This is a genomic window from Bradyrhizobium sp. (assembly GCF_004799405.1).
In the GTDB taxonomy this organism is placed as follows: Bacteria; Pseudomonadota; Alphaproteobacteria; order Rhizobiales; family Xanthobacteraceae; genus Bradyrhizobium.
Map to the genome: position 1 here is coordinate 1 of NZ_SSMW01000047.1, position 41880 is coordinate 41880.

Annotated in this window: 34 protein-coding genes; 20 read left to right on the top strand and 14 right to left on the bottom strand. The window is 63.1% G+C overall.

The features are described 5' to 3' along the window. Positions 1 to 483: hypothetical protein (locus E7813_RS08160; protein WP_291572639.1), on the bottom strand; the 483-nt coding region annotated here is incomplete at its 3' end. 455 nt (positions 484 to 938) lie between these two features. Here E7813_RS08160 and E7813_RS08165 point away from each other — a divergent pair. From E7813_RS08165 to E7813_RS08190, 6 genes are all read left to right on the top strand, one after another. Next, on the top strand, positions 939 to 1175 hold the full coding sequence (locus tag E7813_RS08165) for a hypothetical protein (RefSeq protein ID WP_291572641.1): 237 nt from the start codon (positions 939 to 941) through the stop codon (positions 1173 to 1175). Positions 1176 to 1354: 179 nt separating this feature from the next. Then, positions 1355 to 2233, top strand: a complete 879-nt coding sequence (gene hpnC / locus E7813_RS08170; protein ID WP_291572643.1) for a squalene synthase HpnC — start codon at positions 1355 to 1357, stop codon at positions 2231 to 2233. Further along, positions 2230 to 3069 (top strand): presqualene diphosphate synthase HpnD, encoded by an 840-nt coding sequence (hpnD, locus tag E7813_RS08175; RefSeq protein WP_291572645.1) that lies wholly within the window; start codon positions 2230 to 2232, stop codon positions 3067 to 3069. The genes hpnC and hpnD overlap by 4 nt, the downstream gene beginning before the upstream one ends. Then, positions 3069 to 4322: a hydroxysqualene dehydroxylase HpnE gene (gene hpnE, locus E7813_RS08180; protein WP_291572647.1), complete on the top strand. Its 1254-nt coding sequence runs from the start codon at positions 3069 to 3071 to the stop codon at positions 4320 to 4322. Before hpnD ends, hpnE begins: the two co-directional genes overlap by 1 nt. Before the next feature lie 28 nt (positions 4323 to 4350). Further along, positions 4351 to 6309: a squalene--hopene cyclase gene (gene shc / locus E7813_RS08185; protein WP_291572649.1), complete on the top strand. Its 1959-nt coding sequence runs from the start codon at positions 4351 to 4353 to the stop codon at positions 6307 to 6309. After that, positions 6306 to 7040 carry a phosphorylase gene (locus E7813_RS08190; RefSeq protein WP_291572651.1) on the top strand — a complete coding sequence of 245 codons (735 nt, stop codon included), beginning with the start codon at positions 6306 to 6308 and terminating at the stop codon, positions 7038 to 7040. The genes shc and E7813_RS08190 overlap by 4 nt, the downstream gene beginning before the upstream one ends. Here the strand turns inward: E7813_RS08190 and hpnH are convergent. Together hpnH and ispH are read right to left on the bottom strand one after the other, a co-directional pair. Next, positions 6981 to 8129: an adenosyl-hopene transferase HpnH gene (gene hpnH, locus E7813_RS08195; protein ID WP_291572653.1), complete on the bottom strand. Its 1149-nt coding sequence runs from the start codon at positions 8127 to 8129 to the stop codon at positions 6981 to 6983. The genes E7813_RS08190 and hpnH overlap by 60 nt on opposite strands. Before the next feature lie 36 nt (positions 8130 to 8165). After that, on the bottom strand, positions 8166 to 9092 hold the full coding sequence (gene ispH, locus E7813_RS08200; protein ID WP_291572655.1) for a 4-hydroxy-3-methylbut-2-enyl diphosphate reductase: 927 nt from the start codon (positions 9090 to 9092) through the stop codon (positions 8166 to 8168). 484 nt (positions 9093 to 9576) lie between these two features. Here ispH and E7813_RS08205 point away from each other — a divergent pair, with 484 nt between their 5' ends. Beyond that, positions 9577 to 12165 (top strand): MMPL family transporter, encoded by a 2589-nt coding sequence (locus tag E7813_RS08205; protein ID WP_291572657.1) that lies wholly within the window; start codon positions 9577 to 9579, stop codon positions 12163 to 12165. Here the strand turns inward: E7813_RS08205 and E7813_RS08210 are convergent. Beyond that, a complete protein-coding gene (locus tag E7813_RS08210) occupies positions 12133 to 12717 on the bottom strand; it encodes a DUF2147 domain-containing protein (protein WP_291572699.1) in 585 nt (194 codons plus the stop codon). The genes E7813_RS08205 and E7813_RS08210 overlap by 33 nt on opposite strands. A gap of 148 nt (positions 12718 to 12865) precedes the next feature. Here E7813_RS08210 and hpnO point away from each other — a divergent pair, with 148 nt between their 5' ends. Beyond that, positions 12866 to 14257, top strand: a complete 1392-nt coding sequence (gene hpnO / locus E7813_RS08215) for an aminobacteriohopanetriol synthase HpnO (RefSeq protein WP_291572659.1) — start codon at positions 12866 to 12868, stop codon at positions 14255 to 14257. Between the two features lie 3 nt (positions 14258 to 14260). Here the strand turns inward: hpnO and E7813_RS08220 are convergent, their stop codons facing one another. The 5 genes from E7813_RS08220 to E7813_RS08240 all read right to left on the bottom strand — a co-directional run bounded on the left by E7813_RS08220 (position 14261) and on the right by E7813_RS08240 (position 18710). After that, positions 14261 to 15010 (bottom strand): anti-sigma factor, encoded by a 750-nt coding sequence (locus E7813_RS08220; RefSeq protein ID WP_291572661.1) that lies wholly within the window; start codon positions 15008 to 15010, stop codon positions 14261 to 14263. Next, a complete protein-coding gene (locus E7813_RS08225) occupies positions 15007 to 15567 on the bottom strand; it encodes a sigma-70 family RNA polymerase sigma factor (protein ID WP_291572701.1) in 561 nt (186 codons plus the stop codon). The genes E7813_RS08220 and E7813_RS08225 overlap by 4 nt, the downstream gene beginning before the upstream one ends. An 88-nt stretch (positions 15568 to 15655) precedes the next feature. Further along, on the bottom strand, positions 15656 to 15985 hold the full coding sequence (locus tag E7813_RS08230) for a cupredoxin family copper-binding protein (RefSeq protein WP_291572663.1): 330 nt from the start codon (positions 15983 to 15985) through the stop codon (positions 15656 to 15658). Between the two features lie 11 nt (positions 15986 to 15996). Then, complete coding sequence (locus E7813_RS08235) at positions 15997 to 16944, bottom strand: metallophosphoesterase (RefSeq protein ID WP_291572664.1); 948 nt, start codon at positions 16942 to 16944, stop codon at positions 15997 to 15999. A gap of 146 nt (positions 16945 to 17090) precedes the next feature. Further along, positions 17091 to 18710: a GMC family oxidoreductase N-terminal domain-containing protein gene (locus tag E7813_RS08240; protein ID WP_291572666.1), complete on the bottom strand. Its 1620-nt coding sequence runs from the start codon at positions 18708 to 18710 to the stop codon at positions 17091 to 17093. Between the two features lie 190 nt (positions 18711 to 18900). On the opposite strand from E7813_RS08240, the gene E7813_RS08245 reads away from it, so the two are divergent. Then, positions 18901 to 20073 (top strand): M20 aminoacylase family protein, encoded by a 1173-nt coding sequence (locus E7813_RS08245; protein WP_291572668.1) that lies wholly within the window; start codon positions 18901 to 18903, stop codon positions 20071 to 20073. A gap of 228 nt (positions 20074 to 20301) precedes the next feature. On the opposite strand, the gene E7813_RS08250 is transcribed toward E7813_RS08245, so the two are convergent. Then, on the bottom strand, positions 20302 to 20922 hold the full coding sequence (locus E7813_RS08250; protein WP_291572670.1) for a UdgX family uracil-DNA binding protein: 621 nt from the start codon (positions 20920 to 20922) through the stop codon (positions 20302 to 20304). Positions 20923 to 21155: 233 nt separating this feature from the next. Here E7813_RS08250 and E7813_RS08255 point away from each other — a divergent pair, with 233 nt between their 5' ends. From E7813_RS08255 to E7813_RS08270, 4 genes are all read left to right on the top strand, one after another. Continuing rightward, entirely contained in the window at positions 21156 to 21980 is an 825-nt protein-coding gene (locus E7813_RS08255) for a DNA repair protein (RefSeq protein ID WP_291572672.1), read from the top strand. After that, a complete protein-coding gene (locus E7813_RS08260; protein ID WP_291572674.1) occupies positions 21871 to 23481 on the top strand; it encodes a DNA polymerase Y family protein in 1611 nt (536 codons plus the stop codon). Before E7813_RS08255 ends, E7813_RS08260 begins: the two co-directional genes overlap by 110 nt. After that, positions 23478 to 26912 (top strand): error-prone DNA polymerase, encoded by a 3435-nt coding sequence (locus E7813_RS08265; RefSeq protein WP_291572676.1) that lies wholly within the window; start codon positions 23478 to 23480, stop codon positions 26910 to 26912. The genes E7813_RS08260 and E7813_RS08265 overlap by 4 nt, the downstream gene beginning before the upstream one ends. Positions 26913 to 27113: 201 nt before the next feature. Beyond that, positions 27114 to 28511, top strand: a complete 1398-nt coding sequence (locus E7813_RS08270) for a CoA transferase (RefSeq protein WP_291572678.1) — start codon at positions 27114 to 27116, stop codon at positions 28509 to 28511. A gap of 87 nt (positions 28512 to 28598) precedes the next feature. On the opposite strand, the gene E7813_RS08275 is transcribed toward E7813_RS08270, so the two are convergent. Next, complete coding sequence (locus E7813_RS08275) at positions 28599 to 28760, bottom strand: hypothetical protein (RefSeq protein ID WP_291572706.1); 162 nt, start codon at positions 28758 to 28760, stop codon at positions 28599 to 28601. Between E7813_RS08275 and E7813_RS08280 the strand changes: the two genes are divergently transcribed. The 4 genes from E7813_RS08280 to E7813_RS08295 all read left to right on the top strand — a co-directional run bounded on the left by E7813_RS08280 (position 28683) and on the right by E7813_RS08295 (position 35552). Next, complete coding sequence (locus E7813_RS08280) at positions 28683 to 29897, top strand: efflux RND transporter periplasmic adaptor subunit (protein WP_291572702.1); 1215 nt, start codon at positions 28683 to 28685, stop codon at positions 29895 to 29897. The genes E7813_RS08275 and E7813_RS08280 overlap by 78 nt on opposite strands. A gap of 62 nt (positions 29898 to 29959) precedes the next feature. Continuing rightward, on the top strand, positions 29960 to 33082 hold the full coding sequence (locus E7813_RS08285) for a CusA/CzcA family heavy metal efflux RND transporter (RefSeq protein ID WP_291572680.1): 3123 nt from the start codon (positions 29960 to 29962) through the stop codon (positions 33080 to 33082). A gap of 117 nt (positions 33083 to 33199) precedes the next feature. Beyond that, complete coding sequence (locus E7813_RS08290) at positions 33200 to 34615, top strand: hypothetical protein (RefSeq protein ID WP_291572682.1); 1416 nt, start codon at positions 33200 to 33202, stop codon at positions 34613 to 34615. 22 nt (positions 34616 to 34637) lie between these two features. Then, entirely contained in the window at positions 34638 to 35552 is a 915-nt protein-coding gene (locus tag E7813_RS08295; protein ID WP_291572684.1) for a methylenetetrahydrofolate reductase, read from the top strand. 232 nt (positions 35553 to 35784) lie between these two features. On the opposite strand, the gene E7813_RS08300 is transcribed toward E7813_RS08295, so the two are convergent. Then, positions 35785 to 37203 (bottom strand): TolC family outer membrane protein, encoded by a 1419-nt coding sequence (locus tag E7813_RS08300; RefSeq protein WP_291572686.1) that lies wholly within the window; start codon positions 37201 to 37203, stop codon positions 35785 to 35787. Between the two features lie 231 nt (positions 37204 to 37434). Between E7813_RS08300 and E7813_RS08305 the strand changes: the two genes are divergently transcribed. Next, positions 37435 to 39294 carry an acetyl-CoA hydrolase/transferase C-terminal domain-containing protein gene (locus E7813_RS08305; RefSeq protein WP_291572688.1) on the top strand — a complete coding sequence of 620 codons (1860 nt, stop codon included), beginning with the start codon at positions 37435 to 37437 and terminating at the stop codon, positions 39292 to 39294. Positions 39295 to 39312: 18 nt separating this feature from the next. Here the strand turns inward: E7813_RS08305 and E7813_RS08310 are convergent, their stop codons facing one another. Together E7813_RS08310 and E7813_RS08315 are read right to left on the bottom strand one after the other, a co-directional pair. Next, positions 39313 to 40092, bottom strand: a complete 780-nt coding sequence (locus tag E7813_RS08310) for an enoyl-CoA hydratase (protein ID WP_291572690.1) — start codon at positions 40090 to 40092, stop codon at positions 39313 to 39315. 74 nt (positions 40093 to 40166) lie between these two features. Continuing rightward, complete coding sequence (locus E7813_RS08315; RefSeq protein ID WP_291572692.1) at positions 40167 to 40892, bottom strand: hypothetical protein; 726 nt, start codon at positions 40890 to 40892, stop codon at positions 40167 to 40169. A gap of 229 nt (positions 40893 to 41121) precedes the next feature. Between E7813_RS08315 and E7813_RS08320 the strand changes: the two genes are divergently transcribed. Together E7813_RS08320 and E7813_RS08325 are read left to right on the top strand one after the other, a co-directional pair. Next, a complete protein-coding gene (locus tag E7813_RS08320) occupies positions 41122 to 41667 on the top strand; it encodes a sigma-70 family RNA polymerase sigma factor (RefSeq protein WP_291572694.1) in 546 nt (181 codons plus the stop codon). A 2-nt stretch (positions 41668 to 41669) separates the two neighbouring features. Beyond that, on the top strand, positions 41670 to 41880 hold a 211-nt coding region (locus tag E7813_RS08325; protein ID WP_291572697.1), incomplete at its 3' end, for an NrsF family protein.

The window sequence follows — 41880 nt, forward strand, 5'->3', positions numbered from 1 at the left end:
GATGGATACGCCCCTGATCTCGCCCTTGGAACTGATCGACACCGACTGCTTGTTGCCGTTCGTCCTCAAGGTGAGGTTGGCGGCAAAGCCGTTGGCTTCGACAAATACGTCGATCTGACCGCCACCGGCGGTGCCCTGCAGGGAACCGTTGATATTTCGGCTCGCCTCGCTCCAGTTGCCGGAAATCCGGTCGCCCTCGCTCCTGACATCGCTGGTCAGGTCGAATTTGTAGCTATCGCTGGCGCATTCGAGATCCTGTTTCAGCCCAAGGCCGGTGCTGCTGACCTTGTATTTGGCCTTGCAATGGAGACGCTCGATGGTTCCGTCGGAGAGCGTAACCGTACCGGTGCCGGTCCATGCTCCGTCAAAGCCGGCAAATGGGCCCGACTGCGCATAGGCTGCCGATACCGACAACATGAGTGCGGCGCAAACAGCGGCAGCCCTGATCGCCTGTCCAATCAAGCTGGAACCAAACAGTTTCATGTCGCGGTTTCCCATTCAAATTGACGTTCAGGTGAAAGATACGTCTTGCCACATCGAAGATTTAGTGTCGCCGCAGTGTGTTAGGTTCAAAATGAGAAATCGAAGGTTACCTATGAACGACATTTTTGTGCAACGAAATCGGTTGCGGTTCGGATATTAGCAAGTTTCGGCTGAAAACACTTAATTATCGAGCAGGCCCGCCCACAATACGTCCTCGCAAAAAAATCGCCGGAAAATAACGTTTTAATATCAAATGGTTATGGATAAAGTTAAACCGATACGTGAACTCATGCCGTTTGGGAACGAGCCGTCGTAAATTTGGCCGCATTTGCCAGCGCCTCTAGTTCGCTCGTTGCCGTGGTTGTCTACACCCCGCCATCTGAAATGCCCCGTCCCGGTTGACGCCGTGCGCTGCTTGGGATCGGAATTCTCCAGTGCCTGAATGAAGGAAGATGATGCGTAAATTTCTCGTTGCACTCACGCTTTTGTCGATCTTGGCTTCAACCGGCGCCATCGCCCAGCAGCAACGCAGCGGCACGCCGGACGAGCAGCGGGCTTGCGCGCGCGACGTCCAGCGCTTCTGCCGCCCGGTGATCGATCAGGGCGATTTCACTATTCTGGCTTGCCTTCAGCAAAACCGTCCCAAGTTGACCGGGGCCTGCAGTCAGGTGCTGAAAGACCACGGGCAATAGCAACGTTCTCGCCGAGCCTGCCGGTGGATTGATCTGGACACGGGCTGGATTGCGGGTCGTTGCCGGCAGCATTGGTTTTAGCGGCGTATTCCCCTATATGGGGTCTGCGATCCACTCGCATGCGCGGGGTTACCAGGGCATGCGAAACCCTATGCCTCGACCAATGTAGCCGGTTCTTGATGACTACCGCGAGCGAACTGCGATCCGGCAAGACTCACCGCGACGAGAACTTTCCGGTGGCGTCGTGGATCATTCATCCGCGCCACCGGGCGCTGATCCTGGCGTTCTATAATTTCGTGCGAACCGCCGACGACATCGCCGATCACGCGACGCTCGGAGCGCAGGAAAAGCTCGCCTATCTCGATCTGCTCGAAAAGGAACTGCTGGGGCAGGGCGACAGCCAGCCCGAAGCCGTCAAGCTGCGGCATGCGCTGGCGGAACGTTCGATGCCGCCGCGTCACGCGCTGGATGTCCTGATCGCATTCCGGATGGATGTGACCAAGCTTCGTTATGAGAACTGGGACGAAGTGATTTACTATTGCCGCTATTCGGCCATGCCGGTCGGACGGTTCATGCTCGACGTCCACGGCGAGAGCACCTTGACCTGGGCTGCATCGGATGCGCTCTGCGCCGGCCTGCAAATCAACAATCATCTTCAGGACTGCGGCAAGGACTACAAAGACCTCAATCGCGTTTATCTGCCGCGCGACGCGCTGGCCGCGGCAGGCGCCCCGGTCGAGGCGCTGGGACACAAGCCTGCATCGGCGCCGCTGCTGCAATGCCTGCATTCGCTCGCCGCGCGGACCGAGGTTCTGCTCAATGAAAGCAAATCGCTTAGCACCAAGGTTAGGGATGTCAGGCTCGCGCTCGAGATCTCGGTGATCCAGGCTTTCGCGGACAAGATCGTTCGTCTCCTGAAAGTGCGCGATCCCCTGAGCGAAAAGGTGCATCTCACGCCGATGCAGTTGCTCGTCTATAGCGCACGCGGAGTTGCAGCGGAAATCGCCCAGCGCGCCGTGGGGCGCCGGCCCGTGTCCAATCCGGCGGCCGGCGCATGACGCTTGAAACGGCGGCAGCCAAGCCGAGCGACGGGTCGTCGGCCTCCGGCAGTTCGTTTTACGCGGCGATGCGCATTCTGCCGCGCGAGCAGCGCGAGGCGATGTTTCAGATCTATAGCTTCTGCCGGCAGGTCGACGACATCGCGGATTCCGACGGCCCGCGGCCGGAGCGGTTGGCCGCCCTTCAGCAATGGCGTGACGATATCGACGCGTTGTATCAGGGCCATCCACCGGGGCGGTTGTGGGACTACGTTGCCTCGGTTCGAAAATTCGATCTCAAACGCGAGGATTTTCTGGCCATCGTCGATGGCATGGAGATGGACGTGCCACAGGACATCAGGGCGCCGGATCTGGCAACGCTCGATTTGTATTGCGATCGCGTCGCCAGTGCGGTCGGACGCCTTTCGGTGCGGGTGTTCGGCCTGCCGCATGACGACGGCATCCTGCTTGCGCATCATCTGGGACGTGCGCTGCAATTGACCAATATCCTGCGCGACATCGATGAAGACGCCGGAATAGGCCGGTTGTATCTGCCGCGCGAAGGCTTGCTGGAGGCCGGCATCAGCAGCACCGATCCGCTCACCGTCGTCTCCGATCCGGCGTTGCCGAAGGCATGTGCGCCGCTGGTCGAGCAGGCGCGAACCTATTTTACGAAAGCCGACGAGATCATGGACCGCAATCCGCGCCGCGTAGTGCGCGCGCCGCGGATCATGTCGAAGTATTATCGCGCGATTCTGCAATTGCTGATCGACCGAGGCTTCGCCATGCCGCGCGCGCCGGTTCGCCTCAACAAGGCGGCCCGCATCGGCATTCTTCTGCGCTACGCTTTCATCTGATGCAGAAGTCCGTCCACATCATCGGCGCTGGAATCTCGGGCCTCTCGGCAGCGGTCCGGCTGGCCAATGCGGGCCTCAAGGTCCATGTCCACGAAGCCACCCAGCAGGCCGGCGGCCGCTGCCGGTCATACTTCGACGCGGCGACCAGCCTCACCATCGACAACGGCAATCACCTGTTGCTGTCAGGCAATAGTCACGCGGTCGCCTACGCGCGCTCGATCGGAACCGAAGCGGGACTGGTCGGGCCGAACAGCGCGCAGTTTCCGTTTGTCGATCTGACGACCGGACAGCGTTGGCAACTCGACCTCGGCGATGGCCGATTGCCCTTATGGATGTTCGACGAGGCTCGCCGTGTCCCCGACACCGGCCTGCTCGATTATCTAGCACTGATGCCTCTGATCTGGGCAACACGAAGCAAGCTGGTTGGCGACACCATCCGCTGCGAGGGAACCCTTTATCAGCGGCTGGTGCAGCCGCTGCTGCTGGCGGCGCTGAACATCGATCCGCCCGAGGGGTCTGCGGGGCTGGCTGGCGCGGTGGTGCGGGAAACGCTGCTGGCGGGAGGGCAGGCTTGCCGGCCGCTGATTGCGCGCGCGGGCCTGAGCGCGGTTCTGGTCGAACCCGCGATCGAGCTCTTGAAAGGCATGGGCGCCAGCATTCAATTCGGCCATGAACTCCGCGAATTCGGGTTATCTGCAAACAGCGTCGGCGAATTGAGGTTCGGCGAGGACAGCATCTCGATCGGATCCGATGATGCGGTGGTGATGGCGGTGCCGCCACGGCCGGCTTCGGTGCTGCTGCCGGGGCTGCAAACGCCGACCAGGTTTCGCGCCATCGTCAACGCGCATTTCCGCTTCGATCCGCCGAAGGATCAGCCGCCGATCCTCGGGGTTGTCGGCGGCCTCGTGGAATGGCTGTTCGCGTTTCCGCAGCGGCTATCGATTACCATCAGCGATGCCGACCGGCTGATGGACATGCCGCGCGAGGAACTGGCCCAGGCAATATGGCGGGACATCTGCAAGGCTGCGGGCATCCAAAGCGAACTGCCGCCCTGGCAGATCGTCCGCGAGCGCCGCGCGACGTTCGAGGCCACGCCCGAACAAAACGCCCTGCGGCCGGGCGCGGCCACCGACTGGAAAAACCTGTTTCTTGCCGGCGACTGGACTGATACGGGGTTGCCGGCCACCATCGAAGGATCGGTGCGGTCGGGAAACCGCGCCGCCGATCTCGTCCTCGCCAGGCGCCGGGCCTGATCGGGCAAACCAGCGGACGTCCAAGCTGATGCATTCCGTCGACCAAAAAGTAGCAATCGAGGCCGATCTGGACGCGAGCATCGCGTCAGCGACGCGTGCGTTGCTCGACTACCGGCAGCCGGACGGCCATTGGGTGTTCGAGCTGGAAGCCGATTGCACCATCCCGGCCGAATATGTGCTGCTGCGTCACTATCTCGGCGAGCCGGTCGACGCGGTGCTGGAGGCCAAGATCGCCAACTACCTGCGCCGGATTCAGGGCGCCCACGGCGGTTGGCCGCTTGTTCACGATGGCGATTTCGAAATGAGCGCCAGCGTGAAGGCCTACTTCGCGCTCAAGATGATCGGCGATTCCCCGGATGCGCCGCATATGGCGCGGGCGCGCGAGGCGATCCGCTCGCGTGGCGGCGCGATCCACAGCAACGTTTTCACCCGTTTCATGCTGTCGATGTTCGGGGTGTTGACCTGGCGGAGCGTGCCGGTGCTTCCGGTCGAGATCATGTTCCTGCCGTCGTGGTCGCCGTTTCATCTCAACAAGATTTCGTATTGGGCGCGAACCACGATCGTGCCGCTGATGGTGCTGGCGGCGCTGAAGCCTCGCGCGAAAAATACCAGGGGAATCGGCATCGACGAGCTTTTCCTGCAGCCGCCGCATTCGATCGGAATGACGGCCAAGGCGCCGCACCAAAGCTGGGGCTGGTTCCTTTTGTTCCGCGCGCTGGACAGCGTGTTGCGCGCGATCGAGCCGTTGTTTCCGAACAAGCTCCGCGCCCGCGCCATCGATAGCGCCGTCGCGTTCGTCGAACAGCGCTTGAACGGCGAAGATGGTCTTGGCGCGATCTATCCGCCGATGGCCAACACCGTGATGATGTACGGAGTGCTCGGCAAACCGGCGGATTATCCGCCGCGCGCGATCACCCGAACAGGGATCGACAAGCTTCTGGTGATCGGCGAGCACGAAGCCTATTGCCAGCCTTGCGTATCGCCGGTGTGGGACACGTCGCTGGCCTGTCATGCCCTGCTCGAAGCAGGCGGTGAGGGGGCAAGCGCTCCGGTCAAACAGGGGCTGGACTGGCTGCTGCCGAGGCAGGTGCTGGACATCAAGGGCGACTGGGCCGTGAAGCGGCCGGAGGTTCGCCCTGGCGGCTGGGCCTTCCAGTACAACAACGCCTACTATCCCGATCTCGACGATACCGCGGTCGTGGTGATGGCGATGGATCGCGTGCGGCGCATCACCCAAAGCCATGATTATGATGTGGCGATCGCCCGCGGCCGCGAATGGATCGAGGGCATGCAAAGCCGCGACGGCGGCTGGGCCGCCTTCGACGTCAACAATCTTGAATATTATCTCAACAACATCCCGTTCTCCGATCACGGCGCGCTGCTGGATCCGCCGACCGAGGACGTCACCGCCCGCTGCATCTCGATGCTGGCCCAGTTCGGTGAGACGGTTCGAAGCAGCAGGGCGATGGCGGACGGGATCGCCTATCTGCGCCGGACCCAGCTTGCCGAGGGCTCGTGGTACGGCCGCTGGGGGCTCAATTACATCTATGGCACCTGGTCGGTGCTGTGCGCCCTTAACGCCGCCGGGGTGGGCCACCAGGACCCCGCGATGCGCAAGGCCGTGGACTGGCTGGTGTCGATCCAGAACCCGGACGGCGGCTGGGGCGAGGATGCCACCAGCTACCGCCTCGATTATAAGGGATTTGAGAAGGCCCCTGCCACCGCGTCGCAAACGGCATGGGCCTTGCTTGGATTGATGGCAGCGGGTGAGGTCGGCCATCCGGCGGTCGCCCGTGGCGTGGAGTACCTAAAAGGCACACAGACCGAAAAAGGGCTGTGGGACGAGCAGCGCTACACGGCAACGGGCTTTCCGCGGGTGTTTTATTTGCGGTATCATGGCTACTCAAAGTTCTTTCCGCTCTGGGCGCTGGCGCGGTATCGAAATTTGAAGAGCACCAACAGCAGGGTGGTAGGGGTCGGGATGTGAATTTGGGGGCGGGGGACGACGTTACCGAGGTCAACCCAATTGATCCTCGGCCGGTGCTGATTGTGACCGGTCTGGTGCAGGAGGCCCGCATCGCGGCAGGGCCCGGCATGACCGTGATTTGCAGCAGTAGCGATCCGCGGCAATTGCGGGCGCTCTTGACGGTTTTCGACCCAACGACGATCCGGGGCGTCATCAGCTTCGGGGTCGCGGGTGGACTGGACCCTTCGTTGAAATCAGGTGACGTCGTGGTGGCGACCGAGGTTCTGGCGGGCGATGCCCGCTGGCTGGCCGGTCTGGCGCTGAATGAAGGACTGATCGCCAGCGTGGCGCTGGGACGCCGGCGGGTGGTCCGGGGCGGCCTTGCGGGCGTTGAACAGGTGATCGCCGCTCGGGCCGGAAAGGCCGCGCTGAGGTCCGAGACGGGTGCTGCGGCGGTGGATATGGAAAGCCATATTGCGGCGGATTACGCCGCCAAAGCGGGCCTGCCATTTGCGGCCCTGCGCGTCATCAGCGATCCCGCCACCCGCGCCTTGCCGGCATTGGCGATGGCCGCGATCAAGCCGAACGGCGATATCGACCTGCGCAAGGTCCTGCGTGGCGTGGCGCGCAATCCGTTGACGTTGCGCGCGCTGGTCTCCACCGGAATCGATTTCAATCGCGCGCTCCGCAGCCTACGCGGCTGTCGAGGCTTTCTGCTGGGCGGCGAGGGCCTCGTCGCGGCGGATGTCTGACAGGCGCTTCTGCACTTCCGCCGAGAAGATGTACTGCGCCGGACGCTGGTGATCGAGGCTGATCTCGGGCGCCATCGGACCTGTGGTTCGCACGCCGCGCAGCGCCACCCACAGCGCCTTGAAGGGATTGGTCAGCGCCGCGTTAGCCGCGGTCGGCTCATAGCCGCAATGCGCCATGCAGTCGGCGCACTTCTCGTACTTGCCGGTGCCGTAGGTCTCCCAGTCCGTGGTGTCCATCAATTCCTTGAAGGTCTTGGTGTAGCCTTCGCCGAGCAGGTAGCAGGGCTTCTGCCAGCCGAAAATGTTGCGGGCCGGCATGCCCCACGGGGTGCATTCGTAATCCTGATTGCCCGCGAGGAAATCCAGGAACAGGCCGGAATGCATGAAATTCCACTTCTTGCCCTTGCCGAGCGCGAACACGTCGCGGAACAGCTTCTTGGTTTTGGTGCGGTTGAGGAAGTGCTCCTGGTCCGGCGCACGCTCATAGGCATAGCCCGGCGACATTGAAACCCCGACGCCGAGTTCGGTGGTGAAGTCGAGAAACCTGGCGATATCCTCGGCAGCATGACCGTCGAAAATCGTGGCATTGACGTTGACGGTGAAGCCCCTGGCCTTGGCGGCCTTGATCGCCGAGACCGCGCGATCGAATACGCCCTTCTGCGAGACCGCCTTGTCGTGATGGTCTTTCAGGCCATCGAGATGCACCGAGAAGAACAGATAGGGTGACGGCTCGAACAGATCGAGTTTCTTTTCCAGCAGCAGCGCGTTGGTGCACAGCGACACGAATTTCTTGCGCGCCACGAGGCCGCGCACGATCTCGCCGATTTCCTTGTGGATCAAAGGCTCGCCGCCGGGAATCGCCACCATCGGCGCGTCGCATTCCTCGGCGGCATCCCAGCATTCCTGCGCCGACATCCGGCGATTGAGGATCGCGTCGGGATAATCGATCTTGCCGCAACCGACGCAGGCAAGGTTGCAGCGAAACAGCGGCTCGAGCATCAGCACCAGGGGATAGCGCTTGCGGCCCAGCATCTTCTGTTTCATCAGGTAGGCGCCGATGCGGATCTCTTTGAAGAACGGTATTGCCATCACAAGTTTTCTTTCTGGATTCGGTAGAGCGTTGGGTCAGACTACCGCTAGTTCGGCCGGAAGCCGGAATTCGATATTTTCTTCCCGTCCCGACAACACCGACACGGCCACCGGCCCGATTCGTCTCAGCGCTTCAATCACGTCATCGACCAGAACTTCGGGCGCCGAGGCGCCGGCGGTAATGCCGACCGCCTTGGCGTCCTTCAGCCAATCGGGGTTCAGTTCGCTGCCATCGGCAATGAGATAACTCGCAACCCCGACTTCGGTGCCGATTTCGCGAAGCCTGTTCGAGTTGGAACTGTTGGTGGCGCCCACCACCAGGATAACATCCACCAGCTTGCTAAGGTCCCTTACCGCAGATTGGCGGTTCTGTGTCGCATAGCAGATATCCCGGATGTCCGGGCCTTGAATATCGGTAAAACGCTGCTGAAGGGCGGCAATAATGTCCTTGGTATCGTCCACGCTGAGCGTGGTCTGGGTGATATAGGCCACCGGCGTGTCCGCCGGCAGGGTCAAAGCCGCCACATCGTCGACGTTCTGGACCAGCAGGACCGGGCCGGGAACCTGCCCCATGGTTCCCTCGACCTCGGGATGGCCGGCATGACCGATCAGGATCAGCGCCCGGCCTTTCGACATGTAGCGCTTGCCCTGGTTGTGGACCTTGGTCACCAGAGGGCAGGTGGCGTTGAGAACCGGCAGGCCGCGCGCGGCGGCTTCCTCTTCCACGCTCCTGGCCACGCCATGGGCGCTGAATACGGTGACGGCGCGGGGCGGCACTTCCGACAGGTCCTCGACGAAAATGGCGCCTTTGTTCTTCAGGCTTTCGACCACGTATTTGTTGTGGACGATCTCGTGACGCACATAGACCGGCGGGCCATACTTCTCCAGCGCGCGCTCGACGATCTCGATCGCGCGCACGACACCGGCGCAAAATCCGCGAGGCTGCGCAAGAAATACTTCCATGGGACGTCCATTAGCCAAGTTGCACCCACTCCATTCTTCGTCCGGCCCGGACATCTGTGTCCGGCTCAACATCTCTTCGTCGGCCGGGCATCCCCTCTTCCGGCCCGGATAGTTGCAATATCCGCACCACGACCGGTTCCGTATCCATCCCACCCTTTAAGCGCGTGGATGTGCAAGGCTTTGTCTCAAAAAATGATCGGCTAGGAAAGACAGCTTGCCCGATTGGCAGGGACAATACACGGTAACATAATACAGCAGATTTACCGGCGGCTGCGAATTTAAGCCGCTGGAGCCTCACTTGTTCGTCACTTTACCAAGGGTCAATCCCGGCTATATCAGCACTTTAGCGTGGTTGCGGCCTGTTTTGTTCCGGCTGCCCGCGTCCTCAAAGAAAACCTGTTCAAAAACAACATTAGATCGGCTGGTGGAACTCCGATAGACAGCGGGCATTTCCGACAGGCCGTCAACGGTAGAAAGAAAAAATGTGCTGACAAGTGTTGTCATATCGATTGTCAAAACCTGTACCCGATTTGCCACTCTCACTATCGTGATCGCGCTCGTTCTAGCGGTAGCGGCGGGCTTTTATACGGCCCGGAACTTCGAAATCAACACCGATATCAACACCCTGATTTCGCCCACGCTGGATTGGCGCAAGCGCGACAATCAATTCGAAAAGGCATTCGATCGGGACCGAACCATACTTGCGGTGGTGGATGCCCCGACGCCGGAGCTTACCGGTGCCGCGACTGCGGCGCTCCTGCAGAAGTTGTCAGGCGACACCAAGCATTTCGATTCGGTTCAGGCGCTCGGATCGGGCGATTTCTTCGAAAAGAACGGGCTGTTGTTTCTTTCGACGGCGGAAGTCGGCCGGCTCACCGGCCAGTTCGAATCCGCCGCCCCGCTCATCGAAATCATGGCCGGCGACCCCAGCCTGCGTGGATTGACCGGCGCGCTGGAAACCGGGCTCGCCGGCATCAAGCGCGGCGAATTCAAGCTCGACAGCACCGCGCGACCGTTTTCGCTGATCGCCCAGACCGTCGAGAACGTGCTGAGCAAAGGCTCTGCGACATTCTCCTGGCGCGAACTGACCAGCGACAAGCCGTTGACCGACGCCGATCGCCGCGCCTTCATCGAGTTCAAGCCGATCCTCGACTTCAATGCGCTGGAGCCGGGCAAGGATGCCACCGACGCCATCCGGCGGGCGGCAAGCGATCTCAACTTCGCGGGCGAATATGGCGCCCGGCTCAGGCTGACCGGGCCGGTCCCGATCGCCAACGAGGAATTTGCGACCGTTGCGGACGGCGCCATCGTCAACGGGATCGGCACCATACTGGTGGTTCTTTTCATTCTCTGGATGGCGCTGCATTCGCCCAAGATCATCTTCGCGGTGTTCGCCAATCTCTTTGTCGGCCTTTCCATCACCACCGCGGTCGGCCTCATGATGGTCGGCTCGCTCAACCTGCTGTCGATCGCGTTTGCCGTTTTGTTCGTCGGATTGGGCGTGGACTTCGGCATCCAGTACAGCGTCCGCTACCGGTCGGAGCGCTTCAAGGGCAACGATCTGCCAGACGCACTGGCCAAGGCGGCCGAGCGCTCCGCGATTCCGCTTTCACTGGCGGCGATGGCGACGGCGGCCGGATTCCTCTCGTTTTTGCCGACCGACTACAAAGGCGTGTCGGAACTCGGCAAGATCGCCGGCGTGGGCATGCTCGTCGCCTTTGTCTCCAGCATCACGGTGCTGCCGGCGTTGCTGAACCTGCTCAATCCTCCCGGCGAGAAGGAGCCCGTCGGCTATGCATTCCTGGCGCCGGTCGATCATTTCCTCGAAAAGCATCGCGTCATCATTATCGTCGGCACGCTGTTGATCGCCATCGCCGGCCTGCCGCTGCTTTATTTTCTCAAGTTCGACTTCAATCCGATCAACTTGCGCAATGCCAAGGTGGAATCGATCGCGACCTTTCTGGATTTGAGGAAAGATCCGAACACCGGCGCCAATGCCATCAACGTGCTGACGAATTCGGAAGCCGACGCCAGGAAGATTGAAGCCCGGCTTGAGAAGGTGCCGGAAGTTCTCGAGGTGAGGTCGCTGGACAGTTTCGTGCCTGATGACCAGCCGGCCAAACTGAAGCTGATCGCGCAGGGCGCCAAAGTCCTCAATCCCGCGCTGAACCCGGAATCCATCGATGCGGCTCCCTCCGACCAGGAGAATGTCGAGGCCTTGAAGGAATCGGCTGAAAGCCTGCGCAAGGTCGCCGGCGATGCGAAGGATCCGGGTGCTGTGGCCTCGCGGCGCCTCGCCGATGCGCTGTCAAAGCTCGCCGACTCGGACGAAGCCACCCGGAACAAGACCCAGGCCATCTTCGTCACGCCGTTGAAGGTCGAACTCAACCAACTCAAAAACTCGCTTCAGGCTCACCCGGTGAGCCTGAAGAACCTCCCGGCCAACCTGACGGATGGCTGGAAGACCAAGGATGGCCTGATCCGCGTCGAGGCGCTGCCGCGCGGCGATCCGAACGACAACGAGACGCTGCGCAAATTTGCAGGCGCCGTGCTGGCCGCCGAGCCCAACGCGATCGGCGGACCGGTGTCTATTCTCAAGTCCGGTGAAACCGTCGTAAAGGCGTTCATCCACGCCGGGCTGTGGGCCCTGGTCGTGATCAGCCTGCTGCTTTGGCTGGCGCTGCGGCGGGTGACCGACGTGTTGCTGACGCTGGTCCCGCTCCTGGTCGCCGGCGCGGTGACGCTGGAAATCTGCGTGCTGATCGGGCTGCCGCTCAACTTCGCCAACATCGTCGCGCTGCCGCTGCTGCTTGGCGTCGGCGTCGCGTTCAAGATCTACTATGTAACGGCCTGGCGGAGCGGCAGGACCAATCTGCTGCAGTCGAGCCTGACGCGTGCGATATTCTTCAGTGCGATGACGACCGCGACCGCGTTCGGAAGCCTCTGGCTATCGAGCCACCCGGGGACCGCGAGCATGGGCAAGCTGCTGGCGCTTTCGCTGGTCACCACGCTTGCCGCGGTGTTGTTGTTCCAGCCCGCGTTAATGGGTAAACCGCGCGATGTCGGGGAGTAGGCAGATATCGCCGACCGGATCGTTGGCCGCCAGTTGACCGTGCATCTTGGGGGCCGGGCTGACGGATCCGGTGGTCTTCGGGGCACCCGTTGCGGCCTTCGGCGCGCCCTTGGCCATGCTGTTGACGGGGCTCGAGGGAATCGGGCCCGCGACGCGGGTCCAGGTTTCACCGCCGCAAAGGAAGCCCAGCACGCAGCCTTGAATCTCGAGCTGATCGGGACCCACAGGCTTGATCTTGGAACTGTAGAACTGGCCGTCCTTGGCGTTGTAGACTTGGCCTTCCCATTGGTCGACGCCGGGCGTCTTCTTCATATCGATAAGGATAGGCATTCCCAAGCTCGGCCTGTTTTGTTTTGAAACATCCGGATTATGGGTGTCGCGGCCGCCCGGCTCCTTCTCCCACGCCACGACGCCCCACATGCTCCCATTGCATTCCGCGACGCGAATGTTGGCGACGCCGTCCGCCACCCTCCAGTCACCCGTCGGATCCGCTGCCAGGGCCGGGGCGAGGCCTGCTGACAAAATGATCCCGGAATAGATTAGTTTACGCATAACGCTTCGAGGGCGGTGCAACATGGCGCAGACCTATGCTTTAGTGAAAATGACCGAAACCGGGCAAAACGCCGCATTGAGCATTTTCAGTTGACGAAATCGAGCGTTTTCAGTTGACGAGACAGCTATCAACCGAAGTATGTAGCTCATGCTATATCCAAATCTAGACGTTTCCGAGATGTTTGTGGACCGGCAGTCGCAGCGCAGTTCCATGCATGCGCGCCACCTCAATGAGCAGCTGGTACGGGTTCTCAAGACAATTGGTTATGATGTCGGCTTTCAGAAGGGTCAGGGACAGTACCTTTTCGACCGCGATGGCGCCCGCTATCTCGACCTACTGAGCGGGTTTGGCGTTTTTGCGATTGGCCGCAATCATCCCGCGCTTCGCACCGCCCTGAAGAGCGTGCTGGACAGCGACCTGCCAAATCTTGTGCAGCTCGACGTTTCCACTCTTGCGGGCGTGCTGGCCGAGCGCCTGCTCGATTATGTGCCGTATCTCGACAAGGTCTTTTTTGCGAACTCCGGAGCAGAATGCGTCGAAGCGGCGATCAAATTCGCGCGCGGCGCGACCGGCCGGCCGGGCATCGTGTACTGCGCCCACGCTTTTCACGGATTGTCCTACGGCGCGCTGTCGCTCACCGACGATCCCAATTTCCGCGGCGGTTTCGAACCGCTGCTGCCGGGATGCACGTCCATTCCCTTCAACGATCTCGCCGCATTGGAGCAGGCGCTGTCGTCGCGCCAGGTCGGCGCCTTCATTGTCGAGCCGATCCAGGGCAAGGGCGTCAACATGCCCACCGAGGAATTTCTGCCGGGCGCAGCAGCACTCTGCCGTAAGTACGGCACGCTGCTGATCGCGGACGAAATTCAGACCGGCATGGGCCGCACCGGGCGGTTCCTGGCGGTCGAACACTGGAACGTCGAACCCGACATGGTCTTGCTCGCCAAGGCGCTGTCCGGCGGCCACGTTCCCGTCGGCGCGCTGCTGACCCGCAAAAGCATCTTCGACAAGATCTTCAATCAAATGGATCGCGCGGTGGTGCACGGATCGACGTTTGCCAAGAACGATCTGGCGATGGCCGCCGGCATCGCCACGCTCGAGGTGCTGGAATCGGAAAAACTGATCGACGCGGCGGCCAAGCGCGGCGCCGAGCTTCGGCTGGCGCTGACCCGGATGGTCCCCGGCTATGAATTGCTCAAGGAAGTGCGCGGCAAGGGATTGATGATCGGCGTCGAATTCGGCCCGCCGAAATCGCTGCGGCTGAAGGCATCGTGGAACGTGCTCGAGACCGCTAACAAGGGCTTGTTCTGCCAGCTCATCACGGTGCCGCTGTTCAAGGACCACAAGATCCTCACGCAAGTCTCCGGCCACGGCAGCCACACCATCAAGCTGTTGCCGCCGCTGACCCTCACCGAGCAGGATTGCAACTGGATCGAAACCGCGTTCGATTCCGTGATCGCCTCCAGTCACAAGGTGCCCGGCGCGATCTGGTCCCTGGGCAAGACGCTGGTCGACAACGCCGTGCGCAAGTCGGCGTAAGCGCTAGCCTGCCGTCGCCGTCTCGAACTTCTCGCCGAACTCGTTGAGTTCGTCGGTGGCGATGTCGCTGACCGCCCAGTAATTCAATCCGCGGTCGCCCCAGCGCCGGATATTGAATCCCTGAATGGTTTCGGTCCTGGCGGCGTGGCGCTCGGTGCTGGCGGTCTGGGCGACGAACAGATTGATCACATGCTGGCGCCTGCGGTAGACGATGGCGCCGATGGCGCGGGCGTCGATGTAATCGAGCCGGCCGCCGATCAGGGTAAAACCCTGCGCGGTGAGGTCGACAACCGGCGGCGCCACGTCGAGCTTGCCGTTGAACCACGGCTTTACGGTATGCTGGTCGGTGGAGACCACGTCGGTGAGGTGTCCGGCCTGCAACGAGCGCAGATGGGCCGAGACCACTTCGGACAGGATGCGTTGTTCGTCGTCGTTGCGCAGCACGATCGCGACGAGACCGGTCGCCGCGAGTGCTGAGACCGCCGATCCCATCGCAAAGCCCCTGAGCACCATGCGCCGGCTCGGCGCCTGCGTCTGCGGCAATGACGCCTCGATGCGGCGGCGAAGCAGCGGCGGCGCGGTATGACGCAAGTCGGCGCCCGCGACGGCCTTGCTCATCTCGCGATAGTCCGCCAGTAGCGCCGCGCAATGCGGGCAGCCCGCGATATGGCCTTCGACCTCGCGCGCGTGGCCGGCATCGAGTTCGCCGTCGAGCAGCGCGTGAAGCAGGACTTCGGCCTCGTCACAGGTCATTTCGGTTGCTCCTGTTCCGCGGTCCATGCCGATCGCAGCAAGGCGCGGGCGCGCGCGAGCCGGGACATCACGGTGCCGACCGGCGCCTCGACGATATCGGCGATCTCGCGGTACGAAAGATTGTGAATTTCACGCAGCACAAAAGTCTCCCTGAACGGCTCGGCAAGTGCGCTCACCATCCGGCGGATCGCGGAGGCGTCGCGCTGGCGCAGCACCTGTGCCTCCGGCGTTTCCTGCGCTTCGTGCCACAGCGGCGTTGGCGCGGCATCGTCGGGCAGTTCGTCGAGCGCGGCGGCGGGCGAACTGGCGCGCCGCGCGAATTCGGCGCGGCAGACATTGCGCAGGATCGCCAGCAGCCACGGCTTCATCGCCGGCCCGCGATAAGTGTCGAAATGCTTCAGCGCGCGCAGATAGCATTCCTGCACCGCGTCCTCGGCGTCGGCGGCCTCGCGCAGCAGATAGCGCGCCAGCGTATAGACGTCGTCGAGATGCGGCAGCGCGGCGTCGCGAAAGCGCCGCGCCCGGTCCGGATCGTCGTTCGAAGCGTTGACCGGCATCGCCTGTTGCCCGGCTGTCGAAAATGCTCGTGCCCGGCCGGTCGAAATCAACCGGCCGGGCATCGTTGTGATGCCTTGGTTTTGCGCGCTATTCAACCTTGACCATTCCCGTCATGTGCGGGTGCAGCGAACAAAAATACTTGTATTCCCCCGCCGCCGTGAAGGTGAACGAATAGCTGTCGTCGGTATCCATGGTTTTCGACCTGAACTTGCCGGCGGAAACCACGGTGTGCGGGATGTCGTCGTGATTTTTCCAGGTCACGGTGTCGCCGACCTTCACCGTGAGCTGTGCCGGCGTAAAGGTGAAATTGTCGATCGTTATCGTCGTCTCGGCACAGTGCGCCGCCGGCATTTGGGAAGTCAGCAGCGCGGCAACGGCGATCCGGATGCCGAGACGGCGAAGGGTTGCAAACGTCATGGCGGATTCCCTTAGCCCTGCAGCGGCGTATCGATGATCGCAAGGCGCTGCTCGCCCTGCTTGAAGTTGATGCTGGCAACCCCGAGCAGGCCGCGAAGCTTGTCGTCGGCGACCTTCATCGGCCCGGGCGAGGGCGCGGTGCCCGGTACCGGCTGCGGGAAAGCGGTCGACCGCGCGGTGTGGAAGGTGACGTTGCCCTCGACCTTCTGCATCACCTGATGGATGTGGCCGTTGAGCACCGTGACCGAGCCGAAGCCCTTGAGATAATCGAGCGCGCGGGCGCCGTCTTCGGTGCCCCAGCCCCACTCCGGATAGACCGTCCACAGCGGAATATGGGCGAACACCACGATCGGCGTCGATTTCGAGCGTCCCTTGAGGTCCTGCTCCAGCCATTCAAGCTGCTCGGCGCCGAGATTGCCGAGGCCAGCGGCCTTGAGGTCCACCACATTGACGAGGCCGATGAAGTGAACGCCGTTGGCGTCGAACGAATACCAGCCGGCGCCCTTGGCGCCGCTGCCGTAGCGCTCGCGGTAGAACTTGACGTCTTCGTCGAGGAAATCGTGCTCCCCCGGCACGTAATGCACATCGAGCTTGGCCTGCGAGATGATGCGTTCGGCGTTGTCGAACTCGGCGGCCTTCGACAGATGGGTGACGTCGCCGGTGTGAATCATGAACGAGGGCTTGATCGGCATCGACTTGATCTTGTTGATGGCTTCCTCAAGCGTGCCCAGGGCGTTGGGATTGGCCGGCTTGTCGAAGCCGACATGGCTGTCGCTGATCTGCAGGAACGTCAGGCCCGCCGGCTCGGCCGCCTGCGCCGACCCGACCAGTCCCAGCGAACGGGGCACGCCGCCGGAAATGGTCCAGAGCACGCCGGTGCCCGCCCAGGTCATGCATTCCAGCACCCGACGGCGGCTGACACCCGGGTTGTCATCATTGTGATGGTCGTGATCGCTCATGACAGATCTCCATGGACCCTTGATTGGGTTTCCATGGGCTTGATCGGGCAAGCGCCGGGTTTATTCCCGGAACGGATGACGATTCCGTGATCGTTGTGGTGCGATATGCCGGCCGCAAGGCATGCCAGCCACACTTTTTCTTTTGCCTATCGCGAATCTTCCAGGATCATCGCCGCGCCCTTTTCGGCGATCATCGCCGTCGGCGTGTTGGTATTCCCCGAGGTGATCGTCGGCATCACCGATGCGTCGGCGACACGCAGACCTGCAAGACCGATGAAGCGCAAGCGTTCGTCGACCACGGCAAGCGGATCGGAGGTGGTGCCCATCTTCGCGGTTCCGACGGGATGGAAGATCGTGGTGCCGATATCGCCCGCGGCCCTGGCCAGCGATGCGTCGTCGTCGCCGACCGCCGGTCCCGGCAAAAATTCCTGCGGGTGATACAGCGCAAGCGCCGCCTGTTTCATCAGCCGCCGCGTGGTGCGGATCGCATCGGCGGCGACCTCGCGGTCCTCGGTGGTCGACAGGTAATTCGGCGCGATCGAAGGCGCCTGATCCGGCTCGCGGGAGCGAATCCGCACGGTGCCGCGCGATGTCGGCTGCAGGTTGCAGGCACTGACGGTGATCGCCGGAAAGCGGTGCAGCGGATCGCCGAATTTGTCGAGCGACAACGGCTGCACGTGGAACTGGATATTGGCGCGCTCGCGATGCGGATCCGAGCGGGTGAAAATGCCGAGCTGCGACGGCGCCATGGTCAGCGGACCGCGGCGGCGGAAGGCATAATCGAGGCCCATCAGCCCGCGACCGATCAGTGAATAGTAGGTCTCGTTGAGGGTGCGGACGCCGTCGACCTTGTAGATCGCGCGCTGCTGCAGATGATCCTGCAGATTGCGTCCGACGCCTTGGCGGTCGAGCACGCATCCGATCCCCAGCGGCGCCAGCCAGTCCGCAGGACCGATGCCGGAACGGTGCAGCACCTGGATCGATCCGATCGAGCCGGCGCACAGGATCACTTCGCCCTTGGCACGAGCTTCGACGATTGTACCGCCTTGAATGAAACGCACGCCAACGGCGCGGCCCCGCTCGACGATCAGGCGGTCGACCAGCACGTTCTTTTCAAGCCGCAAGTTGGGACGGTTCAAGACCGGCTTCAGGAAACCCCGCGCCGAAGACCAGCGCCGGCCGCGCTTCTGGTTGACGTGGAAATAGCCGACGCCCTCATTGTCGCCGGTGTTGAAATCCGGAATTTTTCGGATTCCGATTTCCTGCGCGGCTTCCCCGACCGCATCCAGAATATCCCAGGACAGTCGCGGCGCTTCGATCCGCCAGCCGCCGCCGGTGCCGTGATGCTCGCTTTCGCCCAGGAAATGATCCTCCAGCCGCCGGAACGCGGGCAGCACGTCGTCATAGCCCCAGCCGTTAAGGCCGAGTTGACGCCAGTGATCATAGTCGGCGGCCTGACCGCGCATCGAGATCATGGCGTTGATCGCGGAAGAGCCGCCGATCACCTTGCCGCGGGGATAGGCCAGCGAGCGCCCGTTGAGACCGGCTTCCGGCTCGGTCCGGAACATCCAGTCCGAGCGCGGATTGCCGATCGCGAAGAGATAGCCGACCGGGATATGGAACCAGATCCAGTTGTCGTTGCCGCCGGCCTCCAGGATCAGCACGCGGCGGGTCGGATCGGCCGAGAGCCGGTTGGCGACGATGCAACCGGCGGTACCCGCGCCGACGACGATATAGTCGAAATCACCCTCAAGCTGCTTCGGCATGTTGAATTCCGCCCGGTCGATATTGTCGTCATGCCCGGCTTTGTGCCGGGCACCCGCGTCTTTCTTGGTTTATCCAGACGTTGATGGCCGGGACAAGTCCAGCCGCGGCGCCCTTTATGGATATTGGGCAAATCGCGGGCTCGTGCTAAGCCAAAAACAGCATCTAACCCCCCGGACCCGAGTATCCCCCATGCCCATCATTAACCGCGTCGCCGATCTGCAACCCGATATCCAGGCCTGGCGCCGGGATATCCATGAGCATCCCGAATTGCTCTATGACGTGCATCGCACCGCGGCCTTCGTGGCGGATCGGTTGCGGGAATTCGGCTGCGACGAGGTCGCCACCGGCCTTGGCCGCACCGGCGTCGTCGGCGTCATCAAGGGCCGCAAGCCGGCCGGCAATGGCGACCTCAAGGTGATCGGGCTTCGCGCCGACATGGACGCGCTGCCGATCGAGGAGCAGACCAATCTGCCTTACGCATCCAAGACACCGGGCCTGATGCACGCCTGCGGCCATGACGGCCATACCGCGATGCTGCTCGGCGCCGCCCGCTATCTCGCCGAGACCCGCAATTTCGCCGGCGATGCGGTTGTGATCTTCCAGCCGGCGGAAGAGGGCGGTGCTGGGGCTGCCGCGATGATCAAGGACGGGCTGATGGACCGCTTCGCGATCGATCAGGTCTACGGCATGCATAACAATCCGGGAATGCCGCTGGGCTCTTTCGCGATCCGCAAGGGGCCGATCATGGCCGCGACCGATGCCATCGACATCCGGATCGAGGGGCACGGCGGCCACGCGTCGCGTCCGCATATCTGCATCGATTCCGTTCTGGTCGGCGCGCAACTGATCACGGCCTTGCAGTCCATCGTCGCGCGCAGCGTCGATCCCTTGGAATCCGCGGTGGTTTCGATCTGCGAATTCCACGCCGGCAATGCGCGCAACGTCATTCCGCAAACCGCCGAGTTGCACGGCACCGTCCGCACCCTGACCAAGCGTGTGAGGGAAGTGGTCGAAAAACGCGTGCGCGAGGTGGTCGCGGGCGTGGCGCAGATGACCGGCGCCAGCATCGAACTTGATTACGTGCGTGGCTATCCGGTGACGGTCAACCATGCCGCGCAGACCGATGTCGCAACGAAGGTGGCAAAGGAGATCGCCGGCGACGCCAATGTTCGCGAGACGCCGCCAATGATGGGCGCCGAGGACTTCTCCTACATGCTGGAGGCGCGCCCGGGAGCATTCATTTTCTGCGGCAATGGCGACAGCGCCGGGCTGCATCATCCCGCCTACAACTTTAACGACGAGGCGATCGTTTACGGCACGTCGTACTGGATCAAGCTGGTCGAGAACACGATGGCGGCGTGAGATTGGCCTGACTGAAAGCAAGAAGGCCCGCGCTTTTGGCGCGGGCCTGAAATCCGCCGTCGAGGTCCGGTCCCCTACGCAAGGCGGGCTCGATCGAACCCGGTAACGCGACGTCGCTCATGTTTATTCTCCTGTCCGGATGGGCAGGACTTTGCGCGACGGATATGATAGGCGCGTGAAGAAGCCGCGGGGTACGCGGCTGTGTCCCCAAGCGTCAGGCTGCAAGTGTCAGGCCGCGTGGGTGGATTTGTTCAGAAGTTCAGCCGCAATCTTCAAATCATCGACAAAGCGCTTGTATTCCCGCGCCTTCGCCTCGGCGTCGGGCAGCCGCAGCAGATAGGACGGATGCACTGTCACCAGCGCCTTGATGCCGTCCTCAAGATCGATCAGCCGGCCGCGGTTCTTGTTGATCGGCGTGATCTTGCCGAACACGCTTTGCGCAGCGGTAGCCCCCATCGCGACCACCAGTTGGGGTCGGATCGAGGCCAGTTCGCGCTCGTACCAGGGACGGCAGGCCTTGATTTCGGCGGTGTTCGGTTTCTGGTGCAGGCGGAATTTTCCGCGGGGCAAAAACTTGAAATGTTTCACCGCGTTGGTGACATAGACTTTCTCGCGGTCAATTCCGGCTTGATCCAGCGCGCGGTCGAGCATCTGGCCGGCCGGTCCGACGAACGGCTGGCCGGCGAGGTCTTCCTTGTCGCCGGGCTGCTCGCCGACCAGCATGATCCGGGCGTGCTGCGGGCCCTCGCCGAACACGGTCTGGGTCGCCTCTTTCCACAGATGACAGGCGCGGCAGCCGGCGGCCTCCTCGCGCAAGGTTTTGAGAGGGGCGCGGGACGCGGATGTCATGGGCGTCTCATCGGAGCGAGAATTTCACGCAAAATGTGCAATCTGAATGCGCGAGCCATTCCGGTAGTTCCTTTGAACTTATTGGTTCTACTCATGAAAAACTTAAACGTCGATCCCGATTGACTCTTGGTGGCATGTTAGCTTTATATTAGAACATATCATGAACAAATAGGCCAGCTTCCGGTTCTCCTTAAATCGGAAAGCGGTCCAGACATCATTGAGGGAACGGGCGCATGACTGGCGCACGCACCAACACGCTTGCGACCTTGCGCGGCAGTATCCAGCGCATCGAAAGCCATGCCGAGGCCATGACGCCGGGCAGGGTGGCGCTCGGTCATGCAGATGCGGACGCGGCCTTGCAGGGAGGTCTTGCGACCGGCGCAGTGCATGAGGTGTTCGCCGACGGGCGGCAGGGGGCCGTGGCGACGGGCTTTGTCGCCGGCCTTGCAGGGCGTGTGAGCCTCGCGGGGCACACAAGCCTCGCGGGGCGCGCATCGGCACGCCGGCCGCTGCTGTGGGTGCGCCAGGATTTCAGCGAAATCGAACTGGGCGCGCTGTCGATGAGCGGGTTGGCTGAACTCGGTCTCGATCCGCGCCTTGTGGTGACGGTGCGCGCCGCCGATGTCGACACCGCGCTGCGGACCGCCGCCGACGCATTGGCCTGCGATGCGCTTGATAGCGTGGTGCTGGAAGTCTGGGGCGAGGCGCGGCCGCTCGATCTCGTCGCCAGCCGCAAGCTGACATTGGCCGCGCAGATGTCCGGCGTCACCGCGTTGCTGCTGCGGGTCGGAGCCGAGCCGCAGCCCTCCACGGCGGAGACCAGATGGATCGTGCGCGCGGCGCATTCGCCGCCCGGCGTATCGGCGTGGGGCGCGCCGCTGTTCGACGCGCAGCTTGTCCGCAACCGTCATGGCCCTGTTGGGCGGTGGATCATGGAATGGAAATGTGATGAGTGCCTTTTCAGCAAACCGGCGGCGTATCCTCAGCCTGTGGCTGCCGCGCCTGCCCACCGACCGCATCAAGCGCCAGTTCGCGCGCGGCAACGCCGCGCCGGCTAAACGAAACTCCGGCGATGATGATCCCTGCATCGTGGTCGCCAGGCAAAACAACGCGTTGCTGATTTCCGCGCTGGATGATGCCGCCGCCGATCTCGGCCTCGAGATCAGCCTGCCACTCGCCAATGCCCGCGCCATCTGTCCGCATTTGCAGGTGTTCGATGCCGATGAAGCCGCCGACGCCCACGCGCTGAACGCCATCGCCGACTGGTGCGACCGCTTCACGCCGCTGGTGGCGCTGGATTCCCCGCATGGCCTGTTTCTCGATATCACCGGCTGCGCTCATCTGTTCGGCGGCGAGGCGGTGCTGATGCGGATGGCGTGCGACGCGCTGGCGCGGCAGGGCTTTGCCGTCCGTGCCGCGATTGCCGGCACCTCGATCTGCGCGCGAACGCTGACGCGCTGTGCCGACGGCTGCATCGTCGGCGATGGCGAGGAAGCCAAAGCCATCGAGCCGCTGCCGGTGTTCGCGCTCGGCGCCGACGACACCATCACCCGCGGCCTGCGCCGCGCCGGCCTGAAAACCATCGGCGAGGTGGCTTTCCGCGACCGCCACGAGATCACGGCGCGGTTCGGAGCAAAGTTTACCACCTTGCTGGAGCACGCTTTGGGGCAGGGCGATGCGCCGATCAGCCCGCGCAAGCCGCTGCCGGATTACATCGTGGAGAAGCGGTTTGCCGAACCTGTTTCTACCGAAGGCGAGATAGCGGCGACGCTATCCCGGCTGGCGCAGATGCTGGTGGTGGCGATGGAGCGGCAGGGCAAGGGCGCGCGGCGGCTGGAAGCTCATTTCTTCCGCACCGATGGCGTGGTGCGCGCGATCGTGGTGGACACCGGGCAGCCCGTGACCCGAGCCGAGGTGATCGACCGCCTGTTCCGCGAACGGCTCGATGCCCTGAACGATCCGCTCGATCCCGGTTTCGGCTTCGATCTCGTCAGGCTGTCGGCCAGCCGCACCGAAATCGTGGTTCAGCAGCAGCGCGATCTCGACGCCAATGTGCACGACAATGACGAACTGGCCGCATTGATCGATCGCATCGCCGCGCGCATCGGCGGACGGCGCGTGGTCGTGCACCTGCCGCAGGATACCCATATCCCGGAACGCGCGGCGATGGCAGCATCCGCGCAACATCATCTTGCCACCGCCGCGCATGCGGTCTGGCCCGCGCGCGTGGAAGGGGAGCCGCCGCTGCGGCCGCTGCGGCTGTTCGAAAAGCCCGAGCCGATCAAGGTGCCGTTCGCAACGGTCCCTGACGGGCCGCCGCATCATTTCACCTGGCGGCGCGCCACCCATGCGGTGGTGCGGGTGGAAGGCCCGGAGCGCATCGCCATGGAATGGTGGAAGCACGGGGGCCAGGCGCTGACCCGCGATTATTTCCGGGTCGAGGATGAGGCGGGATTGCGCTTCTGGATTTACCGCGACGGGCTTTACGGCAGCGAACTCGTCAACGAGGAGAGCAAGCCCAAGCCTGCCAACTGGTTCGTGCATGGGCTGTTCGCATGAACATCCCTTATGCCGAAATCGGCATCACCACGAACTTCTCGTTCCTGCGCGGCGGATCGCACCCGCAGGATTATGTGCATCAGGCGAGCGAGTTGCGTCTTCCCGTGATCGGCATTGCCGATCACAACACGCTGGCCGGCGTGGTGCGCGCCTACAAGGAGCTCGGCAATCCCGAGGTCAAACACAAACCGAAACTTCTGGTCGGTTCGCGCCTCGTCTTCATGGACGGCACGCCGGATATCCTGGTCTATCCGCGCGATCGGGAAGCTTACGGCCGGCTCTGCCAGTTGCTGACGCGCGGCAAGCGCGGCGACGACACAAATAAGATCGAGAAGGGCGAATGCCATCTGGTGCTCGCCGATCTCCTGGCATTCGCGCAAGGGCAGCTTCTGGTTCTGACGCTGCCGCATCGCTTCGAGACAGCCAAAGCGCTTTCCGTTCTGGATCGGTTAAAGCATGGCGAAGCCGATGGCGTCTGGCTTGCAGCCAGTCTGTTGTATCGCGGCGACGACCGGCGCCGCCTGGCGCGGCTGCATGGCCTCGCAGCCAAGGCGCGCGTGCCGCTGCTGGCGACCAACGAGGTGCTGTATCACCATCCCGTGCGGCGTCCGCTGCAGGATGTGCTGACCTGCATTCGCGAGAAGACCGATATCGATGCCGTCGGCAAGCGCCTTGAGGCCAATGCCGAGCGCTATCTCAAGCCCGCGGCCGAGATGGCGCGCTTGTTTCGCGACGTGCCGGAGGCGATCGCGGAAACCATGCGGTTTGCCGGCCGCATCCATTTTTCGCTTCATCAGCTCAAATACCAGTATCCCGACGAGCCGGTGCCGCCGGGCAAGACCGCGCAGCGCCATCTGGAAGACCTGACATGGGCGGGTGCGCACAGGAAATTCCCGGTCCGGATTTCACCGAAAACCAGAAAGGTTTTGCATAAAGAACTGCGCCTGATCCGGAAACTGAAATACGCGCATTATTTTCTGACCGTGCACGACATCGTCTGTTACGCGCGCAGCCAGGAAATCCTGTGCCAGGGCCGGGGATCGGCGGCGAATTCGGCCGTGTGCTATGTGCTCGGCATTACCTCGGTCGATCCGACCAAGGTCGACCTGTTGTTCGAGCGTTTTATTTCCAAAGAACGGCTGGAGCCGCCCGACATCGACGTCGACTTCGAGCATTCGCGGCGCGAGGAGGTGATGCAATATGTCTATCGCCGTTACGGCCGCCACCGCGCTGCTGTTATCGCCACCGTCATCCATTACCGGCCGCGCAGCGCGATCCGCGATGTCGGTAAGGCGCTGGGGCTGACGGAAGACGTCACCGCGCTGCTGGCCGATACGGTGTGGGGAAGCTGGGGCGATGGCCTCGACGAGATGCAGGTCCGGCAGGCGGGGCTCGATCCGCACAACCCCGTGATCCAGCGCGCGGTGGCGCTGGCGACCGAACTGATCGAATTTCCGCGGCACCTGTCGCAGCATGTCGGCGGCTATGTGCTGACGCAGGACCGGCTCGACAGCTATGTGCCGATCGGCAATGCCGCGATGGACGACCGCACCTTCATCGAATGGGACAAGGACGATGTCGACGCCCTGAACATGATGAAGGTCGATGTGCTGGCGCTGGGGATGCTGACCTGTATCCGCAAATGCTTCGACCTGATCGCGGACCACAAGGCTAAGCGCTACGAACTCGCCGACATCAAGTCAAAGGACGACGACGAAGTTTATCAAATGCTGCAGAGGGGCGAATCCATCGGCGTATTCCAGGTCGAAAGCCGCGCGCAGATGAACATGTTGCCGCGCCTGAAGCCGCGGACGTTTTACGATCTCGTCATCGAAGTCGCCATTGTCCGGCCCGGCCCGATCCAGGGCGACATGGTGCATCCATACCTGAAGCGGCGGAAAATGAACCCTAAGGATATCGAATATCCCTACCCGAAGGGGGGCAACAAGGACGAACTCAAAAACGTCCTGCACAAGACGCTCGGCGTGCCGCTGTTCCAGGAACAGGCGATGCGGATCGCGATCGAGGCTGCGGAATTCACCTCCGAAGAGGCCAACGGGCTGCGCCGCGCCATGGCGACGTTCCGCAATCTCGGCACCATCGGAAAATTCGAATCCAAGATGGTCGGCAACATGATCCGGCGCGGCTACGATCCCGAATTCGCCAACAACTGTTTCAACCAGATCAAGGGATTCGGCAGCTACGGTTTTCCGGAAAGCCATGCCGCGAGTTTTGCCCAACTGGTCTATGTCTCGTCATGGCTGAAGCATTTTCACCCCGATGCGTTCTGCTGCGGATTATTGAATTCGCAGCCGATGGGTTTCTATGCCCCGGCGCAGATCGTCGGCGATGCGCGCAAGAATGGCGTCGAGGTGCGCCAGATCGATGTCTCGTTCAGCCATGCGCAGAACACGCTGGAGGAGCCAGGCGGGAAGTATCACGCGTTGCGGCTCGGCTTTCGCCAGATCGACGGTTTCGCATGGACCGATCCTGATGAAGAACGGTTGAAGGTCTCACGACGGTCATTCCGGGATGCGCCGTTGGGCGCAGGCCTGGAATCCATAGCCGCGATCGGGAGTATGGATTCCGGGTTCACGCCAAGAGGCGCGCCCCGGAATGATGGTGAGACCGACTGGGCCGAGCGCATCGTCGCCGCACGGCAGCGGCGGCCGTTCACCTCACTGGAGGATTTCGCCCGCGATACCGGATTGCCGAAACGCGCGCTGATCCTGCTGGCGGATGCCGATGCGTTTCGCTCCATCGGGCTCGACCGCCGCGCCGCATTGTGGGCGGTGCGGCGGTTGCCGGACGACATCCCGCTGCCGCTGTTTGAAATCGCCGCCGCGCGCGAACAGCCCGACGAGCATGCGCGGCCGTTGCCGCTGATGCCGCTGCCGGAACAGGTGGTGGCCGATTATCAGACCATCCGGCTGTCGCTGAAGGGTCACCCGATGGAATTCCTGCGGCCGATGTTCACCAAAGAACGCGTCGTCGCCTGCGAGGCGGTTTGCCATGCCAACGACAAACAACGGGTGCGTTGCGCCGGCGTCGTGCTGGTGCGGCAGCGTCCGGGCAGTGCCCATGGCGTGGTGTTCATGACGCTGGAGGACGAAACCGGCATCGCCAATATCGTGGTGTGGCCGAAGGTGATGACGCAGTTTCGCAAAGAGGTAATGGGCGCGCGGCTTATCCTGGTCGAGGGCTATATCCAGAGCAGTCCGGAGCAGGTGACGCACCTGGTCGCCGAAAGATTGTTCGATCGCTCCCGCGATTTGACCAACCTTGCCGACGACGCATTCGCCCGCAAGCGCGTGCTGCCTTACGGCACACCGCTCAATGACGACCGCCGCGACCACCCGGAAAATCCGGCGCAGAAAATCCGCCATCCGCGCAACGTGCGGATCCTGCCGGCATCGCGGGATTTTCATTGAGCAGCACTGCGCGCGCACCGTCTTCCATTGTCATACCCGCCATCGGGTCGCGCGAATGCGCGCCCGACGACAGGCTCCGGCGGGTATCCAGTACGCCGTGCCGTCTGAAATTGACCGAGACGTCACGGAGTACTGGATCATCCGCTTTCGCGGATGATGACGGTTGGTGATATAACGTCGAACGCTCTCAAGGAAACCCCCATGCAAAGCCCCCGCGAAATCCTTGGCCAACTCTGGACGGTCGCCGGTGGCGAGCCGTCCGCGCTCGACGCCGTCAAGCTGACCGGCGAAGAGCCGCAATTGCCGTCGTCGTTCCGCGTTGCCGCAGCAGCCCAGGCCAGCATCGCCGCGGCGGGATTGGCCGCCGCGCAAATCTGGAAGCTGCGCAGCGGTCAATCCCAGGACGTTGCGGTCGACATGCGCCATGCCGTGGTCGAATGCCGCAGCGAGCGTTATTTGCGCGTCGACGGCAAGCCGCCGCCTCCGGCCTGGGACGCCATCGCCGGAATCTACAAGACCCGCGACCGCCGCTTCGTGCGGCTGCACACCAATTTTCGCCATCACCGCGACGCCGTCTGCCAGGTGCTCAACTGCAAGCCGGAGCGCGACGAAGTTCAGGCCGCCTTGATGCGATGGGACGCCGAGCCGTTCGAAACCGCGGCCTATGCCGCCGGCGGCGTGGTGGCGATGATGCGCTCGCATGACGAATGGTCGGCGCTTCCGCATGCCCAGGCGCTGGCTGCACTGCCACCGGTCTCGATCGAGAAAATCGGCGAGGCTGCCCCCAAGCCCTGGCCGGCCGGCGATCGTTCGCTGGCCGGGGTTCGCGTGCTCGATCTGTCGCGGGTGATCGCCGGCCCCGTCGCGGGACGGACGCTGGCCGTTCACGGCGCCGATGTTCTGTTGATCTCGGGTCCCGATCTGCCCGATATCCCGTGGCTCACCATCGATACCGGGCGCGGCAAGCTAACGAGTTTTGTCGAACTCAAAAGCGAGCAGGGGCGCGAATGCTTGCGCGATCTGCTGGCCGGCGCGGATATCTTCTCGCAAGGCTATCGTCCGCGCGCCATCGCGGCATTCGGTTTCTCGCCCGAGGAGGCCGCAAGGATCAATCCCGGCATCGTCTACGTCTCGCTGTCGGCCTATGGCCATGCCGGGCCATGGGCGCAACGCCGCGGTTTCGACTCGCTGGTGCAGACCACGACCGGTTTCAATCATGCCGAAGGAAAGGCCGCCGGCGTCGACGGCCCGAAGGAATTGCCAGCGCAAATGCTCGATCACGCCACCGGATATCTGATGGCCTTCGGCGCGATGATGGCGAAGGCGCGCCAGTCGCGCGAAGGCGGTAGCTGGCACGTCCGCGTGTCGCTGGCGCAGACCGGGCGGTGGCTGTGGCATCTCGGCCGCGTCGCCGACGGCTTCAAGACCGAGGATTTGACGGGCGAAACCATAAGACCCTTCATCGAGGAGATCCCCTCGGGCTTCGGTCCGCTGCGCTCGGTCAGCCATTCGGCCCGGCTATCGCAAACGCCGGCCTTCTGGGCGCGCCCGGCGATGCCGCTCGGCAGCCACCCGCCGCAATGGCCGGTTCGGAGTTGAGGGATCGCGCCGGTCTTTCAAAATATTAATTCTAAACGCCCGTCCCATCGGCATTTTTAGGTTGTTTGAAACATCAATTGGGCACTATTAGCGCGCCGATGCGGCAATCGCGCCGGAATCATCGCCGATTTGGCTGGGCTCATGCTGTCGGAATTTACCAAACAATTGCAGATGCTTAACCGAAAACAACTCGCCGTTGGCGCGGCTCTTTTGGTTGTCGCCGGCGCAGCCTTGTTTGGCTTCGTGCATTTTGGCCGGGCACCGCCGGGCAATTCCGACCTGTCGAGCCAGTCCCGCAAGGGGCTGCAGCGCTATACCCCGACCCCGGCCGAATGGGCCAGCCTGACCACCGAGCCCGCGGTCGAACACGTGTTCCGCGCCGAGCATGTCACCGAAGGCAAGATCGCGGTCGATGAGGACCGCTCGACGCCGGTGTTCTCGCCCTATGCCGGCCGGGTCACCAAGCTCCTGGCGCGGCCGGGCGATACCGTCGCGCAGGCTCAGCCGCTGTTCGTGATCGAGGCCGCCGATACCGTGCAGGCGCAGAACGATTTCGTCACCGCCCTGACCGGTTTGAACAAGGCCCAGTCGGCGCTCGATCTGGCACAGTTGCAGAACAAGCGCGCCAAGGATCTGTTCGAGGGCAGGGCGGTTCCGCTGAAGGATTATCAGCAGACCCAGGCTACCCTGATCCAGGCGCAGAACGACCTGCGCTCGTCGCAAACCGCGCTGGAGGCGGCGCGCAACCGGCTTCGCATCCTCGGCCTCAGCGATGAAGCGATCGCGTTGTTTCAGGAAAAAGGCCGCATCAACCCGGAGACCACGATCTTCGCGCCGATCGCCGGCACCGTGGTCCAGCGCAAGGTCGGCCCCGGGCAATATGTCAACGCCGGCGCCAGCGATCCGGTATTCGTGATCGGCGATCTCTCCACCGTGTGGCTGATCGCCTTCGTTCGCGAGACCGACGCCTCAGCGGTATCGGTGGGGCAGGAAATCTCCTTCAACGTGCTGGCATTGCCCGGCCGCGATCTCAAGGTTCGCATCGGTTACGTTTCAGCTGCGATCGATCCCGCGACACGCCGGCTTCTGGTTCGCGCCACCGTGGACAACAAGGATGGCCTGCTGAAGCCGGAAATGTTCGCCAATGTGACGATCTATTCCGCCGACGATCATCCGGCGGTTGGCGTGCCGAAGCAGGCGCTGATCTACGAGGGCGATCAGGTCCGGGTCTGGGTCGCGCACGACGACAAGTCGATCGAACTTCGCCAGATCAAGACCGGCCTCACCAATGGCGACCTCGTCGAGGTGCGCGGCGATCTGAAACCCGGCGAGCAGATCGTTACCAAGGGCAGCCTGTTCATCGATCGCGCCGCATCCGGCACCTAACCCAGTCCCCGTATGTTCGAGTCCGGCCTGTTGAGTCCAGCCTATTGAAAGCTTCGATCTGAATGGACCGCCTCGTCGCCATCGCTGTCAGCCGCCGCTATTTGATGGTGGGCCTGTTAGTCGTCGTGATGATCGGCGGCCTGCTCGCGTTCAAGCAGCTCAATATCGAAGCCTATCCCGATCCGACACCGCCGATGGTCGACGTGGTGACGCAGAGTCCGGGGTTGTCGTCCGAGGAAATCGAACGCTACATCACCATTCCGATCGAGACCCAGGTCTCGGGCATCAAGAACCTCAATACGATTCGTACCATTTCGCTGTACGGATTGTCGGACGTGAAGCTGCAGTTCTCGTTCGATTACACCTACGACGAGGCGCTGCAGCAGGTGCTGAACCGGTTGTCGCAAATAGCGCCGCTGCCGGGCAATGTGCAGCCCGGAATTTCGCCGCTCAGCGCCATCGGTGAAATCTACCGCTACCGGCTGGTCGGACCGCCGAACTACAGCGTGCTCGACCTCAAGACGCTGCAGGACTGGGTCTTGCAGCGGCGCTTTCGCGCCGTGCCCGGCGTGATCGACGTCACCGGCTGGGGCGGCAAGACCAAGACCTACGAATTGCAGGTCGATTTCAACAAGCTGATCGCCAACGGCCTGACGCTGCCGCAATTGTTGCAGGCCGTCAGCAATTCCAACATCAATGTCGGCGGCAATACCGTCAATATCGGCACCCAGTCGGCGGTGGTGCGCGGCGTCGGCCTGATCCGCTCGATCGACGATCTCGCCAGCACCATGGTCTCGCAGAGCGCCGGCAATCCGGTGCTGGTCAAGGACGTCGCCACCGTGACCGTCGGCGAGAAGCCGCGGCTTGGCATCGCCGGCCTCGATCAGGATAACGACATCGTGGAGGGGATCGTGCTGATGCGGCGCGGCGAGCAAAGCTCGCCGACCATTCGCCGTGTCGAAGAACTGGTCGCCTCGATCAACAATTCCTCGATACTGCCGCCGGGGGTACGGATCGAACGGATCTACGACCGCAAGGATCTGATCGACATCACCACCGCGACCGTGCTGCACAACATGGTGGTCGGCATTCTCCTGATCGTGTTGCTGCAGTGGATTTTCCTCGGTGATCTCAGGAGCGCGCTGATCGTCGGCGCCACGATTCCGTTCGCGCTGTTTTTCGCCGTCATCATCCTGGTGCTGCGCGGTGAATCCGCCAATCTATTGTCGGTCGGCGCGATCGACTTCGGGTTGATCGTCGATGCCACCGTGATCATGGTGGAGGCGATCTTCCGGCGGCTGTCGCAAACCACGGCACTTTCGGAGGCCGAGCAAAGCCATATTTCCACCGAGACCACGATGGGCATGAAAAGCCATGCCATCCTCAGCGCCGCCGCCGACGTGTCGCGGTCGATCTTCTTTGCCGCCGCCATCATCATCGCCGCGTTCCTGCCGCTGTTCACGCTGAGCGGCGTCGAGGGCAACATCTTCGGGCCGATGGCGCGGACCTACGCCTACGCGCTGGCCGGCGGCCTGCTGGCGACCTTCACGATCACCCCGGCCTTGAGCGCCATCGTCCTGCCGTCGCACATTCACGAGACCGACACCCGCATCGTCGCTTTGCTGCACCGGCTCTACGCGCCGGTGCTGGCCTGGGCGGTCGACAATCGAAAACTGGTGATGGCCGCCGCCGCCGGGCTGGTCGTCATGACCATCGTCGGTACCCGCCTGCTCGGTCTCGAATTCCTGCCCAAGCTCGAGGAAGGCAATCTGTGGATTCGCGCGACCCTGCCGCCGACCGTCTCGCTCGAGGAGGGCAACGCCTACGTCAACGAGATGCGCAAGACCATCCGCAGCTTTCCCGAGGTCGAAGCGGTGGTGTCGCAACACGGCCGTCCCGACGATGGCACCGACGCCGCCGGTTTTTTCAATGCCGAATTCTTTGCGCCGCTAAAGCCGGCCGGCGAATGGCCCGATACCCATGACAAGGAAGAACTCACCGCGCAAATGCTGTCGAAGCTGCAGGACAAGTTTCCCGGCGTCGAGTTCAATTTCTCCCAGTACCTCCAGGACAACGTGTCCGAGGCCGTATCGGGCGTAAAGGGCGAGAACTCGATCAAGCTGTATGGCAACGACTTGCAGGCACTCACCGACACCGCCAACAAGATCAAGTCTGTCCTTTCGACCGTGCAGGGCATCACCGACCTGGCGGTATTCACCTCGCTCGGCCAACCCACCATCCAGATCGACATCGATCGCGCCAAGGCGGCCCGTTACGGGCTGGCGCCGGGAGACATCAACGCCACCATCAAGGTGGCGATCGGCGGCGACACCGCCGGCGATCTCTATGAGCCGGGCAGCGACCGGCATTTTCCGATCATCGTCCGTCTGGCGCCGGAATATCGCAAGAGCGCCGAGGCGATCCAGAATTTGCGGATCGGCGCCGCGGGCCCCAACGGCACCATCACGCAGATACCCCTGAGCGAAGTTGCCTCGATCAAGCTCGTCTCCGGCGCAGCCTACATCTACCGCGAACAGCAGGAACGCTATCTGCCGATCAAGTTCTCGGTGCGCGAACGCGATCTCGGCGGCGCGGTCAGGGAAGCACAGGCAAAGGTCGCCGCGCAGGTCAAGTTGCCGCCGGGGTCGCGGCTGGAATGGGTCGGCGAGTTCGGCAACCTGCAGGACGCCATCAGGCGGCTGTCGATCGTGGTGCCGATCAGCCTGACGCTGATCGCAGTGCTGCTGTGGTTCAATTTCGGCTCGATGGCCGACACGCTGCTGGCGATGAGCGTGATCCCGATGGCGATCTTCGGCGGCGTGCTGGGCCTGCTGATAACGGGCATTCCGTTCAGCGTGTCCGCGGCGATCGGGTTTATCGCGCTGTTCGGCATCGCGGTGATGGACGGCATCATCATCCTGTCGCAGTTCAATCAACTGATCGACGAAGGGTTTGACCGGGTGCAGGCCGTGATCCGCACCGGCGAGTTGCAGCTTCGTCCGGTGCTGATGACCTGCGTGGTCGCCGGCGTCGGACTGCTGCCGGCGGCGCTGTCGACGGGAATCGGATCGCAGGTGCAGAAGCCGCTCGCGGTCGTCGTGGTCACCGGCATGATGCTGGCGCCGCTGGTCATTCTCGTGACCTTGCCGGTCCTGATCTCCTTCTTCTCGCGCCGGGCGCGATAGGCAAATGGCTGTGGGCACGTGCCCATAGCTATTGCCCACTCCGATTGTGGTTGACGCAACCTGACGGCCGTCCCTTGATTGGCGCCAAAGGGAACGAAAACCGCAGGAGAAATCGCCATGCGGACCGGGGAACACCAGGGTCGGACCACCGCCAGGACCGCCGATCAGATTCTCGGTGAGATCAGGGATTATTGCCGTGCCACGCAAACCGCCGAATCCACCTTCGGGCGGCTCGCGGTCAACGACGGCAAGCTGGTATCGCGGTTGCGCGACGGCGCCAAGATCACCACGGGCACCCTCGACAAGGTCCGCGCTTACCTGTCGGAGTATCGCACGGCGTCAGTGGCGGCGCGGAGCAAGCCGCTGCCGGCCGTAAAGGCGGTCAACGGCGCTGTGGCTGCGAGCGAGGTGCAGCCGGCCGGCTTCCGCTTCTTCGACAACCGCCAGAAATACCTGCTGTTTGTTTCGACCTGCAGCGAGAAGACCGACGTCGCCAGCCGGATTTCCCTCGAACTCGGCAACCTGCAGCCGTCGCCGCCGGCGCTTCGGATCTTCGATGCCGGTGTCGGCGACGGTACCGTGCTGTCGCGCGTGATGCGGTCGTTGCACGCGCGTTTCCCGACCATGCCGCTCTATGTCGTCGCTAAGGAAATCAGTTACGAGGACGTGCGGCTGATGCTCGAAAAGATGGCGGACCGCCTGTTCGAACATCCCGCCACGGTGCTGGTCATCACCAATCTGTATTACGCCGAGGCGCCATGGCTGACGCCGCGTTCCGTGACGTCGGCGCAGGGCCTGATCTGGAAGGATGTCGCGCTGTCAGGCAATACCGCGCACGGTTTTGCCGAGCAGATCGGCGAGCTCGAAGGTTTTCTCGCCGAAAACTGGCGTGCCGGGATCAGCCCGACCACCGGCAATCCGGTCTATCAGCGCCCGATCGTCCTGACATTGCGGCGCGAGGACCACTCCTTCCTGCTCGATCCGATCATGCCGCGGCCGGGACGCGTGATGGCCGACTACGATCTGGTCATTGCCTCGCAGCCCTATCGCGCGCGGGCGAGCGTCGAATTCAAGGCATCGAAGGTGGTGGCGCCGCTGGTCCGGTCGTTGCGGCCGGGCGGCCGGCTAATCGGCATCCATTCGCACGGCGACGATCCGGGGATGGAGATCATCGAGGGGGTCTGGCCCGGCGACAACCCGTTCACGTCGGACCGTCATGCCATCCTGCGGCAGGTCAAGCACGAGCTCGGCACCGCGGCACGGCACTACAATTTCAATGCATCGTCCGATGCCCGCTCGATCTTCCGCTATCGCATGCACACGCTCCCCGACGAGGTGAGCGGCCCGATCGGAACCTCGACGCTGTTCGCCGCCTGGAATGCCGCGATCTACGTCGCGCAGATCGAGGATGTCAGGCTGTCTGAGGTGGTCCGCGATGGCCGCTATCTGGAAGCCACCGACCGGGTGCTGAAAAAGCACGGCGGTTTGTGGTTCAACGACGAAACTTACGTGATTTCGCGCCGCCGCGCGTGAGACGTGATCCGGGAATGAGCTCTTGACCGCACCCGACCTTGTTTCGTCAGCCGAACTCACGGTGCTGTTGTCGTCGGCCTCTGTCGAAATCTCGTCGCGCGGGCATCAGTTGCAGGAATTGCGGGATAATTTCCCTCCGGGCACGGATGTGACGATCACTTTCCTGCCCGGCGACAATTATCGCCTCAACGTCGACACCGCAACCGAGCTGCGCGCGGCGGGCTTCAACCCGGTTCCGCATATCGCCGCGCGCGAAATCTCCTCGCGCGATGCGCTCGACGATTTTCTGGCGCGGGCGCGCGGGGAAGCCGATGTCACGCGCGTGCTTTTGGTCGCCGGCGATGTCGCGCGCGCCAAAGGCCCGTTCAAGTCGAGCAGCGATATCGGCGCCAGCGAATTGATCGAGGCGCACGGCATCACCTCGTTGAGCGTGGCCGGGCATCCCGAAGGCCATCCCTATCTGGAAGCGGCCGACGCCATCGGGGTATTGCGGGCATGGCGCGACTGGGGACGCCGAACCAGCATCCACGTCGATGTCATGACGCAATTTTGCTTCGAGAGCGCGCCGATCCTGGGGTGGATCGGCGAACTCGATGCGAGCGGAACCGGTCTTCCCGTGATCGTCGGTCTTGCCGGTCCGGCAACCCCAGCCACGTTGACGAAATTCGCGCTGCGCTGTGGCGTCGGCAATTCGATGCGGTCGCTGCGCAGCCAGATCGGCCGTTTCGGGCGCCTGTTGACCGATACCGGGCCCGACGATGTCATGCGCGGTCTGCGCTCTGCGCCGGCGGCTGCGACGGCGTCGATCGCCGGGTTTCACCTGTTTCCATTCGGCGGGTTGCGCAAGTCCGGCGACTGGTTACGCGCTTACGTCCAGCAAGCGATTGCGCAAACGCAGCGCGCGGCTTGTTCGGACGCCGACCCTCAAAAGCCGTGAAGCCGCGCCGGACAGCACTTTTTCGGCCCGGCAACATGAGCGCCTCCTGAGTCCGATGAATACGAATGCACAACAGACTGCGTCGTCCCTGCGAACGCAGGGACCCACAGCCACAGGGAGTGGGGTTACGCGAAAGTCTTCGACGGCGGCGTTCAAGACGAGAGGACGCGGCGTATAGGCCCCTGCGTTCGCAGGGACGACGTTGAAGATGCGTTCGAAAGGCCGGTTCCTGCTACTGTCCCGAGGGCGTACGCAGACCCTCCCAGGCGTCGCGCACCTGGTGGTAATGCACTTCCGGCAGATAGTCCGGGGTGTTGAGTCCCAGCGTCTTGACGTCGAGCTTTCCGATCGCGCTGAGCAGCGTGTAGGAGGCGATCACGCGGTCGCGCTGTGCGCCGATCAGCCGCGCTTTTGCCGAGATCAGATCCTGCTGCGAGTTCAGCACATCGACCGTGGTGCGCTGGCCGCCTTGCGCCTCCTTGCGTACGCCCTCGAGGGCGACGGTCGCGGCGCGCACCTCGGAGTCCGATGCCGCCACCGCGATCTTGGCGCCTTCATTGGCGACCCACGCGCCGACCGCGGCGGTGCGTGCCTGATTGCGGACCTGGTCGAGCACCAGACGGCTTTGCGCCTCCACTTCCTTGGCTTGCCGGGTCTGCGACGCCGCGGTGCCGCCGTCATAGATCGGCGCCGTCATCTGGCCGAGAATCGAGGCTTGATCGGTCCGGAAGGTCGACAGCGTCGAATCCGAATCCACGCTGTGGCTGGCGCTGCCCTGCAGCGTGATGGTGGGCAGCAGGCTGCCTTCCGCGACCCGGATGGTGGTGGAGGCGACATCGACGTCGAAGCCCGCGGCGGTCACGGCCGGGTTGCCCTTGAGGGCAAGCTCGATCGCCTCCTCGCGGCTGCGCGGCAGATAGCGGTCCACGGTTTCGGCGGCCCGCAATTGCGCCGGCGGGTTCCCGATGACCTGGGTATAGGTGGCCTGGCTGACGGCAAGACTGACTTCGGCGGCGTTGAGGTCCGACAGGCCACGGCTGAGACGCGCCTCGGCCTGCGAGGTGTCGGTCGGCGTCACGTCACCCGCCTTCAGCCGCCTTTGGGTGATGGCGAGGGTTTCGCGCAGGAACGCGACGTTGGCGCGCTGCGCCTCGACCAGCGACTGGTTGGCCAGCACGTTGGTGTAGGCGGTGACGGCATCGAGCAACACGCCCTGGCCGACGTTGCGCAGGGCTTCGCGGCCCGCCTGTACCTGGAGTTCCGCTACCCGGACGCTGTTGGCGGTCCTGAAGCCGTTGAACAGGATTTGCGTCACCGTCACGCCGATGGTCCAGGGTTTCAAGGTCGCGCCCTGGACCGTATTGTCCGGCAACAGGTTGCGCACCGCCTGCAACCCACCGCTCAAACTCGCAATGATCTGAGGCCGGTAGCCCGCCAGCGCCTGCGGCACGTTCTCATCGGTGGCGCGCTGGCGCGCCCGTTCGGCGTTGAGCTGCGGGTTGGACTGGTACGCCTTGACCAGTGCTTCCGGCAGGCCTTCCGCCTGCGCCGTGGCGGCAGCAAAACCGAGGCAAGTGGCGACGCCAAGGTTCATGCCCAATCGAAGCATGCGCCTTCCCACGTGGCCAACCCTAGTGGCACGCCCAGCCATATGATCCCGCAGCAAATCCGGACATCCGCCCCCGCCGACGTCTTCGACACATTTACCTGTTTAGAGGGCGCCGCCGCCACAGGCAAACCGTCCGGCGCAATAACCCCCTGCCATTCGGCGGCGCGCTGTTGCCTGTTCGTCACAGACGCGAACATCAGGCAAATGCGCTATAGCTGCCGCCGTCACGCTCGATTCCGGGCGAGCATCTCCGGCGGCGTCAGGCAGATCTTCATGCCCAAAATGTTTTCCGACCCCGAGGCGATCGCGGAAGACATCATCCGCGATGTCGGAACCAATCTGGTGGTCGGGTTGCCGCTCGGGCTTGGCAAGGCCAACCACATCGTCAACGCGCTTTATGCGCGCGCGGTGGCCGACCGCGCCATCAACCTGACGTTCTTTTCGGCGCTGACACTGGAAAAGCCGAAGCCATCGAACCTGCTCGAGCGGCGTTTCATCGCGCCCGTGATCGATCGCCTGTTCGGCGGCTATCCCGATCTCGCCTATGCCGCCGCGCTGCATGCGAGCGCGTTGCCGCCGAACATCCAGGTGATCGAGTTTTTCTTCCTGGCAGGAAGCTGGCTGCACGTGCCGTTCGCGCAGCAGCACTACATTTCCGCGAACTATACCCATGCCGCGTCCTGTCTGCTGGCGCGCGGGCTCAATGTCGTCACCCAACTGGTGGCAAAGCGCGTTGTCGATGGCACGGCGCGCTACAGCCTGAGCTGCAACACCGACACCACGCTCGATGTCTTGCGCGCCCGGGCGGAGGGCCGCGCCTCGTTCAAACTGGTGGCCCAGGTCAATTCCGAACTGCCGTTCATGCCGGGTGCGGGCGACCTTTCGGCGGACGAGTTCAGCGCGGTGCTCGATAGTCCCGCGACCGATTTTCCGCTCTTCGCGCCGCCGTCCGAACCGATCACCGACACCAGATACGCCATCGGCCTGCATGCCGCGGGCCTCGTGCGCGACGGCGGCACGCTGCAGATCGGCATCGGCCAGGTCAGCGATGCGCTGGCGCAGGGACTGATTATCCGCCACCGAGACAATTCACAATTTCACGCGATCATGAGCCGGTTGGCACCCGGGGTGCCGGTCGCCGCAACGGAAACCGGGCCGTTCGACAAAGGCCTCTACGGCGTCAGCGAAATGTTGTTCGAGGCGTTTCTCGGCCTGATCGCTGCGGGCATTCTCAAGCGCGAGGTCGACGGCGTGGTGTTGCATGGCGCGTTCTTTCTCGGGCCAAAATCGTTCTATCGCGCGTTGCGCGAGATGACGCCGCAACAGCTTGCCCGCATCCAGATGATGCCGGTGTCGTTCACCAACCAGCTCTATGGCGATGAGGAAATAAAACGCCGCGCCCGCGTCGATGCCCGCTTCGTCAACAACGCCATGATGGCGACGCTGATGGGAGCGGTGATTTCCGACGGCCTGGAAAACGGCCAGGTGGTAAGCGGCGTCGGCGGCCAGTACAATTTCGTGGCGCAGGCATTCGAACTCGAAGGCGCGCGCTCGATCCTCACGGTGGAAGCGGCGCGGCAGCAAAAATCCGGCAGCGTTTCCAATATCCGCTGGAACTACGGTCATGAAACCATTCCGCGGCACCTGCGCGATATCGTCATCACCGAATACGGCGTCGCCGATCTCAGGGGAAAGTCCGACGCCGACGTCATCGCCTCGATGCTGCAGGTCTCGGATTCGCGCTTTCAGAACGATCTGATGCGGCAGGCCAAGGACGCCGGCAAGCTGTCGAAAAATTATGAAATTCCCGCCGCGCATCGCGAGAATTTCTCCGAACGCATCGGCGCGGCGCTAAAGCCGGCGCGCGACGCCGGGCTGCTGCCGTCGTTCCCGTTCGGCAGCGACTTCACCGAAACGGAGCAGCGGCTGATTCCGGCCCTGCAACTGCTGCAGGACGCGCAACGCGCGCCGCTGCGTCTGCCGGGATTGTTGTGGCAGGGGTTCACCCGTCAGCCCGACGCGGCCGACCAGGAATGTCTGGCGCGGCTCGGGCTCGACCGGCCGGCGAGTTTGTCGGAACGCGCCTGGCGCGCGCTGGTCAACGCCGCGCTGGCGAGAAGCAAAGCGGGGTAGGATTTTGCCGCAGGCAACCTACCGGTTCTTGTTGGCCGGCTTTCGCTTCTCGATGAACGCGGCCATGCCTTCGGAGCGATCTTGCAGCGCGAAGGTCGAATGAAACAGGTCGCGCTCGACGTTGAGTCCTTCAGATAGCGGCGTCTCGAACGCGCGATTGATCGCGCTCTTGGCCATTGCGGCTGCGGGGTGCGACATCGAAGCGATTTTTTCGGCGATCGCCAGCGCTTCCTCCATCAATTTGTCCGAGGGCACGATCCGGCTGACGAGACCCGAACGCTCGGCTTCCGCGGCGTCCATCATCCGTCCGGTAAGACACAGGTCCATCGCCTTGGATTTGCCGACGGCGCGCGTCAACCGCTGGGTGCCGCCGATGCCGGGGATCGTGCCGAGCGTGATCTCGGGCTGGCCGAACTTGGCGGTGTCGGCGGCGATGATGATGTCGCACATCATCGCGAGCTCACAGCCGCCGCCGAGCGCGTAGCCGCTGACGGCGGCGATGGTCGGCTTGCGGCAATTGGCGACGCGGTCGCCGCCGATGGCGATGAAATCGCTGGAAAACATGTCGATGAAGCTTTTGGGCTGCATTTCCTTGATGTCGGCGCCTGCGGCAAACGCCTTTTCGCCGCCGGCCAGCAGGATGCACCCGATTTTGTCGTCGGCTTCGAGATCGTCGACCGCGGCCGCTATTTCCTTGAATACATCGAACGACAGCGCATTGAGCATCTTCGGGCGGTTCAGCGTGATGATGCCGACCGCGCCTTTGCTTTCGACAATAATGTGTTCGAACCTGCTCATGATCCACCCCGCGCCAGACTTTTCGCGGGCAATGTGCCCGCAGCCGGGATGAGCTTCAAGTGGGCGCGAAGCCTTTATGCCATGAACATCCGCGCGGCCGAGGCCACCGTCAACATGACGCCGAAGGCCATAAAGATCTTCCCGATCAGCGAGGTCTTGTCCCAGACGGTGGGGTCGTCGTTGCGGCTCGCCATCACCGGTGGGGCGGCGGGATCGGCCGAGGCGATTGCCAACGGCGGCACTGGCGGCGGGCTCTCGTGCAGCGTGCGATCGACATCGTTGAGTTGATCCGCGGACACGACCTGGGTGTCGGTGGCAACCGGCGCACCAGGCGGGGTAGCCTGCAGAATGGCTTCTGCCCGCGCTGACATCGCCCTGAGGGCGGGGATCGGGCTGTCAGCGGAGGCCAGTTGTGCGTTGGCGTTGGCGACAGACGGTGGGAGCGCAGATGATTCGTTATCCTCGGCGGCATCGGTGGATTGGTTGGCGCGCGCGGATTTCAGCGCCGTTTTGCCGGATGTGCGATGCGCGACTTTCTTCCAGTGATGCGCGACGTGTTTGCTACGGACAGCCGGCGCCGCCTTGCTATCGGCGGTCGTCGCTGCCTGCGAAAGTCCGGCGAAACCCACCCACAACCCTGTCGCCAATATCAATGCCGAGCGCCCGCTGGCTTTGATCCTCATTTTGGCAATCTCCCCATTTGCCAGTCCCCAAAGCCAAAGGAGACTGGCGGCGTGTCCGCAGCGCGGCAGAAAAAGGGAATCTTCGGGCGAGTCCGGGCGAAAACGGGGCGGCGGCATTTTGCCGATGGGCACTTCGGAACGCGGGAATCTTCGCAAGCAATGCGGTGGGTGCGGGCCGCACCGAACGATGTTATGAGCCTGAACGCGCGTCATTCATGGTCGCGATTTCCAGCGTGGGACCTGAACACCCCATAGTTTTTCCGAAGCTGTTTATCACGACTTCGTGATTGGAGCCTGCGGACGTAACAAATTGAAAGATCGACCGAATTGCATGGTGGGAGCGCGCGTGCCCGAACGTGAAGACGAATGGAGCGGCCTGATGCGGTCGGCCATTTCTGGGGACGGTGTGGCGTATCATCGTCTGCTCAGGGCCGTCACGCCGGTGTTGAGGGCCGCGGCGCGCCGGGGCCTCGCGCGTGCGGGGCAACCGGTCGATCAATCTGAGGATATCGTGCAGGACATTTTGTTGGCGGTGCATCTGAAACGGCATACCTGGGACACTACCGCGCCGTTCGCGCCATGGCTGTTTGCGATCGCCCGCAACAAGCTGATCGATTCGCTGCGCCGCCGCGGTCGGCGGATCTTCGTCAACATCGACGATTTCGCCGAGACGATCCCGAGCGAACCCGCAGCCGAGACTGTTCCGGCGAGCGAGGTCGCGGCCCAGCTTCAGTCCCTGCCGGCGCGCCAGCGCGATGTCCTGCAGTCGATCGCGGTCGACAGCGCGTCGATCAAGGACACGGCGGCGAAATTCGCCATGAGTGAGGGCGCGGTGCGGGTGGCGCTGCATCGCGGGCTTGCCAGTCTCACCGCCAAACTGCGGGAACAATGAGAATGGAAACCGATCAGCTGATTCGAACCTTGGCGGCCGATAACGCGCACCAGTCGCGGCCGGTCGGATTTGTGCTGGCGCTGTCGCTGCTCGCGGGCGTGCCGGTCTCGATCGCGATGTTCTTCGCCGGCCTCGGCGTGCGGCCGGACGTCATGACCGCGATGCATAATCCGTTCTTCGACCTGAAATTTGTGGTGACGCTGTCGCTGGCGA

What these genes read in the sequence shown, in the direction of transcription:
- E7813_RS08165 (WP_291572641.1), top strand. Translation starts at nt 939, where the DNA reads ATGCGTAAATTTCTCGTTGCACTCACGCTTTTGTCGATCTTGGCTTCA.
- hpnC (WP_291572643.1), top strand. Translation starts at nt 1,355, where the DNA reads ATGACTACCGCGAGCGAACTGCGATCCGGCAAGACTCACCGCGACGAG.
- hpnD (WP_291572645.1), top strand. Translation starts at nt 2,230, where the DNA reads ATGACGCTTGAAACGGCGGCAGCCAAGCCGAGCGACGGGTCGTCGGCC.
- hpnE (WP_291572647.1), top strand. Translation starts at nt 3,069, where the DNA reads ATGCAGAAGTCCGTCCACATCATCGGCGCTGGAATCTCGGGCCTCTCG.
- shc (WP_291572649.1), top strand. Translation starts at nt 4,351, where the DNA reads ATGCATTCCGTCGACCAAAAAGTAGCAATCGAGGCCGATCTGGACGCG.
- hpnH (WP_291572653.1), bottom strand. Translation starts at nt 8,129, where the DNA reads ATGGCAATACCGTTCTTCAAAGAGATCCGCATCGGCGCCTACCTGATG.
- ispH (WP_291572655.1), bottom strand. Translation starts at nt 9,092, where the DNA reads ATGGAAGTATTTCTTGCGCAGCCTCGCGGATTTTGCGCCGGTGTCGTG.
- E7813_RS08210 (WP_291572699.1), bottom strand. Translation starts at nt 12,717, where the DNA reads ATGCGTAAACTAATCTATTCCGGGATCATTTTGTCAGCAGGCCTCGCC.
- hpnO (WP_291572659.1), top strand. Translation starts at nt 12,866, where the DNA reads ATGCTATATCCAAATCTAGACGTTTCCGAGATGTTTGTGGACCGGCAG.
- E7813_RS08220 (WP_291572661.1), bottom strand. Translation starts at nt 15,010, where the DNA reads ATGACCTGTGACGAGGCCGAAGTCCTGCTTCACGCGCTGCTCGACGGC.
- E7813_RS08225 (WP_291572701.1), bottom strand. Translation starts at nt 15,567, where the DNA reads ATGCCGGTCAACGCTTCGAACGACGATCCGGACCGGGCGCGGCGCTTT.
- E7813_RS08230 (WP_291572663.1), bottom strand. Translation starts at nt 15,985, where the DNA reads ATGACGTTTGCAACCCTTCGCCGTCTCGGCATCCGGATCGCCGTTGCC.
- E7813_RS08235 (WP_291572664.1), bottom strand. Translation starts at nt 16,944, where the DNA reads ATGAGCGATCACGACCATCACAATGATGACAACCCGGGTGTCAGCCGC.
- E7813_RS08240 (WP_291572666.1), bottom strand. Translation starts at nt 18,710, where the DNA reads ATGCCGAAGCAGCTTGAGGGTGATTTCGACTATATCGTCGTCGGCGCG.
- E7813_RS08245 (WP_291572668.1), top strand. Translation starts at nt 18,901, where the DNA reads ATGCCCATCATTAACCGCGTCGCCGATCTGCAACCCGATATCCAGGCC.
- E7813_RS08250 (WP_291572670.1), bottom strand. Translation starts at nt 20,922, where the DNA reads ATGACATCCGCGTCCCGCGCCCCTCTCAAAACCTTGCGCGAGGAGGCC.
- E7813_RS08255 (WP_291572672.1), top strand. Translation starts at nt 21,156, where the DNA reads ATGACTGGCGCACGCACCAACACGCTTGCGACCTTGCGCGGCAGTATC.
- E7813_RS08260 (WP_291572674.1), top strand. Translation starts at nt 21,871, where the DNA reads ATGAGTGCCTTTTCAGCAAACCGGCGGCGTATCCTCAGCCTGTGGCTG.
- E7813_RS08265 (WP_291572676.1), top strand. Translation starts at nt 23,478, where the DNA reads ATGAACATCCCTTATGCCGAAATCGGCATCACCACGAACTTCTCGTTC.
- E7813_RS08270 (WP_291572678.1), top strand. Translation starts at nt 27,114, where the DNA reads ATGCAAAGCCCCCGCGAAATCCTTGGCCAACTCTGGACGGTCGCCGGT.
- E7813_RS08280 (WP_291572702.1), top strand. Translation starts at nt 28,683, where the DNA reads ATGCTTAACCGAAAACAACTCGCCGTTGGCGCGGCTCTTTTGGTTGTC.
- E7813_RS08275 (WP_291572706.1), bottom strand. Translation starts at nt 28,760, where the DNA reads ATGCACGAAGCCAAACAAGGCTGCGCCGGCGACAACCAAAAGAGCCGC.
- E7813_RS08285 (WP_291572680.1), top strand. Translation starts at nt 29,960, where the DNA reads ATGGACCGCCTCGTCGCCATCGCTGTCAGCCGCCGCTATTTGATGGTG.
- E7813_RS08290 (WP_291572682.1), top strand. Translation starts at nt 33,200, where the DNA reads ATGCGGACCGGGGAACACCAGGGTCGGACCACCGCCAGGACCGCCGAT.
- E7813_RS08300 (WP_291572686.1), bottom strand. Translation starts at nt 37,203, where the DNA reads ATGGCTGGGCGTGCCACTAGGGTTGGCCACGTGGGAAGGCGCATGCTT.
- E7813_RS08305 (WP_291572688.1), top strand. Translation starts at nt 37,435, where the DNA reads ATGCCCAAAATGTTTTCCGACCCCGAGGCGATCGCGGAAGACATCATC.
- E7813_RS08310 (WP_291572690.1), bottom strand. Translation starts at nt 40,092, where the DNA reads ATGAGCAGGTTCGAACACATTATTGTCGAAAGCAAAGGCGCGGTCGGC.
- E7813_RS08315 (WP_291572692.1), bottom strand. Translation starts at nt 40,892, where the DNA reads ATGCCGCCGCCCCGTTTTCGCCCGGACTCGCCCGAAGATTCCCTTTTT.